Annotated in this window: 34 protein-coding genes; 20 read left to right on the top strand and 14 right to left on the bottom strand. The window is 72.9% G+C overall.

Annotation, left to right across the window (positions count from 1 at the left end; translation table 11 throughout):
• Positions 1-158 precede the first annotated feature (158 nt).
• From ACFV2S_RS17685 to ACFV2S_RS17660, 6 genes are all read right to left on the bottom strand, one after another.
• Entirely contained in the window at positions 159-857 is a 699-nt protein-coding gene (locus tag ACFV2S_RS17685; protein ID WP_385559436.1) for an ester cyclase, read from the bottom strand.
• Positions 858-908: 51 nt separating this feature from the next.
• Positions 909-1,928 (bottom strand): hydroxyacid dehydrogenase, encoded by a 1,020-nt coding sequence (locus ACFV2S_RS17680; RefSeq protein WP_385559433.1) that lies wholly within the window; start codon positions 1,926-1,928, stop codon positions 909-911.
• Positions 1,929-1,945: 17 nt separating this feature from the next.
• Positions 1,946-2,797: a carbohydrate ABC transporter permease gene (locus ACFV2S_RS17675; protein ID WP_383800906.1), complete on the bottom strand. Its 852-nt coding sequence runs from the start codon at positions 2,795-2,797 to the stop codon at positions 1,946-1,948.
• Positions 2,794-3,738: a carbohydrate ABC transporter permease gene (locus ACFV2S_RS17670; RefSeq protein WP_383800909.1), complete on the bottom strand. Its 945-nt coding sequence runs from the start codon at positions 3,736-3,738 to the stop codon at positions 2,794-2,796. The genes ACFV2S_RS17675 and ACFV2S_RS17670 overlap by 4 nt, the downstream gene beginning before the upstream one ends.
• A 4-nt stretch (positions 3,739-3,742) precedes the next feature.
• A complete protein-coding gene (locus ACFV2S_RS17665) occupies positions 3,743-5,059 on the bottom strand; it encodes an ABC transporter substrate-binding protein (RefSeq protein ID WP_385559429.1) in 1,317 nt (438 codons plus the stop codon).
• A 102-nt stretch (positions 5,060-5,161) separates the two neighbouring features.
• Positions 5,162-6,259: a substrate-binding domain-containing protein gene (locus ACFV2S_RS17660; RefSeq protein ID WP_385559426.1), complete on the bottom strand. Its 1,098-nt coding sequence runs from the start codon at positions 6,257-6,259 to the stop codon at positions 5,162-5,164.
• A gap of 197 nt (positions 6,260-6,456) precedes the next feature.
• Here ACFV2S_RS17660 and ACFV2S_RS17655 point away from each other — a divergent pair, with 197 nt between their 5' ends.
• On the top strand, positions 6,457-8,283 hold the full coding sequence (locus ACFV2S_RS17655) for a DUF2264 domain-containing protein (RefSeq protein WP_385559423.1): 1,827 nt from the start codon (positions 6,457-6,459) through the stop codon (positions 8,281-8,283).
• Between the two features lie 5 nt (positions 8,284-8,288).
• Here ACFV2S_RS17655 and ACFV2S_RS17650 read toward each other — a convergent pair whose 3' ends face one another.
• Together ACFV2S_RS17650 and ACFV2S_RS17645 are read right to left on the bottom strand one after the other, a co-directional pair.
• Positions 8,289-9,062 carry an SDR family NAD(P)-dependent oxidoreductase gene (locus ACFV2S_RS17650; protein WP_385559420.1) on the bottom strand — a complete coding sequence of 258 codons (774 nt, stop codon included), beginning with the start codon at positions 9,060-9,062 and terminating at the stop codon, positions 8,289-8,291.
• 28 nt (positions 9,063-9,090) lie between these two features.
• Positions 9,091-9,765, bottom strand: a complete 675-nt coding sequence (locus tag ACFV2S_RS17645; protein ID WP_385559417.1) for an MOSC domain-containing protein — start codon at positions 9,763-9,765, stop codon at positions 9,091-9,093.
• Between the two features lie 80 nt (positions 9,766-9,845).
• Between ACFV2S_RS17645 and ACFV2S_RS17640 the strand changes: the two genes are divergently transcribed.
• Positions 9,846-10,739: a LysR family transcriptional regulator gene (locus ACFV2S_RS17640; protein ID WP_383794411.1), complete on the top strand. Its 894-nt coding sequence runs from the start codon at positions 9,846-9,848 to the stop codon at positions 10,737-10,739.
• A gap of 72 nt (positions 10,740-10,811) precedes the next feature.
• On the opposite strand, the gene ACFV2S_RS17635 is transcribed toward ACFV2S_RS17640, so the two are convergent.
• Complete coding sequence (locus ACFV2S_RS17635; protein ID WP_383794408.1) at positions 10,812-11,186, bottom strand: WhiB family transcriptional regulator; 375 nt, start codon at positions 11,184-11,186, stop codon at positions 10,812-10,814.
• A gap of 431 nt (positions 11,187-11,617) precedes the next feature.
• On the opposite strand from ACFV2S_RS17635, the gene ACFV2S_RS17630 reads away from it, so the two are divergent.
• The 4 genes from ACFV2S_RS17630 (at position 11,618) to ACFV2S_RS17615 (ending at position 15,949) form a co-directional block, all read left to right on the top strand.
• A complete protein-coding gene (locus ACFV2S_RS17630; RefSeq protein ID WP_003948568.1) occupies positions 11,618-12,229 on the top strand; it encodes a response regulator transcription factor in 612 nt (203 codons plus the stop codon).
• 243 nt (positions 12,230-12,472) lie between these two features.
• Positions 12,473-13,075, top strand: coding sequence for a sigma-70 family RNA polymerase sigma factor (locus tag ACFV2S_RS17625; protein WP_359675790.1), 603 nt, complete (start codon positions 12,473-12,475; stop codon positions 13,073-13,075).
• Between the two features lie 140 nt (positions 13,076-13,215).
• Entirely contained in the window at positions 13,216-14,718 is a 1,503-nt protein-coding gene (gene guaB / locus ACFV2S_RS17620) for an IMP dehydrogenase (RefSeq protein ID WP_385559412.1), read from the top strand.
• Between the two features lie 106 nt (positions 14,719-14,824).
• Complete coding sequence (locus ACFV2S_RS17615) at positions 14,825-15,949, top strand: GuaB3 family IMP dehydrogenase-related protein (RefSeq protein WP_383794403.1); 1,125 nt, start codon at positions 14,825-14,827, stop codon at positions 15,947-15,949.
• Between the two features lie 56 nt (positions 15,950-16,005).
• On the opposite strand, the gene ACFV2S_RS17610 is transcribed toward ACFV2S_RS17615, so the two are convergent.
• A complete protein-coding gene (locus ACFV2S_RS17610) occupies positions 16,006-17,247 on the bottom strand; it encodes a nucleotide sugar dehydrogenase (protein ID WP_385559408.1) in 1,242 nt (413 codons plus the stop codon).
• Between the two features lie 280 nt (positions 17,248-17,527).
• Between ACFV2S_RS17610 and ACFV2S_RS17605 the strand changes: the two genes are divergently transcribed.
• From ACFV2S_RS17605 to ACFV2S_RS17580, 6 genes are all read left to right on the top strand, one after another.
• Entirely contained in the window at positions 17,528-19,234 is a 1,707-nt protein-coding gene (locus ACFV2S_RS17605; RefSeq protein WP_385559405.1) for a glycerol-3-phosphate dehydrogenase/oxidase, read from the top strand.
• A gap of 189 nt (positions 19,235-19,423) precedes the next feature.
• Positions 19,424-21,877, top strand: coding sequence for a protein kinase (locus tag ACFV2S_RS17600; protein WP_385559402.1), 2,454 nt, complete (start codon positions 19,424-19,426; stop codon positions 21,875-21,877).
• Positions 21,878-22,034: 157 nt separating this feature from the next.
• Positions 22,035-25,253 carry a protein kinase gene (locus tag ACFV2S_RS17595; RefSeq protein WP_385559399.1) on the top strand — a complete coding sequence of 1,073 codons (3,219 nt, stop codon included), beginning with the start codon at positions 22,035-22,037 and terminating at the stop codon, positions 25,251-25,253.
• Positions 25,254-25,365: 112 nt separating this feature from the next.
• A complete protein-coding gene (locus tag ACFV2S_RS17590; RefSeq protein WP_385559396.1) occupies positions 25,366-27,054 on the top strand; it encodes a protein kinase in 1,689 nt (562 codons plus the stop codon).
• A gap of 151 nt (positions 27,055-27,205) precedes the next feature.
• Complete coding sequence (locus tag ACFV2S_RS17585; protein ID WP_385559393.1) at positions 27,206-28,873, top strand: succinic semialdehyde dehydrogenase; 1,668 nt, start codon at positions 27,206-27,208, stop codon at positions 28,871-28,873.
• 73 nt (positions 28,874-28,946) lie between these two features.
• Positions 28,947-30,752, top strand: coding sequence for a GMC oxidoreductase (locus ACFV2S_RS17580; protein WP_385559391.1), 1,806 nt, complete (start codon positions 28,947-28,949; stop codon positions 30,750-30,752).
• 704 nt (positions 30,753-31,456) lie between these two features.
• Here ACFV2S_RS17580 and ACFV2S_RS17575 read toward each other — a convergent pair.
• Positions 31,457-31,750 (bottom strand): chorismate mutase, encoded by a 294-nt coding sequence (locus ACFV2S_RS17575; protein WP_383802125.1) that lies wholly within the window; start codon positions 31,748-31,750, stop codon positions 31,457-31,459.
• A 335-nt stretch (positions 31,751-32,085) separates the two neighbouring features.
• Between ACFV2S_RS17575 and guaA the strand changes: the two genes are divergently transcribed.
• The 4 genes from guaA to ACFV2S_RS17555 all read left to right on the top strand — a co-directional run bounded on the left by guaA (position 32,086) and on the right by ACFV2S_RS17555 (position 36,817).
• On the top strand, positions 32,086-33,678 hold the full coding sequence (gene guaA, locus ACFV2S_RS17570) for a glutamine-hydrolyzing GMP synthase (protein ID WP_385559387.1): 1,593 nt from the start codon (positions 32,086-32,088) through the stop codon (positions 33,676-33,678).
• A 126-nt stretch (positions 33,679-33,804) separates the two neighbouring features.
• Positions 33,805-34,593: a class II aldolase/adducin family protein gene (locus ACFV2S_RS17565; protein WP_385559384.1), complete on the top strand. Its 789-nt coding sequence runs from the start codon at positions 33,805-33,807 to the stop codon at positions 34,591-34,593.
• A 187-nt stretch (positions 34,594-34,780) separates the two neighbouring features.
• A complete protein-coding gene (locus ACFV2S_RS17560; protein ID WP_385559381.1) occupies positions 34,781-36,013 on the top strand; it encodes a hypothetical protein in 1,233 nt (410 codons plus the stop codon).
• A 327-nt stretch (positions 36,014-36,340) separates the two neighbouring features.
• Positions 36,341-36,817, top strand: a complete 477-nt coding sequence (locus ACFV2S_RS17555; protein WP_383785771.1) for a DoxX family protein — start codon at positions 36,341-36,343, stop codon at positions 36,815-36,817.
• Here the strand turns inward: ACFV2S_RS17555 and ACFV2S_RS17550 are convergent.
• Positions 36,727-36,987: a hypothetical protein gene (locus tag ACFV2S_RS17550; protein ID WP_385559378.1), complete on the bottom strand. Its 261-nt coding sequence runs from the start codon at positions 36,985-36,987 to the stop codon at positions 36,727-36,729. The two genes, ACFV2S_RS17555 and ACFV2S_RS17550, sit on opposite strands and share 91 nt — an antisense overlap.
• A complete protein-coding gene (locus tag ACFV2S_RS17545; RefSeq protein WP_385559374.1) occupies positions 36,974-38,314 on the bottom strand; it encodes a PspC domain-containing protein in 1,341 nt (446 codons plus the stop codon). Before ACFV2S_RS17545 ends, ACFV2S_RS17550 begins: the two co-directional genes overlap by 14 nt.
• Before the next feature lie 156 nt (positions 38,315-38,470).
• On the opposite strand from ACFV2S_RS17545, the gene ACFV2S_RS17540 reads away from it, so the two are divergent.
• Together ACFV2S_RS17540 and ACFV2S_RS17535 are read left to right on the top strand one after the other, a co-directional pair.
• A complete protein-coding gene (locus ACFV2S_RS17540; protein WP_385559371.1) occupies positions 38,471-39,733 on the top strand; it encodes a PspC domain-containing protein in 1,263 nt (420 codons plus the stop codon).
• Entirely contained in the window at positions 39,730-40,458 is a 729-nt protein-coding gene (locus ACFV2S_RS17535) for a LuxR C-terminal-related transcriptional regulator (protein WP_385559368.1), read from the top strand. The genes ACFV2S_RS17540 and ACFV2S_RS17535 overlap by 4 nt, the downstream gene beginning before the upstream one ends.
• A gap of 74 nt (positions 40,459-40,532) precedes the next feature.
• Here ACFV2S_RS17535 and ACFV2S_RS17530 read toward each other — a convergent pair whose 3' ends face one another.
• The gene (locus tag ACFV2S_RS17530; protein ID WP_385559365.1) at positions 40,533-41,666 is read right to left on the bottom strand and encodes an NlpC/P60 family protein; all 1,134 of its coding nucleotides are present in this window, start codon (positions 41,664-41,666) and stop codon (positions 40,533-40,535) included.
• Between the two features lie 325 nt (positions 41,667-41,991).
• On the opposite strand from ACFV2S_RS17530, the gene ACFV2S_RS17525 reads away from it, so the two are divergent.
• Positions 41,992-42,345, top strand: a complete 354-nt coding sequence (locus ACFV2S_RS17525) for a hypothetical protein (RefSeq protein ID WP_385559362.1) — start codon at positions 41,992-41,994, stop codon at positions 42,343-42,345.
• 68 nt (positions 42,346-42,413) lie between these two features.
• Positions 42,414-44,861: a DNA helicase PcrA gene (pcrA, locus tag ACFV2S_RS17520; RefSeq protein WP_385559359.1), complete on the top strand. Its 2,448-nt coding sequence runs from the start codon at positions 42,414-42,416 to the stop codon at positions 44,859-44,861.
• Positions 44,862-44,974: the final 113 nt, after the last annotated feature.

Genomic DNA, 44,974 nt, shown 5'->3' with positions numbered 1-44,974 from the left:
TCCCTCTCCGCGGGCGCCCGGCCCCCCCCCCCCCGGCCCCCCCCCCCCCCCCCCGCGCGCGCCCCCCCCCCCCCCCCCCCCGCCGGGGCGCCCCGGGGGGGGCCCCCCCGGGCCTCGGTGCGTTCTCGGGACACCCCCCGGGGGGGATGCCGTGACGATCAGGCCTCCACGGCCCCGAGCTGCCCCATGAGCCCGAGCATGTCGTACATCCACCAGCCCTCGACGGCCTTGCCGTCCTCCCGGAAGCGCTGGACGAGCATCCCGGTCATGCTCACCTCCATCCCGGTGGGCTGGAGCCCCATGAAGTCGCCGACATGGGTGCCGTTCCAGGTCCAGCGCGAGCAGACCCGGTCGCCGTCGGCGATCTGGTCCTCGACGGTGAAGGTGAAGTCGAACGCGGCCCGCCACATCTCCGCCTGGCGCCGTACCGCGTCCATGCCGACCGAGTCGTTCGGGTTGGTCGGATCGTGGTCGTGGTAGCCCTCGGCCAGCACCTCGTCGAGCGGCGCGAGCTCCCCGGGGGCCGAGACCAGCTCGAAGAAGCGGCGGGACGACGCCTTGTACATCTGCTCGTCCCGGACCACGTCCAGGTCGGTGAAGGTCGGCATCTCGTCACAGAGCGCGACCATCTCCCGGAAGATCCGGTCGGTCTCGGGGAGCTGCGAGTTCCGCATGGCCACGTCGTACGAGGGGAACTCGACGATCTCCACGACGTGCGAGGCGTCCGAGCGGTCCTTGCCGACGATGCTGTGCATCGCCGTCCGCTTGCCCTGGGTCTGCTCGACCCACCGGTCCATGAGCCGGTTCAGGTCCTCCACCCGGCTCGTCCTGCAGTCGATGATCTGCACGAATGTCATGACGCCTCCCGACCCCGGTAGGACCTCTCCAGTCTAGGTGGGATGGGCCGGTCAGGCCGATCGGGTCAGGTCCGACGCCCGGACCTCCTCCGCGAACGGCTCCCCCCTGCCGTAGCGCGCCACCTCGTCCAGGGCCTGGTCCGCCATGCGGTGGAGTTCGTTGCCCAGGGAACCGGCGACGTGCGGGGTGAGCAGGACGTTCGGGAGGGTGTAGAGGGGGGAGTCCGGGGGCGGGAGCTCCGGGTCCGTCACGTCGAGGATCGCGTGGAGGCGGCCCGAGACGAGGTGGGGGAGGAGCGCCGTCTCGTCGACGAGGGACCCCCGGGCCGTGTTGACCAGGGTCGCGCCGTCCTGCATCGCCGCCAGCTGCGCCGCGCCGATCATGCGGTACGTGGAGGGGAGTTGGGGCGCGTGGACCGAGACGACCGTGCTGCGGGCGCACAGTTCGTCGAGGCCGACGAGCTCCACGCCGGGCGGCGGGACGTCCACGTACGGGTCGTACAGCAGGATCTCGACGTCGAAGGGGCGCAGCAGGTCGACGACCCGGCGGCCGATGCGCGAGGCGCCGACGATGCCGATGGTGCGGCGGTAGTTGCCCCAGGTGGCGGACTCCTCCAGCCAGGCGTGGTCGGTGCGCAGTTCGCCGTACCGCTGGGCGGAGCGCAGGACCTGCTTCCCGGCGAAGAGGATCGCGGCGAGCGTGTACTCGGCGACCGGCAGCGCGTTGGCCGCGGCGGCCGAGGTGACGCGCAGGCCGCGTTCCCAGCAGGCCTCGGTGACGTGGTGCTTGACGGAGCCGGCCGCGTGGACGACGGCGCGCAGACGGGGCGCGCGGTCGAGGACCTCGGCGGTGAGCGGGGTCGCTCCCCAGCAGGTGAGGAGGACCTCGGCCTCGGCGAGGGCGGCGGCGACCCGCGGGTCGGGGCCGGTCAGGTCGTGGGCGACGAGGTGGGGGTCGGTGTCCGCGAGTCCGGCGAGACGGGTCCGGTGGGCGTCCGTGAGGAGGCGTCCGTCGATGCCCGGGCCCATGGCCAGGAGGACGGTGGGCCGGTTGTCGGTGGTCGGGTGCATCGTGGTACCTGTGCTCCTCACTTGACGCTGCCGGCCGTCAGGCCGGCCTTCCAGTGGCGCTGGAGGGAGACGAAGGCGACGACGAGGGGGACGACGGCGAGCAGGGATCCGGTGACGACGAGGGGGTAGTAGTCGGGTTCCGCGTGGGCGTTGCTGTTCCACGCGTACAGGCCGAGGCTCACGGGGAAGAGCTTCTGGTCCGAGAGCATGACCAGGGGGAGGAAGAAGTTGTTCCAGACGGCGGTGAACTGGAAGAGGAAGACGGTCACGAAGCCGGGCATGACCATGCGCAGGCCGATGGACCAGAAGACCCGCATCTCGCCCGCTCCGTCGATGCGGGCGGCCTCCAGGGCCTCGTCGGGGATGTAGCCGGCGCAGAAGACCCGGGAGAGGTAGACGCCGAAGGGGTTGACGAGGACGGGGATCAGGACGGCCCAGTAGGTGTTGACGATGCCGACCTCGCTGGCGAGGAGGTACATCGGCAGGGCGAGCGCGGTGGTGGGGACGAGCACGCCCAGGAGGACGAGGCCGAAGAGCTTCTCCTTGCCCCGGAAGTCGTAGACGTGGAAGGCGTATCCGGCGGCGACGCTGACCAGCGAGCAGGCGAGGGCGCCGAGGCCCGCGTAGAGGAGGCTGTTGGCGTACCAGTGGAAGTAGATGCCGTCGTTGTACTCGGCGAGCCGGGAGAGGTTGCCGCCGAGGTCGAAGCCCTCGAAGGAGAAGGCGTCCCCGGCGAGGAGGCCCCCGGCGTCCTTGGTGGCTGCGGTGAGCAGCCAGACCAGCGGGAAGAGCATGTAGACGACGGCGAGGACGAGGGCGCCGTTGACGGCCGCCTGGGAGAGCCATCGGTTCGGGGAGCGGGTGCTCATGCCGTCTGCTCCTTCCGGGCCGGGGCGGCCTTTCGCGCGGGGGCCGGCCGCCGCGCCGTGCCGGCCTTGCGGCGGCCGGTCAGCCGGGTCACCGCGAAGGAGAGCAGCGCCGCCGTCAGGGCGAGGAGGACGGAGGCCGCGGCGGCGAGCCCGTAGTCGTTGCGGTCGAAGGCCGCGGTGTAGGCGTACATGTTCGGCGTCCAGGTGGAGGTGACGGCCGAGCCGGTGCCCTTGTTGAGGATGAGGGGCTCGGTGAAGAGCTGGAGGGAGCCGATGATCGTGAAGAGGGCGACCATCGCGAGCGAGGCCTTGACCAGGGGGACCTTGATGGAGAAGGCGATGCGCCAGGCCCCGGCGCCGTCGACGGTGGCCGCTTCGATGACGGAGCGGTCGATGGCCTGGAGGGCGGCGTAGAAGATGACCATGTTGTAGCCGAGCCACTCCCACAGGGCGATGTTCACGACGGACGGCAGGGTGCCCTCGGGGGAGAAGAAGTCGAAGCCGACGCCTCCGGCCTCCATGGCCTGCACGACCGGGCTGAGCTGGGGCGTGTAGAGGTAGACCCAGATCAGGGCGGCGATGATGCCGGGGACGGCGTGCGGCAGGAAGAGCGCGAGCTGGAAGAAGCGGCGGGCGCGGGCGAGCGCCGAGTCGAGGAGGAGGGCGAGGCCGAGGGCTCCGGCGAGCAGCAGAGGGATGTAGAGCAGGCAGTACCCGAAGAGGACGCCGAAGCCCTCCAGGAAGGCCCGGTCACCCAGCGCCGCGGTGTAGTTGTCGAGGCCGGTGAAGATGGTCTCGGTGCCGCCGAAGCCCAGTCCGGACTGCTTCTCGGTGAAGAGGCTGAGCCAGACCGCGTATCCGATCGGCACCACCATCACCGCGGTGAACAGGACGAAGAAGGGGGTCAGCAGGAGCGTGGCGGCGCGGGTGCGGGCCTTCACCGGGTCAGCCCTCGACCTTCAGGCCGCGCTTGGTGAGCTCGGCGACGGTGGCGTCGTGGCCGCCCTTGACGGCGTCGGCGATGCCGGGGCCGCCCTGGGCGATCTTGCCGAAGCGGTCCTTGATCGCGGTGTTGGTGGTGCCGGTGGTCGGGCCCCAGGACCAGTGGGGGTTGATGGATGCGCCGGCCGCCTCGAAGAGGGCGTAGATGTCCTGGCCTCCGTAGAAGCTCGCGTCGAACGCCTGCTTGGCGACGGGGCGGAGGCTCGCGGCGGCCGGGAAGGCGCTGGAGGTGCCGGAGGCGATCCGGGCCTTGATGCCGGCCTCGGTGGTGGACATCCACTCGGCGAAGGTGACGGCCGCGGCCTTCTGCCTGCTGTCCTTGGTCACGGCGAAGGAGGTGCCGCCGAGCATGCCGCTGGCGGGCTTGCCGTCCCAGGTGGGGATGGGCGCGACGGCCCACTTCCCGTCCATCTCGGGGACGTTGCCCTTGAGGACGCCCGCGCCCCAGGAGGCGCCGAGGTAGCCGACGGTGGTGCCGTTCTTGAGGGAGCCGACCCACTCGGGGCTGAAGGAGGCGTCCTTGTGGACGAGGTCGGCGTCGAGGAGGCCCTGCCAGTAGGCGGTGACCCTGGTGGTGGCCGGGTCGGTGGTGTTCACCTTCCAGGTGTCGTTCTCGGCCTTGAACCACTGGGCGCCGGCCTGCCAGGCCATGGCCTCGAAGGTGGTCGGGTCGTCGGGGAAGAAGGTGGCGATGCGGGCCTTGGCGTCGGCCTTCCTGACCTGCTCGGCCGCCTTCTTGAACGCGTCCCAGGTGGTGGGCACCTGGACCTTGTACTTCGCGAAGAGGTCCTTGCGGTAGAAGAACGCCTGCGGGGCGGCGTCGAAGGGGACGGCCCAGGACTTCCCGCCGAGGGTGGTGAGTTCGACGGACTGCGGCAGGAGCTTGGCGCGGTCGGCCTCGGTGAACTGGTCGCCGATGTCCTGGAGGGCGCCGGAGCTCACGAACTCGGGGAGCGAGGAGTACTCGATGGAGACCAGGTCGGGGGCGTTGCCCGCCTTCACGGCGTTGGAGATCTTGGCGTAGCCGCCGGCGGTGCCGGAGGGGATCTCCTCGAACTTCACCTGGATGTCGGTGTGGGAGGCGTTGAAGGCGTCCACGACGTCCTTGGAGCCCTTGGCCCAGCCCCAGAAGGTGAGGGTCACGGGCCCGTTCGGCTTGCTGGCGGTGTCGTCACCGCCGCCGCCGCAGGCCGTGAGGACGGCCAGGGCGGTGGCGGTGCCGGCTATGACGCGGGACGTTCTGCTCCAGGTACGGGTCACGGCACGGCTCCTGAGGGCGGGGCGGCTGGGAGGTTGTGGCCGTGATCCTGTGACCGTTCATGACCGAAGTCAAGAGCGAAAGATTGATTGATCGAAAAAAGATCAAACTGTGGGTGTCGTGTCCGCCCCGCACGAGGCCCGCACCCGCAGCCACGGCAGCAGGCTCAGATGGCGCCGCGCCGCGTCCTCGCCGGGCCCCTCCGTGAGCCGCTCCACCAGGAGTTCCGTGGCGTGCCGCCCCACCTGGCGCTTCGGCGGGGCGACCGCCGTCAGCGGGGTGTCGGCGAGGGCGGCGACCTCGTCGTCGTACGCGATCAGGGCCAGGTCCTGCGGCACCCGCACGCCCAGGTCGGCCAGGCGCTGCACGATCTCGATCGCGTCCACGTCGTTGTGGACCAGGGCCGCGCTCGCCAGACCCGAGCCGACGGCCTCGTGCAGCGCCCGCACCGCCCGCTCGAAGCCCTCCGGGTCCGCCTCCGCCGGTACGGAGTCGATGACCGGGCGCGGCTCCTCCAGGCCCAGCGTCCCCAGCGCCTCGGCGTATCCCGCGCGCACCGCGAGCGCGGTCGGGGAGTCCCCGCGGGCCACGAGCAGCGGCGTCGCGTGGCCGAGCGCGAGGAGATGGCGCAGCGCGAGCAGCACCCCGTGGGCGTGGTCGGAGGCGACCCGGTCCAGGCCGTCGAGCGGGCTGCCGGGCTCGGCTCGGCGCTCCAGGAGCACGGCCGGCACGGGCAGTTCGGCCAGCCAGTCCCCGTAGGCGAGCCGGTCCTCGGGGCCCCGCCAGCCGGGCGCGACGAGGACGCCCTCGGCGCCCGCGGCGAGGAGCCCCTCGGTGCGGGCGCGGTCCTCCTCCGGCCGGTAGTCGGAGATCCGCAGCACCAGCCGCGCCCCGGCGCGGGCCGCCGCCTCGTGGGCCCCCCGGATGACCTCGGCGAAGTAGTACGTGGCGGAGGGTGCGAGCAGGCCGAGGACCAGGCCCTCGCCGGAGCGTCCGCCGGCGGGGGCGCCCTGCCGCCGGGGCCAGGACACCTGGCCGTGCACCCGGTCGAGCAGGCCCCGGCCGGCCAGCACCTCGACGTCGCGGCGGGCGGTGACGGGGGAGACCCCGAGGCGTTCGGCCAGTTCGGAGACGCGGGCGGTGCCGCGCTCGCGCACCAGGGCCAGCAGTCGGTCGTGTCGTTCGGCAGCGCTCTCGCGCACGGCGGTTCCCCCTCGCGGTGGTGGTGGTCCGTCGACCCCAGGGTGGGCCCGGCGGACCGGGGCCGCCCACCCTAGCCGAGAAATGATCGAACGACGGAAGTTTCGATCATTCGCTCTGCTTCTCTTGACGTTCGATCGGTGTCTGTCCAGGATTCCCGGCGACGCAGACGTCGCCGCACGGAGCCCCAGGGAGCATCATGCCCACGCCGCCCGAGAACCGTGAGCTCAGCCCGTACACCGGCTGGACCCGCGCCCACTGGGAGGCCGCGGCCGACCGACTCCTCCTGGACGTGCGCCCGTTCGCCTCGCCGGGGCGCGGCCTCGTCGACCTCCCCGGGGCCCGTCCCAGCTGGTCGGGACCCCGCTCCGACGGCCTGGAGGGCTGGGCCCGCACCTTCCTCCTCGCCGCCCTCCGCGTGGCGGGCGCCCACGGCGAGGACCCGCACGGCCACCTCGGCCGGTACGCCGCCGGGCTCGCCGCCGGCACCGCGCACCCCGGACGGGAGGACCGCGAGTCCTGGCCCGCGATGGCCGGCACCCGCCAGGCGGTCGTCGAATCCGCCTCGGTCGCCCTCGGCCTGCGCCTCACCCGCCCCTGGCTCTGGGACCGCCTCGACGACCGCACCCGGCAGCGGGCCGCCGACTGGCTCCTGCCCGCCCTCGAACCGTCCCCGGTCGACAACAACTGGTGGCTCTTCGGCCTCACCGTCGCCGGCTTCCTCCGGGACGCCGGGATCGAGACCGACCGCGCCGCCGCCACGATCGACCGCTCCCTCGCCCGCATCGAGGACTGGTACCTGGGCGACGGCTGGTACAGCGACGGCGACAACCGCGCCTTCGACCACTACAACGCCTGGGCCCTGCACTTCTACCCCGTCCTCCACGCCCACCTCGCCGGGGAGGAGGACCTCCTCGACCGGTACGGTCCCCGGCTGCGCGCCCACCTCGACACGTACGTCCACCTCTTCGACGCGAACGGCGCCCCCGTCCCGTACGGGCGGTCCCTGATCTACCGCTTCGCCGCGGCCGCCGCCCCCTGGCTCGGCACCCTCACCGGCCACACCCCGCTCACCCCCGGCGCCACGCGCCGCCTCGCCTCCGGCAGCCTGCGGTACTTCCTCGACCGCGGCGCCACCGACGAGCGCGGACTCCTCGGCCTCGGCTGGCACGGCCCGTACCCGCCGCTCGTCCAGGAGTACTCGGGCCCCGGCTCCCCCTACTGGGCGTCCAAGGGATTCCTCGGCCTCCTCCTGCCCGCCGGCCACCCCGCCTGGACCGACCCCGAGGAACCCCTGCCCGCGGAACGCGCCGACACCGTCCGCCCCGTCGCCCCCGCCGGGCTGCTCGTCCAGACCACCGCGGCCGACGGGCTCGTACGCCTCCACAACCACGGCAGCAACCACGTCCACAGCGCGCCGGGCGAGGCGGACGACCCCGGCTACGCCCGGCACGCCTACTCCACCCGTACCGGACCCAGTACGGGCACGGCGCCCGCCGACAACCACTTCGCGCTGCTCGTCGACGGCAGGCCCACCACCCGCGGCCCCGCCACCCCGCTCACCACCGGCCCCGACCGGGCCGCCTCCCTGCACCGTCCGCTGCCCGGCGTCCGGGTCCTCTCCGCGACGCTCGTCCACGGCCGCGCCGAGCTCCGCGCGCACCTCGTCCTGGGCGCCCCGGAGGGGACCCCCGTACGGCAGACCGGCTGGGCCGTCACCCCGGACGGCCCGCACGCGCAGCTCCACCCGGTCCACGGCTACCGGCCCGACGTCCTGGAACTCCCCACCGGGGAGACCCTCCAGGGCCCGGGGACCCGCACCCTCGCCCTCCACGGCGCCACGCACGGCCCGGCCGCCCTCTTCGTGGCCCTCGCCTCCCTGACCGCCGAAACCGGCCCCGCCCCCGCGCCGGACCTCGCGGACGTCCGGGTCACGGGCCCCCACGCCCTCACCGTGACCTGGCGGAACGGCACCGCCGCACACCTCGATCTCGAAGAGCTCGCGGCCCTGGAACCGCCCCTCTGAAGGGCCTACTCCGGCCCGTACTTGCGGCCCGCCTTGGAGGACACCCCGCCGAGCAGACCGCGCGGCGCCAGCTTCACCACACCCATGAGGGCCTTGTAGCGCGGGTCCGGGATCGACAGGGTCCTCCCCCGCTCCAGGTCGGCGAGCGCCGCCGTCACCAGCTTGTCCGCGTCGAGCCACATCCAGCCCGGGATGTTGTCCGTGCCCATCCCGGCCCGCTCGTGGAACTCGGTCCGCACGAAGCCGGGGCAGAGCGCCATCAGCCGCACCCCGCTTCCCGCGAGGTCCCGCGCCGCGCCCTGGGTGAACTGCACGACCCAGGCCTTCGAGGCGCCGTAGGTGCCGCGGGGCAGGAAGGCCGCCACCGACGCCACGTTCACGACGGCGCCCCGGTGGCGCGCCTTCATCGAGGCGGCCGCCGCCGAGGTCAGCCGCAGCACCGCCTCGCAGTGCACCGTCAGCATCTTCAGCTCGTCGGCCATGGAGACCTCGAGGAACCGGCCCCTGTTGCCGAAGCCGGCGTTGTTCACGAGCATGTCCACCGGCCGCTTCGGGTCCGAGAGCCGGGCCTCGACGGCGGCGATGCCCTTCTCCTCGGAGAGGTCCGCGGAGAGCACCTCGGCCTCGACGCCGTGCCGGTCGTGCAGTTCGGTCGCCTGCTCCCGGAGCCGCTTCACGTCCCTGGCCACGAGCACGACGTCGTGGCCGTCCGCCGCCAGTCGCCGTGCGAAGGCGGCTCCGATGCCCGCGGTGGCGCCCGTAATCAATGCTGTCGTCATACGGGCAACCTAGTGCCCCGTTCCGCGCCTACGGCTTGGCGTACTTCTCCTTGTACTGGCGGGCGAGCGCCAGGAGTCCGGACTCCATCCACTCGGCGGCGGCCAACGTGTCGGGCAGCAGGGCGCGTTCGGTGGTCGCCGCGCGGTGCAGCAGCGCCACGGTGATGTCGTGGTCCGGCCGGTGCAGCACCGTGATCGGGTCGCCGGCCCGCACCTCGCCCGGCACGATCACCCGCAGCAGCGCGCCCGGACCGGCCTCGGACCGCGTGAACCGCTTCACCCAGCCCTTCTCCTCGACGAAGCCCGCGAAGGTACGGCACGGGATGCGGCCGCCGGTCACCTCCAGGACCACCTCCTCGCCGATCCGCCACCGCTCGCCGATCAGCGCCCCGTTCACGTCGAGGCCGCGGGTGGTGAGGTTCTCGCCGAACGAGCCGTTGACCAGCTCGCGGCCGAGCTCCCGCTCCCACAGGTCCATGTCCTCCCGGGCGAAGGCGTACGCCGCCCGGTCGTCGCCGCCGTGGAAGCGCAGGTCGCAGACCGCGTCCCCGGCGACCCCGCTCGCCCCGACGCCGGGCGCGCCCGGCGCCTCGATCCGCACGGGCCCCTCCACGGGGCGCTTGTCGATGCCCGTCATCCCCGAGGCGGCGTCCGTGTACTCCACGGGCCTGGCGCGGCCCACATTCACACTGAGCAAGGTCATGTGGGCACTTTACGGGCGCCGATCTCAAAGTAGCTCGCGAGAACAGGAAGCTTCACCCAAGAGTCGCTTATGCTGGACGCATGATCGAGGCCCGCCACCTCCGCGTCCTGCGCGCCGTCGCCGCCACCGGCTCCTTCTCGGCCGCCGCGCGCGAACTCGGCTGCACCCAGCCCGCCGTCAGCCAGCAGATGAAGGCGCTCGAAGCCTCCGCCGGCACGCCGCTGCTGATCCGCACCGGACGCGAGATGCGCCTCACCCAGGCCGGCGAGGTCCTGGTGCGCCACGCCTCCGGCATCCTCGCCGGGCTCACCGCCGCCGAGGAGGAGGTCGCGGCCATCGCCGGGCTCCGTGCGGGCCGCGTCCGCCTCGTCTCGTTCCCGAGCGGCAGCTCCACCCTCGTGCCCACCGCGCTCGCCGCGCTGCGGGCCGCGCACCCCGGCACCCGGGTCTCCCTGGTCGAGGCCGAACCGCCGCGCTCGATCGAGATGCTCCGCGAAGGCGACTGCGACATCGCCCTGGCCTTCCGGTACGGGGCGGGGCAGGCCGAGTGGGACGACCTGGTGGTCCGACCGCTCCTCGCCGACCGGCTCGTCGGCCTGGTGCCCGAGGGGCACCGGCTCGCCGACGCCGGGGCGGTCGGCATCGCGGAGCTCGCGGACGAGTCCTGGATCGCGGGCTGCCCGCGCTGCCGCCGCCAGCTGGTGGACGTGTGCGAGGAGGCGGGCTTCACCCCCCGCATCGACTTCGCCACCGACGACTACCCGGCCGTGGTGGGCCTGGTCGGCGCGGGTCTGGGCGTCGCCGTCCTGCCGGAGCTGGCCATCGAGTCCGTACGTCCCAAGGGGGCGCGGACCGTGTCCGTGGAGCCGGCCGTGGAGCGGGAGATCGTGGCCCTGACGCTGCCCGACCTCGCGCAGGTCCCGGCCGTCGCCGCCACGCTCGACGAACTGATGCGTGCGGCCACGCGCGCGTAGGCGACGCGCGCGGGCCCACGGGTCCGACCGGGTGCGGTTCGGCCGCTCAGAGCATCAAGAAGAAACGTTCCTTCACATGCGCTCCCCGAGGGATGTCATCGACGTCATGGATGTCACGGACGTGGCGGACGTGACCGGCGGGGAGGCCGGCGCCGTCGTGATCAGGCGATTGCGCGCGCGTCCCATGAGCTCTTCGCGTTCGTCCTCGGTGAGGCCGCCCCATACGCCGTAGGGCTCCCGCACGGCGAGTGCGTGGGCCGCGCACTCCGCGCGCACCGGGCACCGCATGCAGACCTCTTTCGCCGAGTTCTCACGCGCACTCCGTGCCGCGCCGCGCTCTCCCTCGGGGTGGAAGAACAGGGAGCTGTCGACGCCGCGGCAGGCCGCGAGCAGTTGCCAGTCCCACAGATCGGCGTTGGGTCCGGGAAGGCGGGAGAAATCTGCCATAGCGCTTGTCCCCTTGAAACCGTGTCGAACGGATTGGTGGGCGGGTGGATGGCTGATGGCCGGGGGTCCTCGGACCCCGGCAGGTCCGGTGGCTGCACCTACTGTCGAAGTAGATGTAAATATGACTCATTGCGAATCTAGCCACAGACACTGCGAAAAGGGAAGAAATCCCGCTAAATGGGGCATAGCCTTCGATGTTGGGACGAACGACCTGCGCCACTCTCCTCCGCGCACGACTCCTCACGTAGAGTGCCGAAGACGCCGTCCGACCCGTAACTCTTTCGAGTGACCGTCGTTGAGAGTGTGGAGGCGGTTGAAGGAACAAGCGATCGGGCAAACGTCCGAGAGCGTCAACCGCACAGGTGACGATACGTACAGCCCTGGAGGCTCAAGGTGACGCGCAACAGCTGCGAGAGCCGCGGAGGTCAGGCATGACATCCGTCCTCGTCTGCGACGACTCCCCGCTTGCCCGAGAGGCGCTCCGCCGCGCGGTCGCGACCGTGCCCGGCGTCGAGCGCGTGACCACCGCGGCCAACGGCGAGGAAGTCCTCCGCCGCTGGGGCGCGGACCGCTCGGACCTGATTCTGATGGACGTGCGGATGCCCGGTCTGGGCGGCGTGGAGACCGTCCGCCGGCTGCTCTCCGCGGACCCCGGCGCCCGCATCATCATGCTCACGGTCGCCGAGGACCTCGACGGCGTCGCCCTCGCGGTCGCCGCGGGCGCCCGTGGCTACCTGCACAAGGACGCCTCGCGCGCCGAGCTGCGGGCCACGGTCACCCAGGCGCTCGCCGACCCGACCTGGCGGCTCGCCCCGCGCCGCCTCCGTTCGGCCGAGATGGGCGCCGCGCCCACCCTCACCGCGCGCGAGATCCAGGTCCTCGAAGGCATGAGCCACGGCCGGTCCAACGCGGAGATCGGGCGCGAGCTCTTCCTCTCCGAGGACACGGTCAAGACCCACGCCCGACGCCTCTTCAAGAAGCTCGGCGCCTCCGACCGGGCGCACGCCGTGGCGCTCGGATTCCGCTGGGGCCTGGTCCGCTGAATCGCAGGTCACCTGCCGTCTCCCCGTCCTCGCCCGCGTCCGTCGTGGGGTGGACGGGGTGGGCTTGTGTCACTTCCCCGCGGAATGCCGCATCCTTGAGATGTGGAGTTCCTCGGGGACGAGTCGATCGAGCGGGAGGGGAGGGCGCGGGAAATGAGTACCGGCGCACCTGCTCATAACGCTTCGGTGCACAACTACGGACGCGGTGCCACGAACGCCGAGGCGTCGGGGCACCATGGAGCGATGCGCGACGACGAGACCGTGGGTTCCCCCATGCCTGCCGGGCAGGGGGAGATCGGCGCGCTCGTCCGCCGCGCGGTCGACGGCGACGCGCAGGCCACACACGACCTGCTCGCGCGGGTCCACCCGCTCGCCCTGCGGTACTGCCGCACCCGCCTCAACCGGCTGCCCGGCGACGCCCGGCACTTCGTCGAGGACCTGGCCCAGGAGGTCTGCGTCGCGGTCCTGATGGCGCTGCCGCGCTACAAGGACACGGGCAGGCCCTTCGAGGCCTTCGTCTTCGCCATCGCCGGACACAAGGTCGCCGACCTCCAGCGGGCCGCCATGCGGCACCCGGGGTCCACCGCCGTGCCCTCCGACGAGATGCCCGAGCGGCCCGACGACTCCCTCGGTCCCGAGGAGCGCGCACTGCTCAGCGACGACGCCGAGTGGGCCAAGAAGCTGCTCGCCAACCTCCCGGAGAACCAGCGCGAGCTGCTCGTGCTGCGGGTCGCGGTCGGACTGACCGCCGAGGAGACCGGACAGATGCTCGGGATGTCCCCCGGCGCCGTCCGGGTCGCCCAGCACCGCGCCCTCAGCCGGCTCCGCGCACTGGCCGAGCAGTAAGCCTTGCCGGGCACCCTCATCCCTTTCGTACACGTGCGAACGTCCAAAGCTTCCCGCTGATCTTGATCGTGGAATGAGACACGGCTCAGGCCCGTTAGCATGGACATCCCGCACCGATCAAGGCCATTTGGGAAGGTGTCATGACTGCCAACGTCGACGGAGTGCCCGAGAAATTCGCGACACTCGGGCTGACCTACGACGACGTGCTGCTCCTGCCGGGCGCGTCCGACATGGCGCCCGACCAGATCGACACCGCCTCGTACATCTCGAAGAACGTGCGGGTGAACATCCCGCTGCTCTCCGCCGCGATGGACAAGGTCACCGAGTCCCGCATGGCGATCGCCATGGCGCGGCAGGGCGGTGTCGGCGTACTGCACCGCAACCTCTCCATCGCCGACCAGGCCAACCAGGTCGACCTGGTCAAGCGCTCCGAGTCCGGCATGGTCTCGGACCCGATCACGGTCCACCCCGACGCCACGCTGGCCGAGGCCGACGCGATCTGCGCCAAGTTCCGCATCAGCGGCGTCCCGGTCACCGACCCGGCCGGCAAGCTGCTCGGCATCGTCACCAACCGCGACATGGCCTTCGAGTCGGACCGCAGCCGCCAGGTGCGCGAGGTCATGACCCCGATGCCGCTCGTCACCGGCAAGGTCGGCATCTCCGGCGTGGACGCCATGGAGCTGCTCCGCCGCCACAAGATCGAGAAGCTGCCGCTGGTCGACGACGCGGGCCTCCTCAAGGGCCTCATCACGGTCAAGGACTTCGTCAAGGCCGAGAAGTACCCGAACGCCGCCAAGGACAAGGAAGGCCGCCTGCTCGTCGGCGCGGCCGTCGGCGTCGCCGGTGACGCGTACGAGCGCGCCCAGGCCCTCATCGAGGTCGGCGTCGACTTCATCGTCGTCGACACCGCCCACGGCCACTCCCGCCTGGTCGGCGACATGGTCGCCAAGATCAAGTCGAACTCCTCGGTCGACGTCATCGGCGGAAACGTCGCCACCCGCGACGGCGCCCAGGCGCTGATCGACGCCGGTGTCGACGGCATCAAGGTCGGCGTCGGCCCCGGCTCCATCTGCACCACCCGCGTGGTCGCCGGCATCGGCGTCCCGCAGGTCACCGCGATCTACGAGGCCTCCCTCGCCGCCAAGGCGGCCGGCGTCCCGGTCATCGGCGACGGCGGCCTGCAGTACTCCGGCGACATCGCGAAGGCCCTCGTCGCGGGCGCCGACACGGTGATGCTCGGCTCGCTGCTCGCGGGCTGCGAGGAGTCCCCGGGCGAGCTGCTCTTCATCAACGGCAAGCAGTTCAAGTCGTACCGCGGCATGGGCTCGCTCGGCGCCATGCAGTCCCGCGGCGACCAGCGCTCCTTCTCCAAGGACCGCTACTTCCAGGAGGGCGTCGCCTCCGACGAGAAGATCGTGCCCGAGGGCATCGAGGGCCAGGTGCCCTACCGCGGCCCGCTCTCGGCCGTCGTCCACCAGCTGGTGGGCGGTCTGCGCCAGTCAATGTTCTACGTCGGCGGGCGCACGGTTCCGGAGCTTCAGTCGAACGGCCGCTTCGTCCGGATCACCTCGGCGGGCCTCAAGGAGAGCCACCCGCACGACATCCAGATGACGGTCGAGGCGCCGAACTACAGCAGGAAGTAACACAGCGCGACGCACGGGGGCGGTTCCGGCATGTGGCCGGAGCCGCCCCCCGTGCTTGTGTCGGGGATACTGGTAGGCGCAGACGTAGAGGGAAAGGCCACACATCGTGACTGAGATCGAGATCGGGCGCGGCAAGCGCGGCCGCAGGGCGTACGCGTTCGACGACATCGCCGTCGTGCCGAGCCGGCGCACCCGGGACCCGAAGGAGGTCTCGATCGCCTGGCAGATCGACGCCTACCGCTTCGAGCTCCCCTTCCTGGCCGCCCCGATGGACTCGGTCGTCTCGCCGCAGACCGCCATCCGCATCGGCGAGCTGGGCGGCCTCGGCGTCCTGAACCTGGAGGGTCTCTGGACCCGGTACGAGGACCCGCAGCCGCTCCTCGACGAGATCGCCGAGCTGGACGAGGCGACCGCGACCCGCCGTCTGCAGGAGATCTACGCCGCCCCGATCAAGGAAGAGCTGATCGGGCAGCGCATCAAGGAGGTGCGCGACTCCGGTGTCGTCACCGCCGCCGCGCTCTCCCCGCAGCGCACCGCCCAGTTCTCCAAGGCCGTCGTCGACGCCGGCGTGGACCTCTTCGTCATCCGCGGCACGACGGTCTCCGCCGAGCACGTCTCGGGCGCGGCCGAGCCGCTGAACCTGAAGCAGTTCATCTACGAGCTGGACGTCCCGGTCATCGTCGGCGGCTGCGCCACGTACACCGCGGCCCTGCACCTGATGCGCACCGGCGCGGCCGGTGTCCTGGTCGGCTTCGGCGGCGGCGCGGCGCACACCACCCGCAACGTCCTCGGCATCCAGGTCCCGATGGCGACCGCGGTCGCCGACGTGGCCGCGGCCCGCCGCGACTACATGGACGAGTCCGGCGGCCGGTACGTGCACGTCATCGCCGACGGCGGTGTCGGCTGGTCCGGCGACCTGCCGAAGGCGATCGCCTGCGGCGCCGACGCCGTGATGATCGGCTCCCCGCTGGCCCGTGCCACGGACGCGCCCGGCAAGGGCCACCACTGGGGCATGGAGGCCGTCCACGAGGACGTGCCGCGCGGCAAGCTGGTCGACCTGGGCATCGTCGGCACCACCGAGGAGATCCTCGCGGGCCCGTCGCACACCCCGGACGGCTCGATGAACTTCTTCGGCGCCCTGCGTCGCGCGATGGCCACCACGGGCTACAGCGAGCTCAAGGAGTTCCAGCGCGTCGAGGTCACCGTCGCGGACGCCCAGCACAAGCGCTGACCGTTCCGCAGCCGACGAAGGGCCCCGCACCGGGTGGTGCGGGGCCCTTCGGGGTCTCAGAGCCGGTGCGCGGCTCCCGCGGGGGTGGCGCCCCGCGTGTCGAGGAGGAGCTGGGCCTTCACGGAGAGGCCCTGGAGGTCGTACGTGCGGTGCTGCTGGAGCAGGACCGTGAGGTCGGCGTGGGCGGCCGCCTCGTAGAGGGAGTCGGCGCGGGGGACCGGGAGGTCGCGGACGCGCCAGTCGGGGACGTGGGGGTCGTGGTAGCTGACGGCCGCGCCCAGGTCCATGAGGCGGCGGGCGATCTCGTCGGCGGGGGAGCCCTGCCGGTCGGGGAGGTCGGGCTTGTACGTGATGCCGAGGAGCAGGATCCGGGCACCGCGGGCCGACTTGCCGTGCTCGTTGAGGAGGGTGGCGGCGCGCTGGACGACGTACTGCGGCATGCGCTCGTTGACCTGGCCGGCGAGTTCGACGAGGCGCAGCGGGCGGTGGCCGCCCACCGTGTCGACGGGGACGCCGTGGCCGCCGACGCCGGGGCCGGGGCGGAAGGCCTGGAAGCCGAAGGGCTTGGTCTCGGCGCAGCGGATGACGTCCCACAGGTCGACGCCGAGCTCGTGGCAGAGGACCGCCATCTCGTTGACGAGGGCGATGTTGACGTGCCGGAAGTTCGTCTCCAGGAGCTTGACGGTCTCCGCCTCGCGGGGGCCACGCGCGCGTACCACCTTGTCGGTGAGCCGGCCGTAGAAGGCGGCCGCCGCCTCGGTGCAGGCGGGGGTGAGGCCGCCGATGACCTTGGGGGTGCCGGTGTAGCCGGGGGTGCGGCTGCCGGGGTCGAGGCGGCCGGGGGAGTACGCGAGGTGGAAGTCGCGGCCGGCGCGCAGGCCGGAACCCTCCTCCAGGACGTCGCGGAGGAGGCCCTCGGTGGTGCCCGGGGGGACCGGGGACTCCAGGAGGACGGTGGTGTGCGGGCGCAGCCGGGCGGCGAGGGCGCGGGCGGCGTCGGTGACGGCGGTGAGGTCGAGGGTGCGGTCGGGGCCGGAGGGGGTCGGGGCGCAGAGGACGGCGGTGCGGACCCGGCCGAGCTCGGCGGGGTTGGTGGTCGGCCGGAAGCCCCCCGCGAGCATCCGGCGGATCTCGGGGGTGGTGAGGGGGCCGTCGACGGGGGAGCGGCCGGCGGCGAGTTCGGCGACGGGGCGGGGGTCGGTGTCGTAGCCGATGGTGTCGATGCCTGCGGCGGTGGCGGCCTGGGCCAGGGGGAGTCCGTGGTGGCCGAGGCCGATGACGGCGAGATCAGCGGGCATGGGGGGTGGGCCGTCCTTCCCAGTAGCCGGAGGGGACGCGAGGCGCAGGCCCGGTGGAGAGAACGGGTCGAGCGCAATGTCAGACTAGGCGTAAATATGACCGATCTGCGGCATTGTGCGGTCGAAGGTCGCCGAGTGTTATCCACAGGTCGGTGGCGAGACGGTGGCTGAAGTCGCGGGACCGGGCCAGAATCGAGCTGTGAGCCGGACCGCACGGGCCCGGTTCACCGTGTGCGTACGGCGGGTGTGGGACAGACGGGGGACGACGGGAGGCAGCAGCGTGAGGACAGCGACACTGGGACCCGCGGAGCGCGCCGAGGCGCTCGCGGCCATGGCCGAGCGAGAGCTGGACGTGCTGGTCGTCGGCGCCGGAGTGGTCGGCGCCGGGACGGCCCTGGACGCCGTCACGAGAGGGCTCTCGACCGGCATCGTGGAGGCCCGCGACTGGGCCTCGGGCACCTCCAGCAGGTCCAGCAAGCTCATTCACGGCGGCCTGCGCTATCTGGAGATGCTGGACTTCGCCCTCGTCCGGGAGGCGCTCAAGGAGCGCGGCCTCCTCCTGGAGCGGCTCGCACCGCACCTGGTGAAACCGGTCCCCTTCCTCTACCCGCTCCAGCACAAGGGCTGGGAGCGGTTCTACGCCGGATCCGGAGTCGCGCTGTACGACACGATGTCGCTCTCCTCCGGCCACGGCCGCGGACTCCCCGCGCACCGGCACCTCTCCCGGCGGAGCGCCCTGCGCGTCGCGCCCTGTCTCAGGAAGGACGCCCTGGTCGGCGCCCTGCAGTACTACGACGCCCAGATGGACGACGCCCGCTTCGTCACCACCCTCGTCCGCACCGCCGCCTCCTACGGCGCCAAGGCCGCCAGCCGGGCCCGCGTCGTCGGCTTCCTCCGCGAGGGCGAGCGGGTCGTCGGCGCGCGCGTCCAGGACGTCGAGGCCGGGGAGGCGTACGAGATCCGGGCCCGGCAGATCGTCAACGCCACCGGTGTGTGGACCGACGACACCCAGGCCCTCATCGCGGAGCGCGGCCAGTTCCACGTCCGCGCCTCCAAGGGCATCCACCTCGTCGTACCCAAGGACCGCATCCACTCGACCACCGGACTGATCCTGCGCACCGAGAAGTCCGTGCTGTTCGTCATTCCCTGGGGGCGCCACTGGATCGTCGGCACCACCGACACCGACTGGGACCTCGACAAGGCCCACCCCGCCGCCTCCAGCGCCGACATCGACTACCTCCTGGAGCACGTGAACACCGTGCTCGCCACCCCGCTCACCCGGGACGACGTCCAGGGGGTCTACGCGGGCCTGCGGCCCCTCCTCGCCGGAGAGTCCGACGCCACCAGCAAGCTCTCCCGCGAGCACACCGTCGCCCACCCGGTCCCCGGCCTCGTGGTCGTCGCCGGCGGCAAGTACACGACGTACCGCGTGATGGCGAAGGACGCCGTCGACGAGGCGGTGCACGGACTCGACCAGCGCGTCGCCCCCTGCGTCACCGAGGACACCCCCCTCCTCGGCGCCGAGGGCTACCGCGCCCTGTGGAACGCGCGGGCCAGGATCGCCGCGAGAACAGGGCTGCACGTCGTCAGGGTCGAGCATCTCCTCAACCGCTACGGCTCCCTGACGGAGGAGATCCTCGACCTGATCGCGGCCGACCCCGGCCTCCGCGAACCGCTCGCGGCGGCCGAGGACTACCTGCGCGCCGAGATCGTCTACGCCGCCTCGCACGAGGGCGCGCGCCACCTCGACGACGTCCTCACCCGGCGGACAAGGATCTCCATCGAGACCTTCGACCGGGGCACGCTCAGCGCCCGCGAGTGCGCGGAACTCATGGCGCCGGTCCTCGGCTGGGACGAGCGCCAGATCGAGAAGGAGGTCGAGCACTACGAGAAGCGGGTGGAGGCGGAGCGCGAGTCCCAGCGGCAGCCCGACGACCTGACGGCGGACGCCGCGCGGCTCGGGGCGCCGGACATCGTGCCCCTCTGACGGAGCGTCCGGGGGACCCCCGTCCCGGGGGAACCTCGGGGCCGTGCGGAGGCGTCGTATCCCGGAGTACGGACCCCGGGGCGTCACCCGCCCCGAGGTGAGGGACAATGGGCTCTCTTCCAGGGCGGGTTACCGCATCGCGCGGGAAGCGGCAGACGCGGCGAAGATCAGGGATCGCAGAGGGGACGCATGTCGGAGGCGGAGCAGTCGCGGGACAGGGCGAGGGACCCCAGGCGGGACGCCGCCGCGGGGGCCGCGACCGACGGCGACCGAGGAGCGGTTCCGGCCGCGCGTGAGCCGGCGCGGGACACGAAGGACGCGCAGGTCAGCGACGGTGCGAAGGACCCGCGGGACACGCGCGGGCCGGAGCGGGACGCCGAGGACGCGAAGCCCGCGGCCCCGGTGGAGTCCGCCGCGGGCGCTGGCGACCCCGAGGGCCGGGAGGCCGCCGGGGACGTGAAGGACCCTCAGGACGCGCCGTCCGACAGGACGACGGGGACGAGCGGTGCCGAAGCCGGTTCTGTTTCCGGTTCCGTTTCCGGTTCCGGTTCTGGTTCCGGTGAGGGTCGTGCGACGGGTGACGACGAGGACGCCGTCGCCGCCGGGCGGCTGCGCGGCACCGAGCCGTCGACCGGCCGGGCCGGCTTCGGCGCCGGTGACGGCGACGGCGAGAGCGACCGCGGAACGGGCGCCGCAGGCGCGCGCGGCGGCGACCGGCTCAGGAAGGCACCCGTCGGCGAGGGAAGGCTGCTCGCGGGCCGCTACCGGCTCGGAGTGGTCCTCGGACGCGGCGGCATGGGCACCGTGTGGCGCGCCGTCGACGAGACCCTCGGCCGTACCGTCGCCGTCAAGGAACTCCGCTTCCCCACGAGCATCGACGACGACGAGAAGCGACGCCTCATCACCCGGACGCTGCGCGAGGCGAAGGCCATCGCCCGGATCCGCAACAACGGCGCCGTCACCGTCTACGACGTCGTCGACGAGGACGACCGTCCGTGGATCGTCATGGAGCTCATCGAGGGCAAGTCCCTCGCGGACGCCGTCCGCGAGGACGGCACGCTCACGCCCCGGCGCGCCGCCGAGGTCGGCCTCGCCATCCTCGACGTGCTGCGCTCGGCGCACCGCGAGGGCATCCTGCACCGCGACGTGAAGCCGTCCAACGTGCTGATCGCCGACGACGGCCGGGTCGTCCTCACCGACTTCGGCATCGCCCAGGTCGAGGGTGACCCCTCGATCACCTCCACCGGCATGCTCGTCGGCGCCCCCTCGTACATCTCCCCGGAGCGCGCCCGCGGCCACAAGCCCGGTCCTGCCGCCGACATGTGGTCGCTGGGCGGCCTCATCTACGCGGCGGTCGAGGGCAGCCCGCCGTACGACAAGGGCTCCGCGATCGCCACCCTCACGGCCGTCATGACCGAGCCGGTCGACCCGCCGAAGAACGCGGGACCCGAGCTGGAGCAGGTCATCTACGGCCTCCTCGCCAAGGATCCGGCGCAGCGGCTCGACGACGCCCGCGCCCGGGTCCTGCTGCGGGCCGTGCTCGACGCGCCCGAGGCCCCGCCCGCCGTCTCGCCCGAGGCCACCGCGGTCATCCCGCTGCCGCCGCGTCCCGAGCGGACCCCCGTCGCCCCGGCGGCCGACCAGGGGCCCGACGCGGCCGCCGAGCGGATGCGCGGCGCGCTGAACTCCGTACGGAACGCCGCCGCCTCCGTGAAGGCCGAGCCGAAGCCGACGCCCAGGCTCGCGACCGAGCCGCTGCGGGGCGGCGGCAAGCCGGCGGCCCCGGCCCGCGCCCCGCTGACCGACGTCGTGCCGCGCCGCACCCTGATCATCATCGCCGCGGTCGCCGTCCTCGCCCTGCTCGGGACGATCCTCGCGGTCTCCCTCAGCGGCGGCGACGAGGGCGACCAGGGCAAGGGCGACGGGGGCACCACGGCCTCCGCCGGCGCCACGGCCGGAGGCGACGCCTCCGGCGGCGCCCAGGGTTCCGGCGGGAACGGCGGCGCCCAGGGCCAGTCCTCGGGCGGCACCGGCCAGCAGGGCGGAGTCCAGCCCGGCGGTGACACCGGCACCGGGTCCACCGGCGCCGACGGCACCACGACGGGGTCCACGACGGGGTCCACGGACGGGCAGAACGGCACCGCCACGCCGTCCGGGAAGCCCGGCGGCGAGACCGGCACGCAGCTGCCCGCCGGCTACACCCTCGTCAGCAACGACCGGCTGCACTTCTCGATGGCCGTGCCCGCGAGCTTCAGGCTCCGCTCGATCCCCGGATACGACCTCGGCGTGATCTTCAGCGAGAGCGGCGGCTTCCCGCGCGTCCAGGTCGACTACAACGGCAGCCCGAAGGACAACGCGGCGAGCGCCTGGGAACTGGCCCGGTACGGCGTGGCCGCCACCAGCCAGGACTACAAGCACCTCGGCATACGGTCCGTCTCCTACAAGGGCTACCCGACCGTCGCCGACTGGGAGTTCGAGCGCACGCAGAAGGGCATCCGGGTCCACGTGCTCAACCGCGGCTTCAAGGTGGACGCCACGCACGGCTACTCCATCATGATCAGCTGCGCCAAGGACGAATGGAACGGCGCGGAGTGCAGGACGCTGCGGGAGACGGCGTTCGCCACGTTCAGCCCCAAGGACTGACGGTGCCACGTATCGTGAGCCCCGAGGACCGAAAGCAGCCGGACAGAGCCGTCAACTGCGCGGTACCGGACCGGAACTGACGGACTCGCGTGATCCCGCCCGATCCCGGGGGGATCCGCGGGTCCACGGGGACAGCGTGCGCGCGTGGGGAGGCGTCGTGGACGACTGCGCGGGAAGGGTGCTCGCCGACCGCTACCGCCTGCCGCTGCCGCCGGCGGACGCCGACGCGTACGAACCGGTCGAGACGCGCGCCTTCGACACGTACAGCGGGCAGGAGGTCCTGGTCCGCCAGGTGCCGCTGCCGGAGTTCGTCGACGCCGAGGTCCTCGACGGGCGGGACGGTCCCGGCGGAGCCCACGGCGGTGCGGGCCAGGCCACCCGCCGTCCGGCCGAGCCCGTGGTGCGCCGCGCGATAGAGGCGGCCCAGGCCGCCGCGCAGATCCCCGACCACCCCCTCCTCGACCAGGTCTTCGACGTCTTCGCGGAGGCCGGCTCGCTGTGGATAGTGAGCGAACGCGTGGCGGCCCGGCCGCTGGCCGCGCTCCTCGCCGAGCGGCCCCTCAACCCGTACCGCGCGGCCGAGATAGGCGCCGACGTCCTCACCGCCCTGCGCGCCCTCCACGCCCACGGCTGGGTCCACCGGAACATCACCTCCCGGACGGTGCTCGTCTGCGACGACGGCCGCGTGGTCCTCAGCGGCCTCGCGGTGGGTGCCGCCGAGGAGGCCCTCTGCGGCTACGCACCGGTCCCGGACCAGACCGACGCGTTCGCACCGCCCCCGGCGGCCGGAGGGGACGACCTGGAAGGGGACGACCCCGCGCCGGAGGGGTACGGCCAGGGGGAGTACGAGACGGAGGAGCACGGCCCGCGAGGGGACGACCCCGAGCCGGAGCCGTACCGGACGGAGCCGTACGAGCCGGACGCGTACGACCCCGAGCCGTACCAGCCGGAGGCGTACGAGCCGGAGCAGTACCGGACCGAGCAGTACCGGACCGAGACGTACCAGCCCGAGACGTACCGGGCGGAGCCGTACGACCCCGAGCCGTACCAGCCCGAGGCGTACGAGCTCGAACCGCGTGCGGCCGTGCCCGGGGCCTACGAACTGGAGCCGTACGCGGCCGAGCCCGCCCCGGCCTCCGGCTCCCGGGCGTACGTCCCCGAGCAGTACGGCCCCGAGGAGTACGTCCCGGAGGAGTACGCCCCGGAGGCGTACGAGGTCGGGGACGGGGCCGAGGGGGACGAGGGGCCCGGCGGGGAGCCGGACCGGGCCGAGCCCGACCGGTCGGAGGACCCGGGCCCGGGCGACACCGGTCCCCGGCCCCACGGGTCCCCCGACGCCTACGGCTCCGACCCCTACGGTCGGGCCGAGCCCGCCGCCGCCGAGACGCAGCTCGTGGCCACGCCGCCTACCGCCGACGTGCGGGCCGCCCGGGCGGGTGCCATCGCCGCGTACCGGGCCGGTGCGCGGGCCGCCGCCCGGCTCGGCGAGACCGGGGCGCTTCCCGTTCAGCGCCCCGCACCGCCCGAGACCCCCGAGCCGTCGTCGCCCCCGCCCCCGCCGCCGACCGCGCAGGCGTCCGGCGCGCCCGAGCCGCAGTGGTGGGCCCGGGTGGCGGACGACGAGGACGACGAGGACGACGGCGACGAACCGTACGGCGCCGGACCGGGGGCCGGACCGCCGCCGCGCGTGATGCTGGCCGGCAGCTGGAGCGACGGCCCGCACGCGGCGCGCGACGGCACCGGGCCGATCCCGGCCGGCGGCAGCCCCGTCCTTCCCGGCTCGGGCCGCCCGGCCCTGCCCGCGGGGTACACCGCGGCGAACCCGAACCCGGCGCGCCTCCCGGTCCCCGCCGGTCCACGAGACGACGCGCCCGTCGCGATCCCGGCCCAGGCGCACCGTGGGCCGACCACGCGGCTCGCCGCCGAACGGGCCCGGCAGACCCGGATCGCGGTCGTCGGTGCCGTGACCGAGCGCTGGGCGCCGGAGCAGGCGGGCCCGGTCCACGAGAACTGGCGGCTCGCCCCGCCCATCGGCCCCGCCACCGACCTGTGGGCGCTCGGCGCGCTCCTCTACCGGGCCGTCCAGGGGCACGCTCCGTACCCCGAGGACAGCGCGGCCGAGCTCGTCCAACTGGTCTGCGCCGAGCCGCCGGCCTTCGCCGAGGAGTGCGGGCCGCTGCGCCCCGTCGTGGAGTCCCTGCTGCGTCAGGACCCGACCGAGCGGCCCGACTTCGAGGAGCTGCGCGGCTGGCTGCGCTCCCTGGTGCGGTCCGCGCCGGAGCCGGAGGCCGGGCTCGGAGTCGTACCGCTGCCCTCCTTCGACGAGGCGCGGCTCCCGATCGTGCGCCGGCGCGGCGAGCTGGTGCGCCGGTGGCGCGGGAGGGCGGGCGCGGGCCGTCACAAGCGCGGCAGGGCCTCGCGCCCCGGCGTCGGGCACGAGGGCGCGCGGGGCTTCGAGCAGGCGCCCGAGCACGACCGCGAGCACGACGTCGAGTACGGCCACGCGCCCGTGGAGCCGGATCACCGTGAGGAGTTCCGGGAGGAGTTCCGGGACGGGTTCGGATTCCGCGGGGAGTACGACGAGGAGATCCCGCAGCGCGCCCCGCGGACCGCCCGGCCCTCCGCGCGCCCGAAGTCCGCCCGGACACCGCGCTCCCCGGGTTCTCCGCGTTCCCTGGGCCGCACGCTCCTGGTCCTCGTCCTCCTGCTGCTCGGGGGAGCCGTCGCGTACGCCGTCCTGTTCCTGCCCGGCGAGGGCGAGCAGCCCGCCGCGCGGGTCACGCCCACGGCCGGTCCGGCGTCCTCGGCCCCCGGCACCTCCCCGTCCACGAGCGGCCCGTCGGCGACCGCGGAGCCGTCCGCCGATCCCACCACGAAGCCGGCCACCACCCCGCCCCCGGCGGACCCTTCGGCTCCCGCGCTCGCCGCCGGGTACGAGCTGCGTCAGGACCCGGAGGGCTTCCGGATCGGGGTCGCGAAGGGGTGGCGGCGCAGCCCGATCAACGACGCGGGACAAGTCCGCTACACGAACGGCGACTTCACGCTGATCGTCGTCCCCGGCCGGGACGGCGTCCGGGAGAACGGCTCGGACCCGCTGGAGTACCAGAACGTCAAGGAGCGCGAGCTGGAGCCGTACCGGTCGTCCAGCTGGTCGCAGGTGGAGAAGACACGCCGGGTGGACATCGGCCGGACGCCGACGGCCGAGGGGTCCTACACCTGGCCGGACAGCACGGGCCGCATCGTGTTCGTGCGGAACCTCGCCCTGATCGACGGCGGTCGGTACCACGTGGTCCAGGTCATCGGACCGGAGAGCGAGCGCGACAAGGTGTCGGAGATCTACGAGCAGGCCGCGAAGGGTTTCCGGCCGGGACGTTGATAGGAATGTCCCACCGGCCCCCGGTCACAGTGCTGTTCCTATGACCGCCCCGAGGTTCCGCCGCCCGTCCCCCCCTCCGTAACCTTGCATCAGAAGGAACGGGCGGGGGCAAGTGGAACATTCTCAGAGCACAGGTGCCGGGCTGCTGCTCGCCGGTCGCTACCGGCTGGGCGAGTCCATCGGACGCGGCGGCATGGGCAAGGTCTGGCGCGCGCACGACGAGGTGCTTCACCGCGTGGTGGCGGTGAAGGAGTTGACGGCGGGCCGCTTCGTGGCCGAGGCCGACCGGCTCGTTCTGCACGCCCGCACCCAGAAGGAGGCGCGGGCCGCGGCGCGGATCACGCACCCGGGCGTGGTCACCGTCCACGACGTCCTGGAGCACGACAACCGGCCCTGGATCGTCATGCAGTACGTCGACGGGCCCTCGCTCGCCGACGCCGCCAAGGCGGCCGGAACGATCGAGCCCCGTGAGGCGGCCAGGATCGGTCTGCACGTCGTCGGCGCACTGCGCGCCGCGCACGCGGCCGGGGTGCTGCACCGGGACGTCAAGCCGGGCAACGTGCTGCTCGCGCGCGACGGGCGCGTCCTCATCACCGACTTCGGCATCGCGGCGATCGAGGGGGACTCGACGATCACCCGTACCGGTGAGATCGTCGGCTCCATCGACTACCTGGCGCCCGAGCGGGTACAGGGCGGCGACCCCGGACCCGCCTCCGACCTCTGGTCCCTCGGCGCCACGCTGTACACGGCGGTGGAGGGCACGTCGCCGTTCCGCCGCACCTCCCCGATCAGCACCATGCAGGCCGTGGTGACCGAGGAGCCGCCGCACCCGGAGAAGGCGGGTCCGCTGGCCTCCGTCATCGTGGCCCTGCTGCGCAAGGATCCGGGGCAGCGGCCGCGCGCGGACGAGGCCGAGCGGATGCTGCTCGACGCGATGGAGGGGCGCGCGCCGACGGCAGCCCAGGCGTACGTGCCGACCCAGCGCGTGGCCAGGGAGGAGCTGGACTCGGCTGCGGCGGCGCACACGGCGGACGGTACGGGCACGGGTACCGAGAGCCTCGCGGGCGAGCCGGTCAAGGCGACCGCGCAGTGGCCCCAGTCGGCCCAGCCGTCCCACGGACCCCACCAGCCCCCCGGACCGCACCCCACCCTCGTTCCCGCCTCCCCGCCCCCCTCGGGCCGCGGCCGCTGGCGCTCCGCCGTCCTCGCGGCGCTGCTCGCCGGGGTCGTCGCCGGCGGCGCCGTCTTCGCCGCCATGAACTACGCGGGCGGCGACCGCGACGCCCGCGGCGACGGCGGCCGGACCACGCCCGCGTCCTCCCCGGCCTCCCAGGGCGCCGGGGACGGCATCCCGGACGGCTGGCACCGCGTCGAGGACCCGAAGGGCTTCAGCCTCCTCGTACCGGACGGCTGGAAGCGCCAGACCGAGGGCGACCAGGTCGACTACACCCCGGACAACGGCGAGCACCGCATCCGGATCAGCATCGACAGGAGCCCCGACTTCGAGAACCCGTACCTGCACGCCATCGACCTGGAGCGCGTCCTGCAGAAGCGGATGGACTACAACCGGGTCAAGCTCGGCCAGGTCACCTACCGCGACCAGGTCCGCTCCGTCCTGTGGGAGTTCACCTGGACCGAGCGGAAGGACTTCCCGGGTCCCCGGCACGCGATCGACCAGATGTACTACGAGGACGACGGCACCGAGTACGCGATCTACATGTCCTCGCCGGAGTCCAGCTGGGAGAAGACGCGGGAGCAGTTCGACATCGTCCTCCAGCACTGGCGCGCGCCGGGCGACTGAGGGGCGGGAAATCTCCGCGCTCGGCCCCCGGCAGCCGTAAGCCCCTGATCAGGCCTTATGTGCCAGTGATCGCTGGCGTGGTGTGTGTCGAGGGTGAAAACGCGTTACCGACGGGTACCCAAAGGTCGGAACGCGGCCTACGCTCGGGCTCATGACGGACTCGCAGGCCCCCGCCGCCCCCACGGTTCCCGCCGACACCGCCGCCGAGGAGGCCCGCCCGGCCGCCCCCGCCGGCGCGACCAACCCGGTCGCGCCCGCGCCCGCGGGCGGGCGGACCGCCGCCGACGTCGTGACGCCCGCGCTGGTCGCCCGGCTCACGCGCGGCGTCGCCGGTTCCGGCCGGACCGCCAACCACACCCCCTTCACCGGGGAGAAGCTGGCGGACCTGCCCGAGGCCACCCCCGAGGACGTCGCCGAGGCCTTCACGCGCGCGCGTGCCGCCCAGGCCGCCTGGGCCGCCACCCCCGTCCGGGCCCGCGCCGCCGTCCTCCTGCGCTTCCACGACCTCGTCCTCCAGCGGCAGGCCGAGGTCCTCGACCTCATCCAGCTGGAGACGGGCAAGGCCCGCCTGCACGCCCACGAAGAGGTGCAGGCGGTCGCCGTCGCCGCCCGCCACTACGGCCGCAAGGCCGCCTCGTACCTGCGCGCCAAGCGGCACACCGGCGTCGTGCCGACCCTCACCAAGGTCACCGAGCTGCGCCAGCCGCGCGGCGTCGTCGGCCAGATCGCCCCCTGGAACTACCCCCTGGAGCTCTCCGTCGGCGACGCGCTCCCCGCCTTCGTCTCGGGCAACGCCGTCGTCATGAAGCCCGACACGGAGACCGCGCTCACCGCGCTCTGGGCCCGTGACCTGCTCATCGAGGCCGGCCTTCCGGCCGAGGTCTTCCAGGTCGTCCTCGGCGAGGGCCCCGTCGTCGGCCCCGAGGTCGTCGCCCACGCCGACTACGTCTCCTTCACCGGCTCCACCCGCACCGGCCGCGAGGTCGCCCGGGGCGCCGCCGCCCGGCTCGTCGGCGTCTCCCTCGAACTGGGCGGCAAGAACGCGATGCTCGTCCTGAAGGACGCCGACGTCGAGAAGGCCGCCGCCGGAGCCGTCCGCGCCTGCTTCTCCTCCGCGGGACAGCTCTGCATCTCCATCGAGCGGCTGTACGTGCACGAGTCGATCGCCGACGCCTTCCTGGAGCGCTTCGCCGCCCGCACCCGGGCCATGCGGCTCGGCAGCTCCCTCGCGTACGGGGCGGACATGGGCTCCCTCGTCGGCGAGCGGCAGCTGGAGACCGTCACCCAGCACGTCGAGGAGGCCGTCGCCAAGGGCGCCAGGCTCGTCGCCGGCGGCGTCGCCCGCCCCGACATCGGCCCGCTCTTCTTCGAGCCGACCATCCTCGACGGCGTCGAGGCCCCGATGGCCGTCTGCTCCGAGGAGACCTTCGGACCCGTCGTCTCCGTCTACCGCTTCACGGACGAGGACGAGGTCGTCGAGGCCGCCAACGCCACCCCGTACGGCCTCAACTCCTCCGTCTGGACGAAGGACTCGCGCCGCGGCCACGCCGTCGCGGCCCGGCTGCGCACCGGCACCGTCAACATCAACGAGGGGTACGCGCCCGCGTACGGCAGCGTGCAGTCCCCGATGGGCGGCATGAAGGACTCCGGGCTCGGCCGCCGCCACGGCTCCGAGGGCATCCTCAAGTACACCGAGGCGCAGACCGTCGCCCAGCAGCGGCTGATCCCGCTCGCGCCCTCCTTCGGGATGGACGACGAGAAGTACGCCGCGTTCATGAGCGTGTCCCTGAAGGCGATGAAGGCCCTGCGCCTGCGCTGACGCCCCTCCCCGGCGCCCTTCCCTTTTCGTCCCGTTCCGTACGATTTTCACACCGTTCCGTACGAGGAGAGCCATGACCGCGGTACCCCCTGCCCAGAATCAGGGCGAGGACAGTGCGTACGACTACGACGTCCTCGTCGTCGGCTCCGGCTTCGGCGGTTCGGTCACCGCCCTCCGCCTCACCGAGAAGGGCTACCGGGTCGGCGTCCTGGAGGCCGGACGCCGCTTCACCCGCGCGACCCTGCCGAAGAACTCCTGGGACCTGAAGAACTTCCTGTGGGCCCCCGCCCTCGGCCTGTACGGCATCCAGCGGATCCACCTGCTCGGCAACGTCATGGTGCTCGCGGGCGCCGGCGTGGGCGGCGGCTCCCTCAACTACGCCAACACCCTCTACGAGCCGCTGGCCCCGTTCTTCGACGACCCGCAGTGGAAGGACATCACGGACTGGCGCGCGGAGCTGAGCCCGTACTACGACCAGGCCAAGCGGATGCTGGGCGTGCGCCTCAACCCGACGATGACGCCCTCCGACGTGCACCTGAAGGCCACCGCCCAGGCGATGGGGATCGGCGACACCTTCCACATGGCCCCGGTCGGCGTCTTCTTCGGGGACGGCCGGGACGGCGACGGGACCGCGAAGGCGAAGCCGGGCGGCGAGGTGCCCGACCCGTTCTTCGGCGGGGCCGGCCCCTCCCGCAAGGCCTGCACCGAGTGCGGCGAGTGCATGACCGGCTGCCGGCACGGAGCCAAGAACACCCTCAACGAGAACTACCTCCACCTCGCCGAGAAGGCGGGCGCCGTCGTCCACCCGATGACCTCGGTCGTCGCCGTCACCGAGGACTCGCGCGGCGGCTACGCGGTCAGGACACTGCCGACCGACAACAGGAAGAAGGGCGCGGGCCGCACCTTCACCGCCCCGCGGGTGGTGATCGCCGCCGGCACGTACGGCACGCAGACCCTGCTCCACCGGATGAAGGACACCGGGCTGCTGCCCCGCATCTCCGGCCGGCTCGGCGAGCTGACCCGTACGAACTCCGAGGCGCTGGTCGGCTCGCAGACCACCGACCGCCGCTACCGCAAGCGGCACGGCAAGGACCGGGCCGACTTCACCAGGGGCGTCGCCATCACCTCGTCGATCCACCCGGACGACAACACCCACATCGAGCCGGTCCGCTACGGCAAGGGCTCCAACTCCATGGGCGGCATGACCGTCCTCCAGGTGCCCTACGGCGCGCACCGGGTCCGCAACTGGCTCCTCGAACTGGTCAAGCACCCCGCCCTCGCCGTCCGCTCGCTGTCCAACCGCCGCTGGTCGGAGCGGACCATCATCGGCCTGGTCATGCAGTCCCTCGACAACTCGCTGACCACCTACCGCAAGCCCGGCGGGCTCGGGAAGGGCCTGCTCACCGCCCGCCAGGGGCACGGCGCGCCCAACCCCACGCAGATCGAGGCCGCGACCCGGGCCGCGCGCCTGATGGCCGAGGAGATCAACGGCTTCGCCGGCTCCAACATCGGCGAGCTCATGGGCACCCCGCTCACCGCCCACTTCCTCGGCGGCTGCCCCATCGGCGCGGACGCCGGAACGGGCGTCATCGACCCGTACCACCGGCTCTTCGGCCACCCCGGGATCTCCGTCGTCGACGGCGCGGCCGTCTCCGCCAACCTCGGCGTCAACCCGTCCCTGACGATCACCGCGCAGGCGGAGCGTGCCATGTCCTTCTGGCCGAACAAGGGCGAGGAGGACCAGCGCCCGCGGCAGGGGGAGGCGTACGTACGGCTCTCGGCCGTCGAGCCGAAGTCCCCCGCGGTCCCCTCCGAGGCCTTCGGCGCCCTGCGGCTGCCGTTCCTCGGGATGCCGGCGGTCCCGCCGAAGCAGGACTGACGCCCTGCGTGCGAAAGGGCGCTGCACCCCCCTCCGAGTGCAGCGCCCTTCCAGCTTTTGTGGTGCTGCATAGATGACCCGCCGCCGCCGCGATTGGTTGTAGCGGTTGCGCAGGATCTTCGTGTGACGCGCGTCACGTCGTGGGGAGGGCTGTGAAAAGGGCCCCGCGCTCGCGATTCCGGTCGCGGCGCGGGGCCCTTCTGGCCGGCACCGGTGTCAGGGCAGCGGCGGTGCCGAGCGGGGCGGCGCCGGGGGGTTGCGCCGCAGGGGAGGGGGATCGGGGGATCGCCGGGACGGGGGAGGAGCGGGGGAGCGGGAGATCGGCCGGTTGCGGCCGGCCCCGGGCGTCCCCGGGACCGACCGCCCTTTCTGGGTGACCGGGCTGCTGTCCCCTGCTGTCCGGTCACACGCGCTGGTGCGAGGTCCCACGACGTACCGGAGAGGTACGCCACACGCCCCAGCGAAGCCACGCGTGGTTTCTTCGGGCCCGCCCCTGGCTGGCACGGACAACCGGACCAACGAAGCCCGGCCGGAGCCGGTCACGCGCCGTACGGGTGAGAGCGGCCCCGAACTCGGGTGCGGGAACCCACTCGGCCGCGTCGCTCCGCATCCGAGGCGTCGCCCGGATACGGCCCGGTGTCGCTCTGTATCGGCCGCCTCGCTCGGGATACGGCCCCCGCGTCGCTCCGCATCCGAGGCGTCGCTCAGATGCGGCCCCGGCACAGCTCCAGCATCGTCATCGCGAGCGCCGTCCCCGGCTTGCCCAGCGCGTCCCTGTAGTGGCCGAGGACCTCCATCTCGCGGGCCAGGTTCACCCGGCGGCCGCCCGAGGTGATCCGGGCCTCCTGGATCACGGCCGAGACGGCCATCCGTTCCTGGATCAGGCCGATGATCCGGTCGTCGAGCGAGTCGATCCGCTCACGGGCGTCGCCGATCAGGCTCGCCGCCTCGTCGGTGCGGGCGCCGGTCTTCTCCGTGGTGGCGGTGTGCGTCGTCATGCTGGGGCTCCTCGTGGTGTCGGAGACCCCGGAGCGACATCGCCCGGAGGGAATGCAGAACGCCCCGGGCCTTGTCGGCCCGGGGCGCCTGGGAAGTCGCTTGTCAGTTGCTCAAGCAGCACGACCATGGCAGCCGGTGGGCCGGTTGCCATAGGTAAACAGGAAGGTCGTGAGCTCGCGCATGGCCCCAGTATGGACCCCTTCCCGAAGCCGGGGACAACCCGGGTTCGGATGGTGAGACGAAAAGCGACACCGGCGCGCCGGTAGAATCGACAAATAGCCCCCCCTTCGGGGGAACCCCAGGGAACCTCTCCTACCGCCGGAAGGCCGCCGTAGTGTCATCAGCGACTCCCGCTGCCGCGCCCGACGTCTCCAACCCGGACGTAGTCCTCGTTGTCGACTTCGGCGCCCAGTACGCCCAGCTCATCGCCCGTCGCGTCCGTGAGGCGCGGGTCTACAGCGAGATCGTCCCGTCCACCATGCCGGTGGCCGAGATGCTGGCCAAGAACCCGAAGGCGATCATCCTCTCCGGCGGCCCGTCGTCCGTGTACGCCGAGGGCGCCCCGCGCCTCGACCGCGCGCTGTTCGAGGCGGGCGTCCCCGTCTTCGGCATGTGCTACGGCTTCCAGCTGATGGCCCAGACCCTCGGCGGCACCGTCGACGACAACGGCGCCCGCGAGTACGGCCGGACCCCGCTGCACGTCTCCAAGGCCGGCTCCACCCTCTTCGAGGGCACTCCGGTCGAGCAGTCCGTGTGGATGTCGCACGGCGACGCCTGCTCCGCCGCCCCCGAGGGCTTCACCGTCACCGCCTCCACGGACGTCGTGCCGGTCGCCGCCTTCGAGAACGACGAGAAGAAGCTGTACGGCGTCCAGTACCACCCCGAGGTGCTGCACTCCACGCACGGCCAGCAGATCCTGGAGCACTTCCTGTACCGCGGCGCCGGCATCGCGCCGAGCTGGACCACGGGCAACGTGATCGAGGAGCAGGTCGCGGCCATCCGCGCCCAGGTCGGCGACAAGCGCGCCATCTGCGGTCTCTCCGGCGGCGTCGACTCCGCCGTGGCCGCCGCTCTCGTGCAGAAGGCCATCGGCTCGCAGCTCACCTGCGTGTACGTCGACCACGGTCTGATGCGCAAGAACGAGACCGAGCAGGTCGAGAAGGACTTCGTGGCCGCCACCGGCGCCAACCTGGTCGTCGTCGACGCGCAGGAGCGCTTCCTCGACGCGCTCGCCGGCGTCTCCGACCCGGAGACCAAGCGCAAGATCATCGGCCGTGAGTTCATCCGCGTCTTCGAGCAGGCGCAGCTGGAGATCCTCCAGGAGGACGGCCCCGAGGTCGCGTTCCTCGTCCAGGGCACGCTGTACCCGGACATCGTCGAGTCCGGCGGCGGCACCGGCACCGCGAACATCAAGTCCCACCACAACGTCGGCGGCCTCCCCGACGACATCGAGTTCGAGCTCGTCGAGCCGCTGCGCCAGCTGTTCAAGGACGAGGTCCGCATGGTCGGCCAGGAGCTCGGCCTGCCCGAGGAGATCGTCCAGCGCCAGCCGTTCCCCGGCCCCGGCCTCGGCATCCGCATCGTCGGCGAGGTCACCAAGGAGCGCCTGGACCTGCTGCGCGAGGCCGACGCCATCGCCCGCGAGGAGCTCACCGCGGCCGGCCTCGACCGCGACATCTGGCAGTGTCCGGTCGTCCTGCTCGCCGACGTCCGCTCCGTGGGCGTCCAGGGCGACGGCCGCACCTACGGTCACCCGATCGTGCTGCGCCCCGTCTCCTCCGAGGACGCCATGACGGCCGACTGGTCGCGCCTGCCGTACGAGGTGCTCGCCAAGATCTCGACCCGCATCACCAACGAGGTCCCCGACGTCAACCGTGTCGTCCTCGACGTCACGAGCAAGCCGCCGGGCACCATCGAGTGGGAGTAGTCGCGTGGGAGCCGTCGCTCCCCGCGTGCGCGTGAAGCCGTCGTCCCGGACCTCCGGGGCGACGGCTTCGTCGTGTTCCCGTCCGGACTCTGGTGACTTGACCGGCCGGGCGTTACCTTCCGGCGCATGAGCGTGATACCGGACCCCGTCCCCGTCGAACGGCTCCACTTCGCCCTGCCGCCCGTCCACGCGACGGCCGAGGAGGAACGCACCCACCGCAAGCAGCGGCTCGCCGGGGCGCTCCGGCTCTTCGGACGGCTCGGGTACGAGGAGGGCGTCTCGGGTCACATCACCGCCCGCGACCCCGAGCACCCCGACTGCTACTGGGTGAACCCCTTCGGGGTGCCGTTCGAGGAACTGACCGCGAGCGACCTGATCCTGGTCAACGGCGAGGGCCAGGTCGTCCACGGCGGCCACCACGTCAACCAGGCGGCGTTCACCGTCCACGCCCAGGTCCACCGGGCCCGCCCCGAAGCCGTGGCCGTCGTCCACACCCACTCCGTGTACGGGCGGGCCCTCGCCTCCCTCGGCGAACTCCTCGACCCGATCACCCAGGAGGCCTGCGCCTTCTACCAGGACCACGCCCTCTACGACGCCTACACCGGCGTCACCGTGGACGCCGAGGAGGGCCGCCGGATCGCCGTCGCCCTCGGCGCGTTCAAGGCGATCGTGCTCCGCAACCACGGGCTGCTCACCGTCGGCACCTCCGTCGACGCGGCCGCCTGGTGGTTCATCGCCCTCGAACGCTGCGCCCGGATCCAGCTCGCGGCGCGAGCCGCCGGCAAGCCGGTGCTCATCGACCACCGCGAGGCCGTCGCCACCCGGGAACAGCTCGGCAGCGACCTCGTCGCCTGGATCAACTACCAGCCGCTGTGGCGCAGGATCAGCCGAGCGGAACCCGAACTCCTGTCGTAACACGATCGCTTCACCCTTCTGTACGTCAATGCGATGGCGCGGCAATCACTCTCCGGCGGGGCGCACGCGGCAGGCGCGGGAGCCGCCGGTACGGCACAATTCCGTTGATTCAACGGTTGGTTGGCCCTTCGGGGCGCTCCGGTCCGCATCGACGCGGGCCGTGAAGTGAGCTCCGGGAGTGAGCACCGTGGCGGTTCAAGAGGCGAGACAGTACGGCGAGCACGCGACGGCCTGTGCCGGCTGCGCCCACTGCGGGCAGGCCGGACACCGGAGGGCCGTCGCCGCGTTCCTGGCCAAGCGCGACGAGCTCGCCGCCGGCCACGGCGTCCCCGCGGCCGTCGCCCACTCGCCGGTCGCCGCCCGCCAGTGGGTCTCCGACGAGCTCGCCCAGTCCGCCCGCGCGGTGGCCGTGCGCGGCCGGGAGGCCGGGACCGCCTGGCTCGACCGGGTGCGGCGCGGAGGTCTCGGCGCCGTCTGGGGCGCCGTCCTCGCCCTCCTCCTCGGCCAGGCCCTCACCGCCGTCGGCGGCGGCTGGACCGGCGCCCGCACGGCCGGCCTCTGCGCCGCCCTGGTCCTCGCCGGGCTGCTCGGCGCCGCCGCCCACGTCCACCGGGCCCGGGGCGGTCTCCTCGCCCCGCTGATCGGCGAGGACAACCGGCTCTCCACCACCCGCGCCGTCGCCGCCGGCTGGCTCCTGTTCCTCTGCTTCACCCTCCTCTTCCTGGCCTTCCGGTCCCCGGGCGCGGCCGCCTTCGGTCTCGCCCGGGGCGCGGGCCTGCTGACCGTGCTCACCCTCGTCGTCTCCGTCACCGTCACCGCCCGTCTCGTCGTCGCCCTGGGGATCGCGGCCGGCCGCGTCCAGAAGGTGCGCGCCGACCGCCCGCGCGCCGCCGACCTGGTCTGCGACGACAGCGGCCGGGCCGCCCTCGCCGACGTCCAGTACCTCCTCGTCTCCGGCTCCGTCCTGGCCCTGACCGCCGTCGCCCTGGCCGGCGACCCGGACCGGCTCCCCGAGGTGCCCTGGTCGCTCGTGCTGCTCGTCGGCGTCTCGGCGGCCTGGCACCTCGCCACGAAATGCACCGAGGGCGTCCGCCCGACGATCCACTCCGTGGTCCGGTCCCGGGAGGCCGGCGACCTCGACGCCCCGATCCGCACGGGCGACGACATCGAGATCCGCGGCCGCGGCTTCGTCCCGCCCGGAGCCGGCGCCCCCGACCCGCTGACCCGGCTGGTCGTCCGCATCGGCCCCGTCCACGCCCACGTGCCGCTCGTCCCGGTCCCGGGCGGTTTCGCCAACCCCACGGACGCCGCCCTGACCGTCCCTCTTCCTGCGGACGTCGAGCCGGGCCGGGTCGAGGTGTCGGTCGTCACGGCGGCCGGTGTGGAGACCAACCGGGTCACGATCGACGTCGTGGACTGAGCGTCCCGCGCCCTTCCGGTGTCCCGGGCGCCAGGTGCGAGGAGAATCGTTCCGCGAACAGTCGTACGGGGTGTGGAGAGGTGACCGACGATGACGGGACAGACGGACCGACCGCACGACACGGGCGACGGCCCGGGCGGCGCCGATGACGCCCGGGGCACCGCCGGCGCCGCCGGGGGCGATACCGGTCGTGGCAGTGGCAGTGGCAGTGGCAGTGGCAGTGGCAGCGGCAGCGGCAGCGGCCGTGGTGACGGTGGCGACGGCCGTGGCGACGGTGGCGCCCGTCGTGGTGACGGTGGCGACGGCGATCGGCGCTTCGTCGAGTGCGTGCCCACCTTCGACCAGTGGAAGGCGATCGCCTCCCGCTACGCCCTCCTCCCCTTGCGGATCTTCCTCGGTGTCACCTTCATCTACGCGGGACTCGACAAGCTCACCGACCCCGCCTTCTTCGCCGACACCGGCAGCGGCTCCATCGGCGAGATGATGCGCGGGGTCCGCGACGGCTCCGCGATCCCCGCCCTCGTCGACGTCGCCCTCAACAACCCGACCGGTTTCGGATACGCCATCGCCTTCGGAGAGCTCGCCGTCGGGCTCGGGACCCTCTTCGGTCTCTTCGCCCGACTGGCCGCGCTCGGCGGCGCACTGATCTCACTGAGCCTCTGGCTGACCGTGAGCTGGCAGGTGCACCCGTACTACCTCGGCAACGACCTGGCCTATCTGATGTCCTGGGTGCCGCTGCTGCTGGCCGGGGCCCCGGTGCTGTCGCTGGACCGGGTCCTCGCCGAACGGCGCCGTATTCGATAGGCGACCCAGGTCGTGAGGGCGGCGGCGCCCAGGCCGCCGCTCAGCACGGGGATCACCGTGTACCACGGGGTGGTCCAGGCGCCGGCCGCGTCGCCCGCGTACACGGCGGCCAGGACGAGGGCGGTCAGGCCGACCAGGAGCCGGCCGGGGCGGAACTCATGAAGCAGCACGGGTGACCTCCACCTGTCCGAGTCCGACCTCCAGAGAGAGGTCCAGGGTGCCCGCCGGGGTGGTCCCGGCCGGCGGGGCGAGCGTCCGGGTGACGTCGCGGTCCGGCTCGATGTCGATGTCGTCGGCGGGCGCGCCCGGAAGCTGGAGGTCGCCCAGGCTCACCTGTGCGTGCAGCTTGACCACCGCGCTCTTCGGGACGATCACCTTGAGCTTCCCGGCGCCCACCGAGGCGTGCGTCGCCGCCGTCGTGCCCGCCGGGAGCGGGATCGCGGACAGGTCGAGCGTCCCGACGCCGGTCCCCAGCTCGTACTCCGGCTGCACGGCGGCGACGGACACCGGCCGCCACGTCTCGCGCACCCATTCCGTGCTGATCCGGTCGGGCAGGGCCGAGGACAGCGCGAGCAGGCCCGCCGTGACCACGGTCAGGAACACCGTGCCGAACCCGGTCCGTCCGAGGAAGCTGCTGACGACGAGGCCCAGCCCGAACACCGCGAGAGCCGCCGCGAGACCGACCTGCAGGCTGGTGCCCAGCGGGTGGGTGTCCCAGGTCAGGCCCGTGCCGAGACCGCCCGCGAGCAGGGCGAGAAGGAAGACGGGACCGCCGATCGAGAACGGGCTCCGGCGGACGGAGGGCGTCGGCCGCCCGGGCGCCCGAGGGCCGGGACCCCACTGGCTGCCCGGCTCGGGCACCTCACCGTCGACCTTGCCGTCGTCGTCCAGGATTCCGTGCGGGCCCCACAGGTAGCCGATGGCCAGCCTGCCCGTCGAACCGTCCTTGACGATCGGGTCCTTCCACCAGGAGGGGGACTCGTAGATCGGCGGGGCCTTGGTCTCGGGCGGCGCCTCGGCGACCGCGAGCACGGCGGCCGTGTCCGGTCTGCCGTCGGTCTCGCCGGCGGCCCTCCGCCGCTGCGACCAGACCGCGGCCCCGCACACCGCGAGCGACAGGGTCAGGGTGAAGCCGAGCACCTCACCGCTGTGCAGGGTCGAGAGGAACACCCCGCAGCCGATCAGCGCCATCAGCAGCGCGGCGAGCGAGGCCCCGGACACCCGGCCCGTCAGCAGCCGACGTCCCTCGCTCTCCTCCTCGCCCGCGAGCGGGATCAGCAGCCACGCGAAGCCGTAGAACACCAGCCCCAGGCCGCCCGCCACGGCCAGCACACCGATGACCACCCGGAAGATCACCGGGTCGAGATCGAAGTGCCGCCCGAGACCTCCGCAGACGCCGCCCACGACGTTGCTCCCGCGCGAGCGCCGGAGCGGCGGGGCGGGATCGGCCTCCGCCGTCGGCGGGGCCTCGTGCTGCGAAGGCATCGAACTCGTCATGCCTCCATGGTGACGTCCGGTGACGCCCGGCGGCACCGGGGCCGACCCTGGCCCGACCCTGATATTCGCGGGGGCACCGCCCCCGAGTCCGTACCAGGGACGATCTCAGGGCCGACCCTGATGTCCCGGGCGGGCCCGGCGTGTGACGATCGGTGCATGTCCGCAACCGCTCGTGTCACCGAGACCGACGAACCGCCCCTGCGCAGGCTCTACCGGAGCGCCGACGGGCGGTGGCTCGGTGGTGTCGCGCGAGGCCTCGCGGGCCACCTCGGCCTGCCGGTCGTCTGGGTGCGCGTGCTGTTCGTGGTGCTGTCGTTCTCGAACGGCCTGGGCATCGTGCTCTACGCGGTCTTCTGGATCGTCGTCCCGCTCGGCGTCGGCGGCCGGTCCGCCCCGCGCTCCCTCTTCGAGACCACGTCGGACGGGCGCCGAAGACTCCGCAAGCCCGACCGGGGCCAGGTCGTCGCCCTGATCGCGCTCGGCATCGGCCTCGCGGCCCTCGTGGGGAACGTCAGCGTCGACAACGAGACCGGACGCTACATATGGCCGCTGATCCTCATCGCGGTCGGCGTGGCCCTCGTGTGGCGCCAGGCGGACAACGCCCGGCGCGCCAGCTGGACCGACCCCGGGCGCCGCAGACGCGCGTTCCAGCTCGTCCGCGGTCTCGTCGGCGTCGGCCTCGTCGGCACCGGTCTCGCGGTCTTCGTGGTGGTCCGCGGCTCCGTCGCCCAGCTCGGCACGGCCGTCACCGCCGCCGTCGCGGTCCTCACGGGCATAGCGCTCCTCGCCGGCCCCTGGCTGGTCCGCATGTCGCAGGACCTCACGGACGAGCGCACCCTGCGCATCCGCGCCCAGGAGCGCGCCGAGGTCGCGGCCCACGTCCACGACTCCGTGCTGCACACCCTCACCCTGATCCAGCGCAACGCCGACGAGGCCGGCGAGGTGCGCCGCCTGGCCCGCGCCCAGGAGCGCGAGCTGCGGAACTGGCTCTACAAGCCCGAGGGCACCGGCAGGGAGGAGGAGCCCGAGACCCTCGCCGAGGCGGTGAAGCGGGCCGCGGCCGAGGTCGAGGACAAGCACGGGGTCCCGCTGGAGGTGGTCGTCGTCGGCGACTGCCCCCTCGACGAGAAGCTGGCCGCGCAGATGCAGGCCGCGCGCGAGGCGATGGTCAACGCCGCGAAGTACGGTGGCGAGGGAGGGGCCGTGCAGGTGTACGCCGAGGTGGAGGGGCGCACGGTCTTCGTCTCGGTGCGGGACCGGGGTCCGGGCTTCGACCTGGACGCGGTACCCGAGGACCGGATGGGCGTACGAGAATCGATCATCGGTCGTATGCAGCGCTACGGCGGTACGGCCCGGCTGCGGTCACCGCAGGGCGGCGGCACCGAAGTGGAGCTCGAGATGGAGAGGGCGGACGGATGAGCGACGAGACCGGAGCGGCGGCCGGAGCGGCGGCCGGAAGCGATGCGGGGACGGGGGGCACTGAGCGCCGGGTGCGGGTGGTGCTCGTCGACGACCACCGCATGTTCCGCACCGGGGTCCAGGCCGAGATCGGCCGGACCGAGGTCACCGGCGTCGAGGTGGTCGGCGAGGCCGCCGACGTCGACCAGGCGGTCACGGTCATCACCGCGACCCGACCCGAGGTCGTCCTCCTCGACGTGCACCTGCCGGGCGGCGGCGGGGTCGAGGTCCTGCGGCGCTGCGCGAGCCTGATGGGCGCGCACGAGGATCCGGTCCGCTTCCTGGCCCTGTCGGTCTCGGACGCGGCCGAGGACGTCATCGGGGTGATCCGGGGCGGTGCCCGCGGCTACGTCACCAAGACGATCACCGGTGCCGACCTCGTCGACTCCGTCTTCCGCGTGCAGGAGGGCGACGCCGTCTTCTCGCCGCGCCTCGCCGGCTTCGTCCTGGACGCCTTCGCCTCCACGGACGCGCCCCCGGTGGACGAGGACCTGGACCGGCTCACCCAGCGGGAGCGGGAGGTGCTGCGTCTGATCGCCCGGGGATACGCGTACAAGGAGATCGCCAAGCAGCTCTACATCTCGGTGAAGACGGTCGAGTCGCACGTCTCGGCGGTGCTGCGGAAGCTCCAGCTCTCCAACCGCCACGAGCTGACCCGCTGGGCCACCGCCCGCCGCCTGGTCTGAGCAGCCCCGGCGTCCACGCCCCGAGGCCTGATCTCCGAGGCCCGAGGCCCGAGGCCCGAGGCCCGAGCGGCGGCTCAGCCGATCCGGGTCGCGCCGGCGAAGGGCATCTCGTCGATCGGCGCGACGCGCACCGGGGCGCCCGGGCGGGGCGCGTGGATCATCTGGCCGCCGCCGATGTAGAGCCCGACGTGGCTGATCCCGGAGTAGAAGAAGACCAGGTCACCGGGGGCCAGCTGGGAGCGGGAGACGCGCTGTCCCGCGTTGATCTGGGTGTACGTGGTGCGGGGCAGGGTGACGCCGGCCGCGCGCCAGGCCGCCTGGGTGAGACCGGAGCAGTCGTACGCGGAGGGGCCCGTCGCCCCCCACACGTACGGCTTGCCGAGCTGGGCGCGGGCGAAGGAGATCGCTTCGGCGGCCCGGGCGTTCGGGGCGGTCACCGGCGCGCGCCCGCCGGTCGAGGAGCGGTCGGCCCGCACGGTCGCCGAGCCCCCGGCGGAGCCCCCGCCGGTGCCGCCGGTGGTGCCGCTCGGGTCGTCGGCCCGCGTCGAGGTGCCGGAGCCGTTCCGGGCCGCGGCGGCCGCCTCGTACCGCGCCCGCTCCTCGTCCGTCAGCCGGTCGAGCAGGGTCCTGGCCTCCGCCAGCTTGGCGACCACCGCCGCCTTCTGCCGCCGCAGCTCCGACTCGTGGCCGCGCAGTGCGGTCAGCTTCCCCGCGGATTCGCCGCGCAGCTGCCGGATCGCGGCGAGCTCGCGCCGTACGGCCGTGACGGCGGCCGCCTGCCGTTCCCCGGCCTTCTCGGCGAGCGCGGCCCGCTCCAGGTACTGGTCCGGGTCGGAGGTGAGGGCGAGCTGCACGGCCGGGTCCAGTCCGCCGGTGCGGTACTGGGCGGCGGCCATGGCCCCGAGTCCCTCCCGGGCGGTGTTGAGGCGCTGGGTCCTGCGGGCCGCCTCGTCGCGCAGCCGGTCGAAGGCGGTGCGCGCCGCGTCGGCCTTCTCCTTCGCCCCGTTGTACCGCTCCGTCGCGACCTCGGCCTCTTCGTAGAGCCGGTCGACCTCCGCCTTGACCTGGGCGGTGGTGGGCCGGGGGTCCGCGTGTCCGGACCCTTCGAAGAGCGTCGCCGTCGCCGCCGAGGCGAGGGCGAGGGTGGCGGCGGTACGGACCGCCGAGCCACCGAGGGGGGACTGTTTGGACTTCCGGTGCGCTGCCACGAGGGCGGGTCACATCCTCTTCCCTGGGGGGACGGTGCCCGCCGGACCGGCGGCGGCCCGCACAGGGGAGACGGACCGCCGCCGGGTTTCTCGGCGGGGGTGACCGACAGCCGCCGGATCGCCGGCGGTGGTGGGGAGCCGGTCACCTGGTGGAGGACGCTAAACCTGGGGTCACGGCCGGATGGGGAGTTGACCGTAATTGGCGCCAGAAGGCATGTCGCGGATCGATTTCTTTCGTCTGGGCGCCCTGGATCTTCGTCTGACGTCCTGGAGTGAGGAGACCCGGCCGGAGGGCGGCGCCGGAGCCCCGGTTAGGCTCCGCCCCATGGACGTCCTCATCAATGTCTTCGTCGCCCTGCACATCATCGGCATCGCCTCCCTCCTCGGCGGCTTCCTCACCCAGATGAAGGCGATGGGCGCCGGCACGGCCCGCTTCAGCCCCGCGATGCTGCACGGTGCGCTGACCATGCTGATCACGGGCATCGCGCTCGTCGGCCTCAACCAGGCCGACGACCAGACCGTGAACAACCTCAAGGTCGGCATCAAGCTCGCGATCCTCGTCGTGATCCTCGGCCTGGTCTACGTCAAGCGGGACGAGGAGAAGGTCGACAAGGGCCTCTTCGCCGCGGTCGGCGGCCTGACCATGGTGAACATCTTCATCGCGACCCTCTGGGTGTGAGGGCTTCCACAGAGACCCTTCCGAAGGCGGACCCGGATGTCGGTGGGGCGTCCTAGACTCGTGAGGCGATGAGCAGCCTCTTTGACGACAGCTTCCTGGCCGGCCTCCAGAACCACTCCTCGGAGGAGCCCCCGCCCCACCCCGAGGACGAGCACGGCTCCCCGGCCGCGGAGGAGGTCCCGCACGACCTCTTCGGGGAGCACTTCGACGTGCCCCCGCCCGCCCGGGAGACGCACTACCGCGACGGTCACCCCCGTCCGGTGGTGGACCCCGCCGCGCTCCTGGAGGGGCTGAACGAGCAGCAGCGCGCCGCCGTCGTCCACACCGACACCCCGCTGCTCATCGTCGCCGGCGCCGGCTCCGGCAAGACCCGGGTGCTCACCCACCGCATCGCCCACCTCCTGGGCACGCGGCACGTGCACCCCGGCCAGATACTGGCGATCACCTTCACCAACAAGGCCGCCGGCGAGATGAAGGAGCGCGTCGAGCAGCTCGTCGGGCCGCGCGCCAACGCCATGTGGGTCATGACCTTCCACAGCGCGTGCGTCCGCATCCTGCGCCGCGAGTCGAAGCGGCTCGGCTTCACGTCCTCCTTCTCGATCTACGACGCCGCCGACTCGAAGCGGCTGATGTCCCTGGTCTGCCGCGACCTGGACCTCGACCCGAAGAAGTTCCCGCCGAAGTCGTTCAGCGCCAAGATCTCGAACCTCAAGAACGAGCTGATCGACGAGGAGTCCTTCGCCGACCAGGCCGCCGACGGCTTCGAGAAGACGCTCGCCGAGGCGTACCGGATGTACCAGGCGCGGCTGCGCGAGGCCAACGCCCTGGACTTCGACGACATCATCATGACGACGGTGCACCTGCTCCAGGCGTTCCCGGACGTCGCCGAGCACTACCGCCGCCGCTTCCGTCACGTCCTCGTCGACGAGTACCAGGACACCAACCACGCCCAGTACACCCTCGTGCGGGAGCTGGTCGGCACCGGCTACGAGGACCTCGGCCCGGCCGAGCTGTGCGTCGTCGGCGACGCCGACCAGTCGATCTACGCCTTCCGCGGCGCGACCATCCGCAACATCCTCCAGTTCGAGGAGGACTACCCGGACGCGACGACGATCCTCCTGGAGCAGAACTACCGCTCCACTCAGACGATCCTCTCCGCGGCCAACGCCGTCATCGAGCGCAACGAGTCCCGCCGTCCCAAGAACCTGTGGACGAACGCGGGCGCGGGATCGCAGATCACCGGCTACGTCGCCGACACCGAGCACGACGAGGCGCAGTTCGTCGCCGACGAGATCGACCGGCTCACCGACGCGGGCGACGCCAAGGCGGGCGACGTCGCCGTCTTCTACCGGACCAACGCGCAGTCCCGTGTCTTCGAAGAGATCTTCATCCGCGTCGGACTGCCCTACAAGGTCGTCGGCGGCGTGCGCTTCTACGAGCGCAAGGAGGTCCGGGACGTCCTCGCGTACCTCCGCGTCCTCGCCAACCCCGAGGACAACGTGCCGCTGCGCCGCATCCTCAACGTCCCCAAGCGGGGCATCGGCGAGCGCGCCGAGGCGATGATCGACGCCCTCTCCCTGCGCGAGAGGATCACCTTCCCGCAGGCCCTCAAGCGGGTCGACGAGGCGTACGGCATGGCCGCGCGCTCCGCGAACGCCGTGAAGCGGTTCAACGCGCTCATGGACGAGCTCCGCACGGTCGTCGAGTCCGGCGCCGGCCCCGCCGTCGTCCTGGAGGCGGTCCTGGAGCGGACGGGCTACCTGGCGGAGCTCCAGGCCTCGACCGACCCGCAGGACGAGACCCGGATCGAGAACCTCCAGGAACTCGCGGCCGTCGCCCTCGAGTTCGAGCAGGAGCGCGGCGAGGAGCCCGCGACCCTCGCCGAGTTCCTGGAGAAGGTCGCCCTCGTGGCCGACTCCGACCAGATCCCCGACGAGGACGAGGAGGGCCGGGGCGTCATCACGCTGATGACCCTGCACACCGCCAAGGGCCTCGAATTCCCGGTGGTGTTCCTCACGGGCATGGAGGACGGCGTCTTCCCGCACATGCGCGCCCTCGGCCAGGCGAAGGAGCTGGAGGAGGAGCGGCGCCTCGCGTACGTCGGCATCACGCGCGCGCGGGAGCGGCTCTACCTCACCCGCTCGTCGATGCGCAGCGCCTGGGGCCAGCCCTCGTACAACCCGGCCTCGCGCTTCCTGGAGGAGATCCCGCCCGCGTACCTGGAGTGGAAGCGGACCGGTCCGATGGTGAAGCCCGCCGGGCCGACCTCGGGGATCACGTCCTCGCTGTCGTCCTCCCGCTCGCGCTCCGGCCCGTCCGGCTTCGCGACCCGGCGTGCCGGTGAGAAGCCGGTGATCTCCCTCCAGGTCGGGGACCGCGTCACGCACGACCAGTTCGGACTCGGCACCGTCATGTCGGTGACCGGCGGGGGCTCGGACGCCCAGGCGACGATCGACTTCGGCGACGAGAAGCCGAAGCGGCTGCTGCTGAGGTACGCGCCGGTCGAGAAGCTGTAGCGCGGTACGGGAAGGGGGGCCCCCGCGGGGGGGCGGGGGGGGGGGCGCGCGCGGGCGCGCGCGGGGGCGGGGGGGGGGGGGGGGGCGGGGGGGGGGGGGCGCGCGGCCGCGCC

Source organism: Streptomyces sp. NPDC059695, assembly GCF_042733785.1.
GTDB lineage: Bacteria > Actinomycetota > Actinomycetes > Streptomycetales > Streptomycetaceae > Streptomyces.
The sequence above is the reverse complement of the archived record's forward strand: the minus strand, read 5'-3'. Positions and strand labels throughout refer to the sequence as shown.

Bases quoted from the DNA above. Each gene is read 5' to 3' on its own strand.
- guaB (WP_385559412.1), top strand. From the start codon at position 13,216: ATGACTGCCAACGTCGACGGAGTGCCCGAGAAATTCGCGACACTCGGG.
- ACFV2S_RS17680 (WP_385559433.1), bottom strand. From the start codon at position 1,928: ATGCACCCGACCACCGACAACCGGCCCACCGTCCTCCTGGCCATGGGC.
- ACFV2S_RS17565 (WP_385559384.1), top strand. From the start codon at position 33,805: ATGAGCGTGATACCGGACCCCGTCCCCGTCGAACGGCTCCACTTCGCC.
- ACFV2S_RS17650 (WP_385559420.1), bottom strand. From the start codon at position 9,062: ATGACGACAGCATTGATTACGGGCGCCACCGCGGGCATCGGAGCCGCC.
- ACFV2S_RS17625 (WP_359675790.1), top strand. From the start codon at position 12,473: ATGCGCGACGACGAGACCGTGGGTTCCCCCATGCCTGCCGGGCAGGGG.
- ACFV2S_RS17585 (WP_385559393.1), top strand. From the start codon at position 27,206: ATGACGGACTCGCAGGCCCCCGCCGCCCCCACGGTTCCCGCCGACACC.
- ACFV2S_RS17575 (WP_383802125.1), bottom strand. From the start codon at position 31,750: ATGACGACGCACACCGCCACCACGGAGAAGACCGGCGCCCGCACCGAC.
- ACFV2S_RS17610 (WP_385559408.1), bottom strand. From the start codon at position 17,247: ATGCCCGCTGATCTCGCCGTCATCGGCCTCGGCCACCACGGACTCCCC.
- ACFV2S_RS17535 (WP_385559368.1), top strand. From the start codon at position 39,730: ATGAGCGACGAGACCGGAGCGGCGGCCGGAGCGGCGGCCGGAAGCGAT.
- ACFV2S_RS17685 (WP_385559436.1), bottom strand. From the start codon at position 857: ATGACATTCGTGCAGATCATCGACTGCAGGACGAGCCGGGTGGAGGAC.
- ACFV2S_RS17540 (WP_385559371.1), top strand. From the start codon at position 38,471: ATGTCCGCAACCGCTCGTGTCACCGAGACCGACGAACCGCCCCTGCGC.
- ACFV2S_RS17635 (WP_383794408.1), bottom strand. From the start codon at position 11,186: ATGGCAGATTTCTCCCGCCTTCCCGGACCCAACGCCGATCTGTGGGAC.
- ACFV2S_RS17645 (WP_385559417.1), bottom strand. From the start codon at position 9,765: ATGACCTTGCTCAGTGTGAATGTGGGCCGCGCCAGGCCCGTGGAGTAC.
- ACFV2S_RS17600 (WP_385559402.1), top strand. From the start codon at position 19,424: ATGTCGGAGGCGGAGCAGTCGCGGGACAGGGCGAGGGACCCCAGGCGG.
- ACFV2S_RS17580 (WP_385559391.1), top strand. From the start codon at position 28,947: ATGACCGCGGTACCCCCTGCCCAGAATCAGGGCGAGGACAGTGCGTAC.
- ACFV2S_RS17545 (WP_385559374.1), bottom strand. From the start codon at position 38,314: ATGACGAGTTCGATGCCTTCGCAGCACGAGGCCCCGCCGACGGCGGAG.
- ACFV2S_RS17525 (WP_385559362.1), top strand. From the start codon at position 41,992: ATGGACGTCCTCATCAATGTCTTCGTCGCCCTGCACATCATCGGCATC.
- ACFV2S_RS17630 (WP_003948568.1), top strand. From the start codon at position 11,618: ATGACATCCGTCCTCGTCTGCGACGACTCCCCGCTTGCCCGAGAGGCG.
- ACFV2S_RS17655 (WP_385559423.1), top strand. From the start codon at position 6,457: ATGCCCACGCCGCCCGAGAACCGTGAGCTCAGCCCGTACACCGGCTGG.
- ACFV2S_RS17640 (WP_383794411.1), top strand. From the start codon at position 9,846: ATGATCGAGGCCCGCCACCTCCGCGTCCTGCGCGCCGTCGCCGCCACC.
- ACFV2S_RS17675 (WP_383800906.1), bottom strand. From the start codon at position 2,797: ATGAGCACCCGCTCCCCGAACCGATGGCTCTCCCAGGCGGCCGTCAAC.
- pcrA (WP_385559359.1), top strand. From the start codon at position 42,414: ATGAGCAGCCTCTTTGACGACAGCTTCCTGGCCGGCCTCCAGAACCAC.